Annotated in this window: 47 protein-coding genes and 1 tRNA gene (2 of these 48 only partly in view); 23 read left to right on the top strand and 25 right to left on the bottom strand. The window is 67.4% G+C overall.

Annotation, left to right across the window (positions count from 1 at the left end; genetic code table 11):
- A protein-coding gene (locus tag ACZ5MJ_RS03985) for a DUF1428 domain-containing protein (protein WP_464222543.1) crosses the window boundary here: on the bottom strand, positions 1-174 show its beginning. Its footprint begins 180 nt before the window's first position; the window shows 174 of its 354 coding nt (coding positions 1-174); its start codon is at positions 172-174; its stop codon lies beyond the left edge, outside the window.
- A 183-nt stretch (positions 175-357) separates the two neighbouring features.
- Between ACZ5MJ_RS03985 and ACZ5MJ_RS03980 the strand changes: the two genes are divergently transcribed.
- A complete protein-coding gene (locus ACZ5MJ_RS03980; protein WP_464222542.1) occupies positions 358-867 on the top strand; it encodes a nucleoside deaminase in 510 nt (169 codons plus the stop codon).
- A gap of 94 nt (positions 868-961) precedes the next feature.
- Here ACZ5MJ_RS03980 and ACZ5MJ_RS03975 read toward each other — a convergent pair.
- Positions 962-1040 (bottom strand) — tRNA-Ile (locus ACZ5MJ_RS03975).
- Between the two features lie 10 nt (positions 1041-1050).
- Positions 1051-3327 (bottom strand): RNA polymerase sigma factor RpoD, encoded by a 2277-nt coding sequence (gene rpoD, locus ACZ5MJ_RS03970; protein ID WP_464222541.1) that lies wholly within the window; start codon positions 3325-3327, stop codon positions 1051-1053.
- On the opposite strand from rpoD, the gene ACZ5MJ_RS03965 reads away from it, so the two are divergent.
- Positions 3317-3664 (top strand): hypothetical protein, encoded by a 348-nt coding sequence (locus ACZ5MJ_RS03965; protein ID WP_464222540.1) that lies wholly within the window; start codon positions 3317-3319, stop codon positions 3662-3664. The two genes, rpoD and ACZ5MJ_RS03965, sit on opposite strands and share 11 nt — an antisense overlap.
- A gap of 151 nt (positions 3665-3815) precedes the next feature.
- On the opposite strand, the gene dnaG is transcribed toward ACZ5MJ_RS03965, so the two are convergent.
- The 4 genes from dnaG to ACZ5MJ_RS03945 all read right to left on the bottom strand — a co-directional run bounded on the left by dnaG (position 3816) and on the right by ACZ5MJ_RS03945 (position 8022).
- Positions 3816-5627 carry a DNA primase gene (gene dnaG / locus ACZ5MJ_RS03960; RefSeq protein ID WP_464222539.1) on the bottom strand — a complete coding sequence of 604 codons (1812 nt, stop codon included), beginning with the start codon at positions 5625-5627 and terminating at the stop codon, positions 3816-3818.
- Between the two features lie 202 nt (positions 5628-5829).
- The gene (locus ACZ5MJ_RS03955) at positions 5830-6279 is read right to left on the bottom strand and encodes a GatB/YqeY domain-containing protein (RefSeq protein ID WP_464222538.1); all 450 of its coding nucleotides are present in this window, start codon (positions 6277-6279) and stop codon (positions 5830-5832) included.
- 127 nt (positions 6280-6406) lie between these two features.
- Entirely contained in the window at positions 6407-6619 is a 213-nt protein-coding gene (rpsU, locus tag ACZ5MJ_RS03950) for a 30S ribosomal protein S21 (RefSeq protein ID WP_464222537.1), read from the bottom strand.
- A gap of 137 nt (positions 6620-6756) precedes the next feature.
- A complete protein-coding gene (locus tag ACZ5MJ_RS03945; RefSeq protein ID WP_464222536.1) occupies positions 6757-8022 on the bottom strand; it encodes a BaiN/RdsA family NAD(P)/FAD-dependent oxidoreductase in 1266 nt (421 codons plus the stop codon).
- A gap of 157 nt (positions 8023-8179) precedes the next feature.
- Here ACZ5MJ_RS03945 and tsaD point away from each other — a divergent pair, with 157 nt between their 5' ends.
- Complete coding sequence (gene tsaD, locus ACZ5MJ_RS03940) at positions 8180-9214, top strand: tRNA (adenosine(37)-N6)-threonylcarbamoyltransferase complex transferase subunit TsaD (protein ID WP_464222535.1); 1035 nt, start codon at positions 8180-8182, stop codon at positions 9212-9214.
- Positions 9215-9275: 61 nt separating this feature from the next.
- Here the strand turns inward: tsaD and folE2 are convergent, their stop codons facing one another.
- The 4 genes from folE2 to ACZ5MJ_RS03920 all read right to left on the bottom strand — a co-directional run bounded on the left by folE2 (position 9276) and on the right by ACZ5MJ_RS03920 (position 13439).
- On the bottom strand, positions 9276-10079 hold the full coding sequence (folE2, locus tag ACZ5MJ_RS03935; protein ID WP_464222533.1) for a GTP cyclohydrolase FolE2: 804 nt from the start codon (positions 10077-10079) through the stop codon (positions 9276-9278).
- 214 nt (positions 10080-10293) lie between these two features.
- Entirely contained in the window at positions 10294-12210 is a 1917-nt protein-coding gene (dxs, locus tag ACZ5MJ_RS03930) for a 1-deoxy-D-xylulose-5-phosphate synthase (RefSeq protein ID WP_464222532.1), read from the bottom strand.
- A gap of 42 nt (positions 12211-12252) precedes the next feature.
- Positions 12253-13137, bottom strand: a complete 885-nt coding sequence (locus ACZ5MJ_RS03925; protein WP_464222531.1) for a polyprenyl synthetase family protein — start codon at positions 13135-13137, stop codon at positions 12253-12255.
- Positions 13134-13439, bottom strand: a complete 306-nt coding sequence (locus tag ACZ5MJ_RS03920) for an exodeoxyribonuclease VII small subunit (protein ID WP_464222530.1) — start codon at positions 13437-13439, stop codon at positions 13134-13136. Before ACZ5MJ_RS03920 ends, ACZ5MJ_RS03925 begins: the two co-directional genes overlap by 4 nt.
- 389 nt (positions 13440-13828) lie before the next feature.
- Between ACZ5MJ_RS03920 and ACZ5MJ_RS03915 the strand changes: the two genes are divergently transcribed.
- The 3 genes from ACZ5MJ_RS03915 to ACZ5MJ_RS03905 all read left to right on the top strand — a co-directional run bounded on the left by ACZ5MJ_RS03915 (position 13829) and on the right by ACZ5MJ_RS03905 (position 16976).
- The gene (locus ACZ5MJ_RS03915) at positions 13829-14932 is read left to right on the top strand and encodes an aromatic ring-hydroxylating oxygenase subunit alpha (protein WP_464222529.1); all 1104 of its coding nucleotides are present in this window, start codon (positions 13829-13831) and stop codon (positions 14930-14932) included.
- 207 nt (positions 14933-15139) lie between these two features.
- Complete coding sequence (locus ACZ5MJ_RS03910) at positions 15140-16063, top strand: DMT family transporter (RefSeq protein WP_464222528.1); 924 nt, start codon at positions 15140-15142, stop codon at positions 16061-16063.
- 55 nt (positions 16064-16118) lie between these two features.
- Complete coding sequence (locus ACZ5MJ_RS03905; protein WP_464222527.1) at positions 16119-16976, top strand: sulfurtransferase; 858 nt, start codon at positions 16119-16121, stop codon at positions 16974-16976.
- Positions 16977-16978: 2 nt separating this feature from the next.
- Here the strand turns inward: ACZ5MJ_RS03905 and ACZ5MJ_RS03900 are convergent, their stop codons facing one another.
- The 4 genes from ACZ5MJ_RS03900 to polA all read right to left on the bottom strand — a co-directional run bounded on the left by ACZ5MJ_RS03900 (position 16979) and on the right by polA (position 23337).
- Complete coding sequence (locus ACZ5MJ_RS03900; RefSeq protein WP_464223646.1) at positions 16979-17860, bottom strand: ZIP family metal transporter; 882 nt, start codon at positions 17858-17860, stop codon at positions 16979-16981.
- A 111-nt stretch (positions 17861-17971) separates the two neighbouring features.
- A complete protein-coding gene (locus tag ACZ5MJ_RS03895; protein WP_464222526.1) occupies positions 17972-18850 on the bottom strand; it encodes a dienelactone hydrolase family protein in 879 nt (292 codons plus the stop codon).
- 169 nt (positions 18851-19019) lie between these two features.
- Positions 19020-20348, bottom strand: a complete 1329-nt coding sequence (locus ACZ5MJ_RS03890; protein WP_464222524.1) for an NAD(P)/FAD-dependent oxidoreductase — start codon at positions 20346-20348, stop codon at positions 19020-19022.
- A gap of 169 nt (positions 20349-20517) precedes the next feature.
- Positions 20518-23337, bottom strand: a complete 2820-nt coding sequence (polA, locus tag ACZ5MJ_RS03885) for a DNA polymerase I (RefSeq protein WP_464222523.1) — start codon at positions 23335-23337, stop codon at positions 20518-20520.
- Positions 23338-23341: 4 nt separating this feature from the next.
- Between polA and ACZ5MJ_RS03880 the strand changes: the two genes are divergently transcribed.
- From ACZ5MJ_RS03880 to ACZ5MJ_RS03865, 4 genes are all read left to right on the top strand, one after another.
- Positions 23342-24289: an LOG family protein gene (locus tag ACZ5MJ_RS03880; protein WP_464222522.1), complete on the top strand. Its 948-nt coding sequence runs from the start codon at positions 23342-23344 to the stop codon at positions 24287-24289.
- Between the two features lie 226 nt (positions 24290-24515).
- Positions 24516-24947, top strand: coding sequence for a hypothetical protein (locus ACZ5MJ_RS03875; RefSeq protein WP_464222520.1), 432 nt, complete (start codon positions 24516-24518; stop codon positions 24945-24947).
- Positions 24948-25076: 129 nt separating this feature from the next.
- The gene (locus ACZ5MJ_RS03870; protein WP_464222519.1) at positions 25077-26081 is read left to right on the top strand and encodes a homoserine kinase; all 1005 of its coding nucleotides are present in this window, start codon (positions 25077-25079) and stop codon (positions 26079-26081) included.
- Between the two features lie 5 nt (positions 26082-26086).
- Positions 26087-26893: a BPSS1780 family membrane protein gene (locus ACZ5MJ_RS03865; protein ID WP_464222518.1), complete on the top strand. Its 807-nt coding sequence runs from the start codon at positions 26087-26089 to the stop codon at positions 26891-26893.
- Between the two features lie 16 nt (positions 26894-26909).
- On the opposite strand, the gene ACZ5MJ_RS03860 is transcribed toward ACZ5MJ_RS03865, so the two are convergent.
- A complete protein-coding gene (locus ACZ5MJ_RS03860; RefSeq protein WP_464222517.1) occupies positions 26910-27668 on the bottom strand; it encodes an IclR family transcriptional regulator in 759 nt (252 codons plus the stop codon).
- A 208-nt stretch (positions 27669-27876) separates the two neighbouring features.
- Between ACZ5MJ_RS03860 and sauS the strand changes: the two genes are divergently transcribed.
- From sauS to ACZ5MJ_RS03845, 3 genes are all read left to right on the top strand, one after another.
- Positions 27877-29361: an acylating sulfoacetaldehyde dehydrogenase gene (gene sauS, locus ACZ5MJ_RS03855; protein ID WP_464222516.1), complete on the top strand. Its 1485-nt coding sequence runs from the start codon at positions 27877-27879 to the stop codon at positions 29359-29361.
- A complete protein-coding gene (locus ACZ5MJ_RS03850; protein WP_464222515.1) occupies positions 29358-30896 on the top strand; it encodes an acyl--CoA ligase in 1539 nt (512 codons plus the stop codon). Before sauS ends, ACZ5MJ_RS03850 begins: the two co-directional genes overlap by 4 nt.
- Before the next feature lie 217 nt (positions 30897-31113).
- Positions 31114-32406 (top strand): MFS transporter, encoded by a 1293-nt coding sequence (locus tag ACZ5MJ_RS03845; RefSeq protein ID WP_464222514.1) that lies wholly within the window; start codon positions 31114-31116, stop codon positions 32404-32406.
- Positions 32407-32449: 43 nt separating this feature from the next.
- On the opposite strand, the gene ACZ5MJ_RS03840 is transcribed toward ACZ5MJ_RS03845, so the two are convergent.
- Positions 32450-34798 carry a UvrD-helicase domain-containing protein gene (locus ACZ5MJ_RS03840; RefSeq protein ID WP_464222513.1) on the bottom strand — a complete coding sequence of 783 codons (2349 nt, stop codon included), beginning with the start codon at positions 34796-34798 and terminating at the stop codon, positions 32450-32452.
- A gap of 278 nt (positions 34799-35076) precedes the next feature.
- Between ACZ5MJ_RS03840 and ACZ5MJ_RS03835 the strand changes: the two genes are divergently transcribed.
- Both ACZ5MJ_RS03835 and galU read left to right on the top strand, forming a co-directional pair.
- Complete coding sequence (locus ACZ5MJ_RS03835; protein WP_464222512.1) at positions 35077-37944, top strand: valine--tRNA ligase; 2868 nt, start codon at positions 35077-35079, stop codon at positions 37942-37944.
- A gap of 129 nt (positions 37945-38073) precedes the next feature.
- Complete coding sequence (galU, locus tag ACZ5MJ_RS03830) at positions 38074-38964, top strand: UTP--glucose-1-phosphate uridylyltransferase GalU (protein WP_464222511.1); 891 nt, start codon at positions 38074-38076, stop codon at positions 38962-38964.
- An 85-nt stretch (positions 38965-39049) separates the two neighbouring features.
- On the opposite strand, the gene ACZ5MJ_RS03825 is transcribed toward galU, so the two are convergent.
- The 6 genes from ACZ5MJ_RS03825 to ACZ5MJ_RS03800 form a co-directional block, all read right to left on the bottom strand.
- Positions 39050-39277, bottom strand: a complete 228-nt coding sequence (locus ACZ5MJ_RS03825; protein ID WP_010813669.1) for a sulfurtransferase TusA family protein — start codon at positions 39275-39277, stop codon at positions 39050-39052.
- An 81-nt stretch (positions 39278-39358) separates the two neighbouring features.
- Positions 39359-39913: an NUDIX domain-containing protein gene (locus tag ACZ5MJ_RS03820; protein WP_464222510.1), complete on the bottom strand. Its 555-nt coding sequence runs from the start codon at positions 39911-39913 to the stop codon at positions 39359-39361.
- A gap of 65 nt (positions 39914-39978) precedes the next feature.
- Positions 39979-41010 carry a threonine aldolase family protein gene (locus tag ACZ5MJ_RS03815; RefSeq protein ID WP_464222509.1) on the bottom strand — a complete coding sequence of 344 codons (1032 nt, stop codon included), beginning with the start codon at positions 41008-41010 and terminating at the stop codon, positions 39979-39981.
- A 31-nt stretch (positions 41011-41041) separates the two neighbouring features.
- Positions 41042-41230, bottom strand: a complete 189-nt coding sequence (locus ACZ5MJ_RS03810) for a 4-oxalocrotonate tautomerase (RefSeq protein ID WP_012353493.1) — start codon at positions 41228-41230, stop codon at positions 41042-41044.
- A gap of 51 nt (positions 41231-41281) precedes the next feature.
- On the bottom strand, positions 41282-42055 hold the full coding sequence (locus ACZ5MJ_RS03805) for a class II aldolase/adducin family protein (RefSeq protein ID WP_464222507.1): 774 nt from the start codon (positions 42053-42055) through the stop codon (positions 41282-41284).
- A 144-nt stretch (positions 42056-42199) separates the two neighbouring features.
- On the bottom strand, positions 42200-43450 hold the full coding sequence (locus ACZ5MJ_RS03800; protein WP_464222505.1) for a YbfB/YjiJ family MFS transporter: 1251 nt from the start codon (positions 43448-43450) through the stop codon (positions 42200-42202).
- Between the two features lie 130 nt (positions 43451-43580).
- Here ACZ5MJ_RS03800 and ACZ5MJ_RS03795 point away from each other — a divergent pair, with 130 nt between their 5' ends.
- The 3 genes from ACZ5MJ_RS03795 (at position 43581) to ACZ5MJ_RS03785 (ending at position 46808) form a co-directional block, all read left to right on the top strand.
- Positions 43581-44474, top strand: coding sequence for a LysR substrate-binding domain-containing protein (locus ACZ5MJ_RS03795; RefSeq protein WP_464222504.1), 894 nt, complete (start codon positions 43581-43583; stop codon positions 44472-44474).
- A gap of 100 nt (positions 44475-44574) precedes the next feature.
- A complete protein-coding gene (locus ACZ5MJ_RS03790; RefSeq protein ID WP_464222503.1) occupies positions 44575-46041 on the top strand; it encodes an NfeD family protein in 1467 nt (488 codons plus the stop codon).
- A 2-nt stretch (positions 46042-46043) separates the two neighbouring features.
- The gene (locus tag ACZ5MJ_RS03785; RefSeq protein WP_432257800.1) at positions 46044-46808 is read left to right on the top strand and encodes a slipin family protein; all 765 of its coding nucleotides are present in this window, start codon (positions 46044-46046) and stop codon (positions 46806-46808) included.
- An 80-nt stretch (positions 46809-46888) separates the two neighbouring features.
- On the opposite strand, the gene alaS is transcribed toward ACZ5MJ_RS03785, so the two are convergent.
- Positions 46889-49513, bottom strand: a complete 2625-nt coding sequence (gene alaS, locus ACZ5MJ_RS03780) for an alanine--tRNA ligase (RefSeq protein WP_464222502.1) — start codon at positions 49511-49513, stop codon at positions 46889-46891.
- Positions 49514-49810: 297 nt separating this feature from the next.
- Here alaS and ACZ5MJ_RS03775 point away from each other — a divergent pair, with 297 nt between their 5' ends.
- From ACZ5MJ_RS03775 to ACZ5MJ_RS03765, 3 genes are all read left to right on the top strand, one after another.
- A complete protein-coding gene (locus ACZ5MJ_RS03775) occupies positions 49811-51031 on the top strand; it encodes a CaiB/BaiF CoA transferase family protein (RefSeq protein WP_464222501.1) in 1221 nt (406 codons plus the stop codon).
- Between the two features lie 133 nt (positions 51032-51164).
- Positions 51165-51620, top strand: coding sequence for a DUF2214 family protein (locus ACZ5MJ_RS03770; RefSeq protein WP_432257804.1), 456 nt, complete (start codon positions 51165-51167; stop codon positions 51618-51620).
- Between the two features lie 28 nt (positions 51621-51648).
- On the top strand, positions 51649-52644 hold the full coding sequence (locus tag ACZ5MJ_RS03765) for a tripartite tricarboxylate transporter substrate binding protein (protein WP_464222500.1): 996 nt from the start codon (positions 51649-51651) through the stop codon (positions 52642-52644).
- Positions 52645-52677: 33 nt separating this feature from the next.
- On the opposite strand, the gene ACZ5MJ_RS03760 is transcribed toward ACZ5MJ_RS03765, so the two are convergent.
- Positions 52678-54474, bottom strand: coding sequence for a potassium/proton antiporter (locus tag ACZ5MJ_RS03760; protein WP_464222499.1), 1797 nt, complete (start codon positions 54472-54474; stop codon positions 52678-52680).
- Positions 54475-54851: 377 nt separating this feature from the next.
- Here ACZ5MJ_RS03760 and ACZ5MJ_RS03755 point away from each other — a divergent pair, with 377 nt between their 5' ends.
- The gene (locus ACZ5MJ_RS03755; protein ID WP_464222497.1) at positions 54852-55313 is read left to right on the top strand and encodes a tripartite tricarboxylate transporter TctB family protein; all 462 of its coding nucleotides are present in this window, start codon (positions 54852-54854) and stop codon (positions 55311-55313) included.
- Between the two features lie 13 nt (positions 55314-55326).
- Positions 55327-56285: the 5' portion of a tripartite tricarboxylate transporter permease gene (locus ACZ5MJ_RS03750; protein ID WP_464222496.1), read on the top strand. The gene runs 544 nt beyond the window's last position; only the first 959 of its 1503 coding nucleotides appear in the window; the start codon lies at positions 55327-55329; its stop codon lies off the right edge, out of view.

Here is a 56285-nt window from a genome sequence, read left to right as displayed (position 1 = left end):
CACCGCCATCGTAAAGGACGTAAGCTTGCCTTCCGGCACATCGTCACCCCAGCATTCCACCACCTTCAGCGCGCCGTACTCCTTGAACACCGCGGCTGCCTTCTGCGCCACCTGGCGATAGGTGTCGCGATTGGCCTGGGGAACGGCCACCACGAATCCGTCGATATAGGACATGGGTTTCACTCCTGGTCAGGTTGAATCGGATTGCACGCGATTGCGTCTGACTACCATAGTCCATCTCAACGGCAGCGCCGCGCAGGCCGACACGGAAGCGCCGCTGCTGCCAGCGCAAGCCGACAAGTCCACCCTGTCCCGATCCTCTTCCTGCGCCCCTTCCCTCAACCGGAGACCTCAAGCATGACCCGAATCACAGACCCGTCCGGCGCCGAGCTGTCGCCGCTCGACCTGGAACTGCTGCGCCAGTCGATCGCGCTGTCCGACGAGTCCAAAGCCCGCGGCCGTCATCCGTTCGCCGCGCTGGTGGCCGACCAGGCGGGCAATATCATCGCCAGCGCCGGCAACAATTCGATGCCGCCGGAAGGCGATCCGACCCAGCACGCCGAACTGGTCGCCGCAGCGCAGGCCGCGCGCGTGCTGCCGCCTGAGCAGCTGGCCAACTGCACTCTCTACACCAGCGCGGAGCCATGCTGCATGTGCTCCGGCGCGATCTACTGGACGGGCATCGGGCGCGTGGTCTATGCGCTGTCGGAGCACAAGCTGCTGGGCCTGACCGGCGACCATCCGGAGAACCCGACCTTCTCCCTGCCCTGCCGCGAGGTGTTTGCGCGCGGCCAGCGCAAGGTGGATGTGGTGGGACCGGTACTGGAGGACGAAGCCGCGGCGCCGCACGCAGGCTTCTGGAAGTAGCATTGCGGGCCGATTCGGGCCGCGCCCAACTACCAGGCGCGCGCCGGGCAAGAAAAAAGGGACTGCAGGTGTCACCTGCAGTCCCTTTTCACATTGGTGGGCCTCCCGTGAGTCGAACACGGCACCAACGGATTATGAGTCCGCTGCTCTAACCAGGCATGAGCTAGAGGCCCTTGGAAGCGTTTAATTGCCTTCCAGGAAGCTCTTCAGCTTGTCCGAGCGGCTCGGGTGGCGCAGCTTGCGCAGTGCCTTGGCCTCGATCTGGCGGATCCGTTCACGCGTGACGTCGAACTGCTTGCCGACCTCTTCCAGCGTGTGGTCGGTACTCATTTCGATGCCGAAACGCATGCGCAGCACCTTGGCTTCGCGCGGCGTGAGCGAGTCCAGCACGTCCTTGACGACGTCGCGCATGGAGCCATGCAGTGCCGCTTCGGCCGGGGCCAGCGTGTTGGTGTCCTCGATGAAGTCGCCCAGATGGGAGTCGTCGTCGTCACCGATCGGCGTTTCCATGGAGATCGGCTCCTTGGCGATCTTCATGATCTTGCGGATCTTGTCTTCCGGCATCTCCATCTTCTCGGCCAGCGTTGCCGGATCCGGCTCATTGCCGGTTTCCTGCAGGATCTGGCGCGAGATGCGGTTCATCTTGTTGATGGTCTCGATCATGTGCACCGGGATACGGATGGTGCGTGCCTGGTCGGCGATCGAGCGCGTGATGGCCTGGCGGATCCACCACGTGGCGTAGGTCGAGAACTTGTAGCCGCGGCGGTATTCGAACTTGTCCACCGCCTTCATCAGGCCGATATTGCCTTCCTGGATCAGGTCGAGGAACTGCAGGCCGCGGTTGGTGTACTTCTTGGCGATCGAGATCACCAGGCGCAGGTTGGCCTCGGTCATCTCGCGCTTGGCTTCGCGGGCGCGCCGCTCGCCTTCGGCCATCTTGCGGTTGACGTCCTTCAGTTCCTTCAGCGGCAGCACCACGCGCGACTGCAGGTCGATCAGCTTCTGCTGCAGCTCATGCACGGCCGGCACGTTGCGCTCGACGATGGTGCTGTACGGCTTGCCATCGGCGATCACGGTGTGCACCCACTCGAGGTTGGTCTCGTTGCCCGGGAAGCGGGCCACGAAATCCGAGCGCGGCATGCCGCACTTGTCCACGATGGTATTCAGGATGGCGCGCTCGAGCTTGCGCACTTCGTCCACCTGGCCACGCAGCGTGTCGCACAGGCGCTCGACATTGCGGGCGGTGAAGCGGATGCCCATCAGCTCGGCCTGGATGGCTTCCTGCGCCTTGACGTAAGACTTGGACTTGTAGCCTTCCTTCTCGAACGCGCGGCGCATCTTGTCGAACTGCTCGGCGATCACGCGGAATTTCTCCAGCGCGTTCTGCTTCAGTTCTTCAAGCTGGCGCGCGGAGGCACCGGCACCCGCGTCGCCTTCGTCGTCCTCGTCCTCATCGACGTCTTCTTCATCGTCGGACTCGAGGTCTTCGTCAGCGGCGGGCGCGGCTGCGGCGGCCGGGGACTCGGCCACTTCCTCGGCGTTCGGATCGATCAGGCCGTCGACGAATTCGTCGATCTTGATCTCGTCGTTGGCTACGCGCTCGGCATGGGCCAGGATCTCGGAGATGGTGACCGGGCAAGCCGAAATCGCCATCACCATGTCCTTCAGGCCGGCTTCGATGCGCTTGGCGATCACGATTTCGCCTTCGCGCGTGAGCAGCTCGACCGTGCCCATCTCGCGCATATACATGCGCACCGGGTCGGTGGTGCGGCCGAACTCGGAGTCCACCGTGGACAGGGCCGCTTCGGCCTCTTCCTCGGCTTCTTCCTCGCTGGTGGCGGACGGGGCGTTGTCGTTGAGCAGCAGCGTCTCGGCATCCGGCGCCTGTTCATAGACAGCGATGCCGATGTCGTTCAGCGTGGCGACCAGCGTGTCGATCGTTTCCGAATCGACCATGTCGTCCGGCAGGTGATCGTTGATTTCCGCGTAGGTCAGGTAGCCGCGCGACTTGCCCAGCTTGATCAGCGCCTTGAGTTTCTGGCGACGCAGTTCAAGCTCTTCCTCAGTGCCCTGCTGGGTCGAGGCGAACTCCTTGAGCAGCGCCTTTTCCTTGGCCTTGCGGTCCTTGGCTTTCTGCTTTTCGGTCTTCGGCGCCGCGGCCGGTGTTCCCGCCGCGCGCGTATCGTTCTCGTAAAACTCTTCAGTCACGTCGTCTGTTGTGCTGTCGTCGTGCTGCATCTCGGCCTTGGGCTTGCGGCCACGCTTTTTCGGCTCCGGCTTGATTGCCGGCGCAGCGGGACGCTCGGATGCAACGGATGCAGGTGTCGCGGCATGCGCCTTGGTTGCCGTGGTGGCGGTGCCAGCCTTGGCCTCCCCACTCTTGGCGCCGGCGGCTGCCGCTCGCTTGCTCTCGACTTCGGTATTCTGCTGTTTCGCCACGGTGATACTCTTGCCTTTCACTGGTGCAGATGCGGCGACCTTGCCGCTCGTACTGGCGCTCTTGCCGCTCTCGCGTGCCGAAGTCGAGGCCTTTGTCTTTTCGGATGTGCGGGTCCTGGTGGGAGTCGTCTCGGCGGGCGCTTGCGCGCTACGCACGGACTTTGATGGCGCAGACCGGGGTGGTGTCTTGACTGACGCGGTCGATGTCTTCGCCGCCGTTGTTTTCACAGACGCCTTGCCGCTCCCTGATTGGGGAGCTTTTGAGGTAACCCTTTCGGTTGCTTTGGCCTTTGCCATTGGCACGCTCACTTTCACCAGAACTGGAGAGAGATTTCGCAATCCAAACCGGCTATTGTAGCACGCCACGCATAGCCAGCTCCCTGTCAGGTGAGGTTTTCACCTGAAAAATCAAGGCTTAAGCTCGGCGGGGCCGGGCCCAGTCCCTGATCCAACGCCTATCCAACGCTTACTGCCGCCTCCCGGTTAATGCCAGGGCACCCACAGGCACCTCAGCCAAGTTGGCGCCGCCGGTGGATTTCTCCCACCAGCCAGCGCATGCGCTGCTTGGCCGCCTCATCGGCCGTGCCGGCCACCACTTCCGCCTGCAGGCCCTCGAGTTCGCGCCGCAGCGGCTCGGCCAGCAGCTTGGTGATGGCCGCATCGAATTCCTGGGTTGCGGGTTCCTCTTCGATCTCTTCCCGCAGCACCGCGGTACGCGCCACGGCATAGGCCTCGGCGTAGGGCGACTGGGCCAGATGTTCGCTGAACGCCGCAAAATTGACCTCGCCCTGCACGCTGTCGCACGCCGAAACCAGGTGTGCCAGCACTTCAATGTCACCATTCTCGCTATCCAGCAGCAGCGCGCGCGCATCCTCGTCGAGGCGCGCCGACAGCGCCGGGTAGCACATCAGCAGCTGGATCACCCGCTGCTCCAGGCCGGTCGGGGCCTGGCGGCGCGCGCGCGGGCGCGGCTGGGCGAAGCGGCCAACACGGGCCGGGTCGCTGCGCAGGCCGCAGATGGCTTCGATCTCCGCGGGGGTCGTACCCGTGGCATCGGCAAGTTCGCGCACAATCTGTAGCCGCAGGCCGCCCGCGGGCATGGCCTGCAGCAGCGGCTTGGCCTCGTACTGGGCCCGGGCCCGGCCTTCGGGCTGGCGCAGGTCCAGCTCTTCGGTGACCGACTGCAGCAGGAAGCGCGACAGCGGCATGGCGTTGCGCACCTGGGTGGCAAAGGCCTCGGTGCCCTCTTCGCGCACATAGCTGTCCGGATCGTGCTCGGCCGGCAGGAACAGGAAGCGGATGGTCTTGTTGTCGGCCACATGCGGCAGGCAGGCCTCCAGCGCCCGCCTGGCCGCGCGGCGCCCGGCCGAGTCGCCGTCGAACGAGAACACCACCGCGTCGGTCTGGCGCAGCAGCTTCTGCACGTGCACGGGGGTGCACGCCGTGCCCAAGGTGGCGACGGCATTGGCAAAACCGAGCTGGGCCAGCGCCACGACGTCCATATACCCTTCGACCACCAGCACGTAGCCGGTTTCCCGGATCGCGTGGCGGGCCTCGAACAGCCCGTACAGCTCCGTGCCCTTGCTGAACAGCGGGGTCTCTGGCGAGTTCAGGTACTTGGGCTCGCCCTGCCCCATCACGCGCCCGCCGAAGCCGATCACGGCCCCCTTGGTGTTGCGGATGGGGAACATGATGCGGTCGCGGAAGCGGTCGTAACGGCGCGGCTTGCCGTCGGCATCGCGCTTGTCGCTTTCGATCAGCAGGCCGGATTCGACCAGCGGCGCCGCCACGTTGTCGTCTCGATAGCCGCCGAACACCGCTTCCAGGCCTTGCCAGTCGTCGGGCGCATAGCCCAGGCCGAATTGGCCGGCGATCTCACCGGTCAGCCCGCGGCCCTTCAGGTACTGGATGGCCTGGGGGGCGCCGCGCAGCTGGCGGCGGTAGAAATCGGTGGCGCGGGTCATGGCGTCGGACAGCGCCACCGAGCGTGCCTGTTGTTCGGCGCGCTGGCCAGGCGGCAGCCGGTCGCGCTCTTCCGGCACGGTCATGCCGACCGACTGGGCCAGCTCGCGCACCGCCTCCGGATACGACTGGCCGGAAAACTCCATCAGGAAGCCAATGGCCGAGCCGTGGGCGCCACAACCGAAGCAGTGGTAGAACTGCTTGGTCGGCGATACCGTGAACGACGGGGATTTCTCGTTATGGAAGGGGCACAGCCCCATGAAATTGGCGCCGCCCTTCTTCAGCTGCACATACTTGCCCACCACATCGACAATGTCGACACGGTTGAGCAGGTCCTGAATAAAGGATTGCGGAATCACCCGACTGACCGTCCTGAGGCTTGGCCGACCCGCGGCGGGCGGCATTTTTCTAGGAATGCGTGACCGGTGCGGCGCCCGGCTGCTATCGGAATATTGTAGTGCAGCGAGATAACGCCGCCCGGACTGCTTCGCATCTCCGTACAACTACGCCGAACCATATCAGTTCGGCGCTCATCCCGCTCACATTTGATTAAATCAGCACTTACTTTGCTGCAAGCGCGGCCTTGACCAGGGCCGACACGGCGGTCATGTCGGCGCGGCCAGCCAGCTTGCCCTTGAGCACGCCCATGACCTTGCCCATGTCTTGCGGACCGGCGGCGCCGGTGGCGGCAACGGCCTGCTGCACTTCGGCGGCGACTTCGTCGTCGGACAGCGCGGCAGGCATGTAGACCTTCAGCACTTCGACTTCCGCCAGTTCCTTGTCGGCCAGGTCATTGCGGCCGGCCTGCTGGAATTGCGAAATCGAGTCCTTGCGCTGCTTGATCAGCTTTTCGACCACGGCCAGCACGGCGGTATCGTCCAGTTCGACGCGCTCATCGACTTCGCGCTGCTTGATGGCGGCCAGCAGCAGGCGGATAGTGCCGAGGCGCTCCGTTTCGCGGGCGCGCATGGCGGTCTTCATGTCTTCGCTGATACGGGCTTTGAGGGACATCGTGATCTTCCAGAAAGTGGGCGGACACTCACAGATGGCGGCGGCGGCCGCCCGCTGCAAGGCCCAGAACGCAAAAACCCGCCGAAGCATGCGCCACAGCGGGTCGGAGGCAAGCGGGAGCGCCGGGTCAGTACAGCTTCTTCGGCAGCATCTGGCTGCGGATGCGCTTGTAGTGGCGCGCCTCTGCGGCAGCCTTCTTGCGCTTGCGCGCGGCGGTTGGCTTTTCGTAAAACTCGCGGGCCCGCAGTTCCGGGAGCAGCCCGTTCTTCTCGATGGTGCGCTTGAAACGGCGCATGGCAACTTCAAAAGGCTCGTTTTCCTTGAGATGGATCGCGGTCATTTGGCCAGAAAATGAAGAAATTTTCGGGATAGCGGCTCTACGAAGTTCTGGATTGTAGCATCAACAATCCAACGCGGAAGTGGCGTGCAACGGACGCGTTCCGAGTGCCGATTACCGCCCATCGATCACCTTCGCGGCTAGCCCTGGGCCACCGATTGCCCGGCCGACGCGGTACGCGCCGCCTCGGCCGCGGCCTGCCCCGCCGCCACCGCGGAGGCCCAGGCCCACTGGAAGTTGTAGCCCCCCAGCCAGCCGGTCACGTCGACCACCTCGCCAATGAAATACAGGCCCGCCACCTCGCGGGCCATCATCGTGCCCGACGACAGCGCGCGCGTATCGACCCCGCCAAGCGTGACCTCGGCCTTGCGGTAGCCCTCGGTGCCCGACGGCACGATGCGCCAGTCGTTGAGCGTGGCGCCCAGCTTGCGCAGGGCCTTGTCGGTCACATCATGCAGCGGCATGGTCGCATCCACGCCCGAGGCCGCGCACCAGGCATCGGCCAGCCGCGCCGGCAGCCGTTGCGCCAGCAGGTTGCCCAGGTGCTTGCGGCTGCCGGCCTTCTGTTCCAGCAGCCACGCCGCGGCATCCTCGCCGTCGAACAGGTCGATGGCGATCGGCGTGCCGGGGCGCCAGTAGCTGGAGATCTGCAGCACGGCCGGGCCGGACAGCCCCCGGTGCGTCCACAGCAGGTCTTCGCGGAAGGCGCCGGCGGCCTTGCCGCTGCCGCTGGCGATATCCACTTCCAGCGACACGCCGGCCAGCGGCGCGAACGGCGCCCAGTCCTTGCCATCGAAGGTCAGCGGCACCAGCGCCGGGCGGGTCTCGACAATGCCCAGCCCGAACTGCCGGGCGATGCGATAGCCAAAGTCGGTGGCGCCGATCTTGGGGATCGACAGTCCGCCGGTGGCGACCACCAGGGCCCCGGCCCGCACCGTGCCAGTGGAGGTGAGCAGCAGGTAGTCGTCGCCCTCGCGCCGGATCTCGGCCACGGTGCAGCCGGTCTGCCAGCGCACCTGGCCCGCGTCGCATTCGGCGCGCAGCATGGCGATCACGTCTTCGGCGCTGTCATTACAGAACAGCTGGCCACGATGCTTCTCGTGCCAGTCGATGCCGTAGCGGCGCATCAGTCCCAGGAAATCCTGCGGCGTGTAGCGCGCCAGCGCCGAGCGGCAGAAGTGCGGATTGGACGACAGATAGTTGGCGGGCCCGGCCTGCAGGTTGGTGAAGTTGCAGCGCCCGCCGCCGGAGATGCGGATCTTTTCAGCAAGCTTGGTGGCATGGTCGATCAGCACCACGCGCGCGCCGTTCTGGCCGGCCACGGCGGCGCACATCATGCCGGCCGCGCCGGCGCCCAGCACGGCCACGTCGTACCGGCCCGTCCGGGCCGGGGTTGCCCCGCTCATTGCACGCCTCGCGAATCCATGTGTATTGCCACCGCCAGAGAAAGGGCAGATTGTAGCGAAAAGCACGCCGCGCGCCGCTGTGCTACCCTGCGCGCTTCCTGCAACCTGTTGTTTCGACAGCCGTTTCCCTGACCGGACACGGCTCCATGCGCTTCCCATGCTTGTCCTCGGCATCGAATCCTCCTGCGACGAAACCGGCCTCGCCCTCTACGACACCGGGGCCGGCCTGCTGGCGCACGCGCTGCACTCGCAGATCGCCATGCACCGCGACTACGGCGGCGTCGTCCCCGAACTGGCCTCGCGCGACCATATCCGCCGCGTGCTGCCGCTGCTGGAACAGGTGCTGGCCGATGCCGGCCGCACCCGCCAGGACATCGACGCCATCGCCTTCACCCAGGGCCCCGGCCTGGCCGGCGCGCTGCTGGTCGGCGCCTCGGTGGCCAATGCGCTCGGCTTCGCGCTGAACGTGCCGATGGTGGGCGTGCATCACCTGGAAGGCCACCTGCTGTCGCCGCTGCTGACGCGCGAGCCGCCGCCCTTCCCGTTCGTGGCGCTGCTGGTGTCGGGCGGGCATACGCAGCTGATGGAAGTGCGCGGCATCGGCGATTACACGCTGCTCGGCGAAACGCTGGACGACGCCGCCGGCGAAGCCTTCGACAAGACCGCCAAGCTGCTGGGCCTGAGTTATCCGGGCGGCCCGGAAGTGTCGCGGCTGGCCGAGTTCGGCATTCCCGGCGCGTTCGCGCTGCCGCGGCCGATGCTGCATTCGGGCAACCTGGACTTCTCCTTCGCCGGGCTGAAGACCGCGGTGCTGACGCAAACCCGCAAGCTCGCCAATACCTGCGAGCAGGACCGCGCCAACCTGGCGCGCGCCTTTGTCGATGCCATCGTCGACGTGCTCGCCGCCAAGTCGATGGCGGCGCTCAAGCAGACCGGCCACAAGCGGCTGGTGGTGGCCGGCGGCGTGGGCGCCAACCGGCAATTGCGCGAGCGGCTGGACCAGCTTGGCAGGCAGCGCAAGCTGGAGGTCTATTACCCGGACCTGGCGTTCTGCACCGATAACGGCGCGATGATTGCGTTTGCCGGCGCGATGCGGCTGCAGGCCGCGCCGGAACAGGCGCGGCATGAGTATGGCTACGGCGTGACGCCGCGCTGGGACCTGGCGGATATCCGCCTGCCCTCGGCGGCCTGAACCGCGCAAAAAAATAGCCACCGCATGCGGTGGCTATTTTCATTGGCAGCTAACAAAGCGGTCAGGCGACGCGCTTGTCCCGCTCGATCACCGCATACGCGCTGTGGTTGTGGATCGACTCAAAGTTCTCCGCCTCCAGCACATAGGCCACGATGCGGTCATCCGCATTCAGCCGCATGGCGATATCGCGCACCAGGTCCTCGACGAACTTGGGATTCTCGTAGGCGCGCTCGGTGACGAACTTCTCGTCCGGACGCTTGAGCAGGCCCCACAGTTCGCACGAAGCCTCTTCCTCGGCCATGCGCACCAGCGCTTCCACCGGCAGCTCGCCGGCCAGCTCCACGTTCATGGTGATATGCGAACGCTGGTTGTGCGCGCCATATTGCGAGATCTTCTTCGAGCACGGGCACAGGCTGGTCACCGGCACCAGCGCCTTCAGGAACACGCGCGTAGCGCCGTTGCGCACTTCGCCGGTCAGCGTGACCTCGTAGTCCAGCAGCGACTCCACGCCCGACACCGGCGCGATCTTGCTGATGAAGTACGGGAAGCTGACCTCGATGCGGCCGGCCTCGGCTTCCAGCTTTTCCAGCATCTTGTCCAGCATCAGCCGGAAGCTGGACAGCTCCAGCGGCGCGCGCTCTTCTTCCAGCAGCGCGACAAAGCGCGACATATGCGTGCCCTTCTGGTCCGCCGGCAGATGCACGTCCAGGTTGAAGGTGCCCACGGTCGGCACGATGCCGGTCGGGGTCTTCAGGGTCACGGGGTAGCGCACGCCCTTGACGCCGACACGCTGGATGGGGATCTGGCGGGTGTCGGGGCTCGACTGGACGTCGGGCATGACAAAGGCGGGATTGATGTCATTCATCTACGGTTTCCTCCAGGGTTGCGCCAATGGGGGGCGGCACAAGCCCTTACGGTCGCGGCATTTTCGCAGTCCATCCATGCCGCGCAACGAGTGTGAAACCACGGGACCCTGCACAGGCAGGCCCGCAGCTGCGAACACAAAAAAAGGGGAGTTTAAGGGAATTCGGACGCACACGTGGTGCGGCGGCCCGAATCCCCCTGGGCGTGGCGGGTAATCAGGCCACGCGCGAGGCGACCATGACCTTGGGCTGGTCCAGCCCGAAGCGCTCGCGCACCGAGCGCTCGATGCCGGCCGCGTCCAGGCCGCATTGCTGCAGCAGGTAGGCCGGGTCGCCATGGTCGACGAAGCGGTCGGGCAGGCCCAGCGTCAGCACCGGCTTGTCGATACCGGCCTCGGCCAGCGCCTCGAGCACGGCACTGCCGGCGCCGCCCATCACGCTGCCCTCTTCCACGGTCACCAGGTAGTCGTTTTCGGCGGCCAGGCGCTTGACCAGTTCCACGTCGAGCGGCTTGACGAAGCGCATGTCGGCAACGGTGGCGTCCAGCGCCTCGGCCGCGCCCAAGGCCGGATGCACCATCGAGCCGAACGCCAGGAAGCCCACGCGGTGCCCCGCGCGTGCACGGCCCTCGCGGCGCACCACGCCCTTGCCGACCGGCAAGGTGGTGAGCGCGGCGGCAATGGCCGCGCCCGGGCCGGAGCCGCGCGGATAGCGCACGGCGGTCGGGCAGGCCTGGTGGAACGCCGTGCTCAGCAGCTGGCGGCACTCGTTCTCGTCGGACGGCGTCATCACCATCATGTTGGGGATGCAGCGCAGGTAGGCGATGTCGTAGGCACCCGCATGCGTGGCGCCGTCGGCGCCGACCAGGCCGGCGCGGTCCAGCGCGAACACCACCGGCAGGTTCTGCAGCGCCACGTCGTGGATCAGCTGGTCATAGCCGCGCTGCAGGAAGGTCGAATAGATCGCCACCACCGGCTTCAGGCCCTCGCAGGCCAGGCCGCCGGCAAAGGTCACCGCGTGCTGCTCGGCGATGCCCACGTCGTAGTAGCGGTCCGGGAAGCGCTTTTCGAACTCGACCATGCCCGAGCCCTCGCGCATCGCCGGGGTGATGCCGACCAGGCGCTTGTCGGCCGCGGCCATGTCGCACAGCCAGTCGCCGAACACTTGCGTGTAGGTCTTGCGCGCGGGCTTGGCCGCCGGGCGGATGCCCTCGGCCGGATTGAACTTGCCGGGGCCGTGGTACAGGATCGGGTCGGCCTCGGCCAGCTTGTAGCCCTGGCCTTTCTTGGTGACCACGTGCAGGAACTGCGGGCCGGCGCCTTCCAGCGCGCGCTGGCGGATGTTCTGCAGCGTCGGCACCAGCGAGCCCAGGTCATGGCCATCGATCGGGCCGATGTAGTTGAAGCCGAATTCCTCGAACAGCGTGGCCGGCACCATCATGCCCTTGGCATGCTCCTCGAAGCGCTTGGCGAACTCCAGCACCGGCGGCGCCACCGACAGGACTTTCTCGATGCCCTTCTTGGTGGCCGCGTAGAACTGGCCGCTCAGCAGCCGCGCCAGGTGGCGGTTGAGCGCGCCCACCGGCGGCGAGATCGACATGTCGTTGTCGTTGAGCACCACCACCAGCGGCAGGTCCTTGTACACGCCGGCATTGTTCAGGGCCTCGAAGGCCATGCCCGCGGTCATGGCGCCGTCGCCGATCACCGCCACCGAGACGCGCTGCTGGCCCAGCGTGCGCGCGCCCAGCGCCATGCCCAGCGCGGCCGAGATCGAGGTCGACGAATGCGCGGTGCCAAAGGTGTCGTATTCGCTCTCGCTGCGGCGCGGGAAGCCCGAGATGCCGCCCCACTGGCGCAGCGTGCCCATGCGTTCGCGGCGCCCGGTCAGGATCTTGTGCGGATAGCTCTGGTGGCCCACGTCCCACACCAGCCGGTCGTCCGGGGTGTGGAAGACGTAGTGCAGCGCGATGGTCAGCTCGACCGTGCCCAGGTTGGACGACAGGTGGCCGCCGGTCTGCGAGACCGACTCCAGTACATAGGCGCGCAGTTCGTCCGCCAGGGTCTGGAGCTCGCGCCGGTCGAGCTTGCGCAGGTCTGCGGGGGCGTCAATCTTGTTGAGGAGTGCGTAGGTCATGGTGTCCGTTCGGCCGCCGAATTCTCACGTCCGGCTCTCAGTTCAATGTGTGCGCAGCACAATCAGGTCCGCCAGGTCGCGCAGGCGGGCCGCGCGGTCGCCAAAGCCAGCCAGCGCCTCGTGGGCGTCGGTGCGCAGCGCTCCGGCCAGTTCGCGCGCCGCGTCCAGGCCCATCAGCGACACATAGGTCGGCTTGTCATGGGCGGCGTCCTTGCCGGCGGTCTTGCCCAGCGTGGCGGTATCCGCAGTGACGTCCAGAATATCGTCAACCACCTGGAACGCCAATCCCACCGCCGCCGCATAGCGGTCCAGCGCGGCCAGGCCCCGGGCGTCGATTTCACCACATAGCGCACCCATGCGCACGCTGGCGCGCAACAGTGCGCCGGTCTTCATGCGGTGCATGGCCTCGAGCGCCTCGCGCGACATGGCGCGGCCCACGTTCTGCAGGTCGATCGCCTGGCCGCCGGCCATGCCGATCGAGCCCGACGCCTGCGCCAGCTCCGCCACCAGTTGCAGCCGCACCGCGGGCGCGATGCCCCCGGCGCCAGCCAGCACGATAAAGGCCTGGGTCTGCAAGGCGTCACCCACCAGCAGCGCGGTGGCCTCATCATAAGCCTTGTGCACCGTCGGCCGGCCGCGGCGCAGGTCATCGTCGTCCATGCAGGGCATATCGTCGTGCACCAGCGAATAGGCGTGGATCATCTCCACCGCGCAGGCCGCCGCGTCGCAGGCGGTCGGGGCCGCGCCGCTGACTTCGCCAGCGGCATGCACCAGCAGCGGCCGCACGCGCTTGCCGCCGCTCAGTGCAGCATACCGCATCGCTTCGTGCAGGGTGTGGGGCACGGTGTTGCCTTCAGGCAACGCTGTCTGCAGGGCAGCCTCGGTGCGCACGCCCTGGGCCTGCATCCATTGTGCAAAGTCGCTCATGCCTCGTCCGCCCCCTGTGCACCGTTGCCACCATTGCCATCGCCGGCCAGGGGCTTGAGCACATCGCCCTCCAGCACCCGGACCTGCTGCTCGACCCGCTCCAGCTTCTGCTGGCAGTAGCGCACCAGCTCGGCACCGCGGCGGTAGGCCGCCAGCGAGGCCTCCAGCGGCAGTTCGCCGCTTTCCATGCTGGCCACCAGCGTTTCCAGTTCGGCCATCGCCGCCTCGTAGGAAGCCGGCGGCGCCAAGGCGCTGCTGTCGGTGTTGTCGGTCTGGACCGGAGCGGTCGTGGTTTTTGGCATATCAGGACCTGGAATCAAGGGCCGGGGGGAACCCCGGATGGGGAAGCCCGGATTTTACGCCAAAGCGCGCGCTTTCCCCCAACGTTGCGCAGAGCAGCATATTCACAACATGCCCCATTCCGGTGCCAGAACCCGAGAAGTGACTTGTGCGCTCGGGTCGTCTTTCCGAATGCGCCCGCTACGGCACCCCGATGACGACCCGGGTCGACTTTTTCGCTAAAAAGGCAAAAAAATCAGTCCCTTAACTTTTTGGCTCGGGTACAATCCCCCGTTCGCCGCCAGGGGTGTGCGGGAGATTCCCGACCGGGCGGCAGTCTTTCCCAAATCGATTCAATTTTCGATGGTTGGGTTGTTCACTGCTTTCACCTGTTCATCTGGGAGTGGGGATAATGTCCAATCTCAGCACCGCGCTCAACCTGGCGCCGGCTGATTCGCAGCTGCCCGTCGGCGTCTATTTCGACGAAGCACTGCATCAACAAGAACTCGAACTGCTGTTCAGGAATGGCCCGGGCTATGTCGGCCACGAACTGATGGTTGCGGAAGTCGGCGACTTCCACACGCTCAAGGCCGAGGACGAAGGCCGCATGCTGGTGCGCAACGCCGCCGGTATCGAACTGATGTCCAATGTCTGCCGCCACCGCCAGGCCATCATGCTCAACGGCCGCGGCAATGCGCAGAACATCGTCTGCCCCCTGCACCGCTGGACCTACGACCTGAAGGGCGAACTGCTCGGCGCGCCGCATTTCGACAAGCAACCTTGCCTGCACCTGAAGCGCTCGCCGCTGCAGAACTGGAACGGCCTGCTGTTCGAAGGCAAGCGCGATGTGCGCGCCGACCTGGCCAGGCTGGGCGTGGCGCAGGACCTGAACTTCGACGGCTACATGCTGGACCACGTCGAGGTGCACGAGTGCGACTACAACTGGAAGACCTTTATCGAGGTCTACCTGGAGGACTACCATGTCGTGCCGTTCCACCCGGGGCTGGGCAGCTTCGTGTCGTGCGACGACCTCAAGTGGGAGTTCGGCGAGTGGCACAGCGTGCAGACCGTGGGCCTGCACGCCGGCCTGAAGCGCCCCGGCAGCCCGACGTACCAGAAATGGCACGACGCGGTGCTGCGCTTCAACAACGGCGTGCTGCCCAAGCACGGCGCGATCTGGCTGACCTACTACCCCAACATCATGGTGGAGTGGTACCCGAACGTGCTGGTGATCTCGACGCTGCACCCGGTCGGCCCGCGCAAGACGCGCAATGTGGTCGAGTTCTACTACCCCGAGGAAATCGCGCTGTTCGAGCGCGAGTTCGTCGAGGCCGAGCGCGCCGCCTATATGGAAACCTGCATCGAGGACGACGAGATCGCCGAGCGCATGGACGCCGGCCGGCTGGCGCTGCTCAAGCGCGGCACCAGCGAGGTCGGTCCGTACCAGTCGCCGATGGAAGACGGCATGCAGCACTTCCACGAGTGGTATCGCCGCGCGATGACTTACGCCGGCTAGCGCGATAACCGCACAACGCACGCAGCAACGGACCGCCATGGCGGTCCGTTTTGTCTTGGGGCCGATGTGCGCTGCTAGAATCATCGTTCGGCGCCGGCGGCGCATGCCGCCCGCGCCGGCCCGTTCCGCGACGCGAGGCCAGCCACGAAGCCCCGCTCGCGCGCCGGACTCCTCTCCCGCTTCTGCTCGCTTCACCACGCCCTCGCCATGCAATCGCTCTGGATGCTGTTCGCCGCCTTCGCCTTCTCGTTGATGGGGGTTGGCGTCAAGCTGGCGTCCGATCTCTACACCACCGGCGAGATCGTCTTCTACCGCGGCCTGATCAGCGTGGTCATCATGTGGGTGCTGCTGTCCTCGCGCGGGGTCCCGGTGCGCACGCCCTACATGCTGTCGCACATCAAGCGCAGCGTATTCGGCGTGACCGCGCTGATGCTGTGGTTCACCTCGATCTCGCTGCTGCCGCTGGCCACGGCGATGACGCTGAACTACATGTCGCCGGTGTGGATCGCGCTGATCCTGGGCGCCGGCGCGGCGCTGGCCGGCACCGCCGGCAATGCCGACCGGCGCCTGGTGCTGGCGATCCTGCTGTCCTTTGCCGGCGTGATCTGCCTGCTGCAGCCGTCGGTCGGCAAGGACCAGCTCACCGGCGGCCTGGTCGGCCTGATCTCGGGCATGTTCACTGCGCTGGCCTATGTCGAGGTGCGCCAGCTCGGCCAGCTGGGCGAGCCCGAGGGCCGCATCGTGTTCTATTTCTCGCTGGTCGGCATGATCGCCGGGCTGGTGTGGATGCTGCTTGGCGGCGTCAGCCCGCATACCTGGTACGGCGCCGGCCTGCTGCTGGCCATCGGCATCCTGGCCACGCTGGGCCAGACCGCAATGACGCGCGCCTACAAGCGCGGCAACACCCTGCTGACCGCCAACCTGCAATATGCCGGCATCGTCTTCTCCAGCGTCTGGGGCATGCTGATCTGGTCCGACCGCCTGAACTGGCTGTCGTGGCTGGGCATGGCGCTGATCATCGCCAGCGGCATCGCCACCACGCTGATGCGCGCGCGCCAGGGCACCGATGCCAAGCCGACCCCCGCCACGCCGGTCAAGTCACCCGAGGCGGAAGTGCACCCCGAGGTGTAGCATCGGCCAGGCCAGATTCCCCTTGATCCTTTCGTTCGATCGCAACAGGACTACTATGCAGAAACCGCTGATTTCCGTCGCCGCGCTGCAATCGCTCTTGGCCACGCCCGGCAGTTGCGTCGTGATCGACTGCAGCTTTGACCTGGCCGACCCGGCCGCCGGCCGCGAGGCCTTCCGCACCGGCCACCTGCCCGGTGCCTTCTACCTGCACCTGGACAATGAGCTGTCCGGCCCCAGGACCGGCAGCAACGGCCGCCACCCCTTGCCGGATGCCGACGACCTGGTCGCTCGCCTGCAGGCGCTGGGCGCGGACGACGACACCCCCGTGGTGGCCTACGACGCCCAGGGCGGCATATTCGCCGCGCGGCTGTGGTGGCTGCTGCGCTGGATCGGCCACGATGCCGTGGCCGTGCTCGATGGCGGCAAGGACGCCTGGGTCAGGGCCGGCCTGCCGCTGCAGCACGATGCCGCGGAAGAGCCGGAATTCCCCGGCAAGGTCAGCCGCCGCAAGTCGCTGGTGCCGACCGTCGACGCGGCCGCGCTGGTCGGCAACCTCGACAGCGCCGGGCTGCTGGTGGTCGATGCCCGCGCCCCCGACCGCTTCCGCGGCGAGAACGAGACGCTGGACCCGGTCGGCGGCCATATTCCCGGCGCGGTCAACCGCTTCTTCAAGGACAACCTGGGGGCGGACGGCCGCTTCAAGCCGGCCGAAACCCTGCGCACCGAGTTCGGCGCGGTGCTGGGCGCACGCGCCCCGGCGCAGGCGGTGATGCAGTGCGGCTCCGGCGTCACGGCCTGCCACAACCTGCTGGCGCTGGAAGCGGCCGGCCTGGGCGGCGCGGCGCTGTATCCGGGATCGTGGAGCGAATGGTGCGCCGACCCGGCGCGCCCGGTCGCTACCGGGGCGGCCTGACCTCAGCGTGACGAGGCAACGGGCGCGGCATGGCCGTGCCCGCCGTGGCTGTGCTGCTCGTGCACGCCGTTGGTGATGAAGACGATGGCCGAGATGCCCGCGGCCACCAGTACCACCTGGATCGCCGATTCGCGCCAGCGCGGCTTGCGCTGCATCTGCGGCATCAGGTCGCTGACCGCGATATAGAGGAAGCTGCTCGAGGCAATCACCAGCACGTACGGAATCCAGCCGCTCATCTCGTCGAGCAGGTAGTACCCGACCAGCCCGCCGGCAATCGCCGCCAGGCTCGACAGCAGGTTGAAGGCAAAGGCGCGCGCCTTGGAGAAGCCGGCGTTGAGCAGCACGATGAAGTCGCCCACCTCTTGCGGGATCTCGTGCGCCGCGATCGCCAGCGCGGTGACCACGCCGATATGCGGATCGGCCAGGAAGGCCGCCGCGATCACGATGCCGTCGGCAAAGTTGTGGAAGGTGTCGCCGACCAGGATGGTCAGCCCGCTGCGGCCCGCTTCCTCGCGGTCATGGCCGTGGTGGTGGTGGTGCCCGTCGCCCTCGTGGTGGTGCGAGTGGCGCAGCAGCGAGATCTTTTCCAGCAGGAAAAAGCCCAGCAGCCCCGCCAGCAAGGTGCCGAACAGCGCGCGCGAGTCGGCGCCGGACTCGAAGGCCTCGGGCAGCGAATGCAGCAGCGCGGTGGCCAGCAGCACGCCCACCGAGAAGCTCACCATGCGCTCGACCACGCGGGACGCCACCGTCAGCGACAGCAGCGCCGCCCCGAAGATGCTGCCCACCCCCGAGATCGTGGCGGCGAGCAGGATATACAAAAGCGTCGAATGGATGATGGGCTCCCGGGGTGGCGGTGCCACGCGGCCCCGCCGTTCCGCCCGCATCGCGCCGGGCGGCAAACGCAACAATGTTGCAATAACTCAAAGGCCGCATTGTACGTATCCGCCGGGACTTTGCAATCCTGCCGTCGGGCGGCAGGCGCCTGGACCGCCGGATCAGGCGACGCCGTGCTGCCTGAACCAGTCCAGGCACTTCTGCCAGCCGTCCCTGGCATCGGCCTCGCGGTAGCTGGGCCGGTAGTCGGCATGGAAGGCGTGGCCGGATTCCGGATAGACGACAAAGCGCGAGGCCCTGGCGTCCGGGTCGGACGACGATGCCAGCGCGGCCTTGATCTTCTCCACCTGCTCCAGCGGGATGCCGGTGTCCTTGCCGCCATACAGGCCGAGTACCGGGGCATGGAGCTGGCCGACCAGGTCGATCGGGTTCCTGGGCTTGAGCGGGGTCGTCTCGGGCGCCAGCTGGCCGTACCAGGCCACCCCGGCCTTCAGGCGCATATTGTGCGCGGCATAGAGCCAGGTGATGCGGCCGCCCCAGCAGAAGCCGGTGATGGCCAGGCGCGACACGTCGCCGCCGTTGGCACCGGCCCAGGCCGCGGCGGCGTCCAGGTCACCCATGACCTGCGCGTCAGGCACCTTGGCGATGACCTCGCGCTGCAGTTCCTGGATGGTGCCGAAGCTCTGGGGATCGCCTTGCCGCGCGAACAGCTCCGGCGCGATGGCCAGGTAGCCCAGCTTGGCAAAGCGCCGGCACACATCGGCGATATGCTCGTGCACGCCGAAGATCTCGCTGACCACCAGCACCACCGGCGGGTTCTTCCTGCCTTCCGGCTGGGCGCGGTAGGCCGGCATGCTGAAGCCGCCCGAGGGGATGGTGATCTCGCCGGCGCTCAGGCCGGCAAAGTCGGTCCTGATGGCCTGCTGGGCCATCACCGGCAGCGCGGCCGCCGCAAAGGCAGAACCCAGCGCCGTCTTGACAAAGCCGCGGCGGTCGAAGGTCTGGCCGGGGACCAGGCTATCCACTTCCGGTTTGAGCATGCGTGTCTCCAGGATCGTTGGTGGCTGGGCCGAGATGCGGCGCCAGCGCCAGATTTTAAGCAGACATGGAGAAGACATGGCGGCGCATGCACGCCGGCGGCCGGCCGCCCGGGGGAGCGGGCCTGCAGGTTTGACTGGTAGCCCGGCAGGAGCCGGCCGGGCTACCGCGTCAGTGCAGCTTGACGCGCGGACTGGTCTTGCGGCGCAGCCAGTGCGAGACGGTGTCCAGCGCCATGCCCAGGGCGCCGTGCAGCGCCATCACGTGCATGCGGTAGAGCGATGTGTACATGACGCGCGCCATCAGCCCTTCGATAAACATCGAGCCACCGATCAGCCCGCCCATCAGGCTGCCCACCGCGCTGAAATGCCCCAGCGACACCAGCGAGCCGAGGTCCTTGAAGGCGAACCTGGGCAGCGGCCGCCCTGCCAGCCGGGCGCGCAGCGCGTCGTAGAGGAAGGTAGCCTGCTGGTGCGCGGCCTGTGCGCGCGGCGGCACCGAGGCCTGTTTCTCCGGCCACGGGCAGCTGGCGCAATCGCCGAAGGCGAAGATGTCCGGGTCGCCCTCGCTCTGCAGCGTCGGCCCGACCACGATCTGGCCCTGGCGGCTGACCGGCAGGCCCAGGCTGGCCAGCACCGGCGGCGCCGTAATCCCCGCCGCCCACACCGTCAGGTCGGCATCGATATGCTTGCCGCTGGCAGTCAGCACCGCCTGCGGCGTGACCTCGGTGACGCGCTCGCCGGTCAGGACATTGACGTCGAGTTTCTTCAGCAGCTTGGCGGTCTCGGCCGAGACCCGCTCGGACAGCGCCGGCAGGATGCGCGGGCCGGCCTCGATCACGTGGATACGCACATCGCGGCGCGGGTCAAGCCGGTGCAGGCCATAGGCGCTGAGCACATGCGCGGTGTTGCGCAGTTCGGCCGACAGCTCCACGCCGGTGGCGCCCGCGCCGATGATGGCGATGTCCACGCGCGGCCGGCCGTCCTCGCCCATGCGCCCGCGCCCGTTCTGGGCACGCACGCAAGCCGCGATCAGCCGCTTGCGGAAACGCTCGGCCTGCGCCACGACATCCAGCGCAATGGCATTCTCGGCCGCGCCCGGCACGCCGAAGAAATGCGTGACGCAACCGATCGCCAGCACCAGCGTGTCATAGGGCAGTTCGCGCGCGGGCAGCAGTTCGGCACCGTCCTCGTCGAAGCTGGCCGACACCGAAATGGTCTTGCGGGTGCGGTCGATGCCGGTCAGCTCGCCCAGCTGGAACTCGAAGTGATGCCAGCGCGCCTGCGCCGCATATTCCAGCTGGTGCGTATTGGGGTCCATGCTGCCGGCCGCCACTTCATGCAGCAGCGGCTTCCAGATATGGGTGGGCAGGCGGTCCACCAGCACCACCTGCGCCTCGCCCTTGCGGCCGAGCTTGTCGCCCAGCTTCGTTACCAGTTCCAGCCCCCCTGCTCCCCCTCCGACGACAACGATGCGGGGGGGCGTCTTAGTTTCTGTCATGGTCTACCTGATGCGTTTTTGTGAATTCTTGCCTGAGGCCTTTTCCACAGTCTGCTGCATTGCAGCATTGCTGGCAAGCCGGCAGGCCTGACTCAGCAGTCGCTTCATTCGATACCACCACGCAAGGCGGGCGAGCCGGCCCGGACGGCCGGCTCGCCAGGGTATGGCTTCAGTGCGCCTCTTCCCAGTTGGCGCCGCTGCCCACTTCGGCCACCAGCGGCACGCGCAACTGCGCCACCGAGCACATCAACTCCGGCAGCCGCACCCTGACCAGCTCCAGCTCGTGCTCCGGCACCTCCAGCACCAGTTCATCGTGCACCTGCATGATCTGGCGCGTGCGCAGCCCGTCGCGCTCCAGCCAGCCCTGCACCGCGATCATCGACAGCTTGATCAGGTCGGCTGCCGTGCCCTGCATCGGCGCGTTGATGGCGGCGCGCTCGGCGGCCTGGCGGCGCGGGCCGTTGCCGCCGTTGATATCGGGCAGCCACAGCCGGCGGCCGAACACGGTCTCGACATAACCCTGCTCGCGCGCGGTCTGCCGGGTCTCTTCCATGTAGTGGGCCACGCCCGGATAGCGCATGAAGTAGCGGTCGATATAGTGCTTGGCGGCCTCGCGCTCGATGCCCAGGTTGCTGGCCAGCCCGAACGCGCTCATGCCGTAGATCAGGCCGAAGTTGATCACCTTGGCATAGCGGCGCTGCTCGCTGCTGACGGCCTCGCGCTCGACCCCGAAGATCTCGCCGGCGGTGGCGCGGTGGATGTCCTCGCCGTTGGCAAACGCGCGCAGCAGGTTCTCGTCGCCCGAGATATGGGCCATGATGCGCAGTTCGATCTGCGAGTAGTCGGCCGACACGATCACGCTGCCCGGCTCGGCGATAAAGGCTTCGCGGATGCGCCGTCCTTCCTCGGTGCGCACCGGGATGTTCTGCAGGTTGGGCTCGGTCGACGCCAGCCGCCCGGTCACCGCGGTGGCCTGGCCGTAGCTGGTGTGCACGCGGCCGGTCTGCGGGTTGACCATCTTCGGCAGCTTGTCGGTATAGGTGGACTTGAGCTTGGCCAGGCCGCGGTAGTCCAGCAGCAGCTTGGGCAGCGGGTAGTCCTCGGCCAGCTTCTGCAGCACCTCTTCGTCGGTCGAGGGCGCGCCGCTGGCGGTCTTCTTCACCACCGGCAGCTTCATCTGGCTGAACAGGATCTCGCCGATCTGCTTGGGCGAGCCCAGGTTGAAGGGCTGGCCGGCGGCCTCGTAGGCGGACTGCTCCAGCGCCAGCATGCGCTGGCCCAGCTCGGCGCTCTGCGTGGCCAGGCGGCCGGCATCGATCAGCACGCCGTTGCGCTCGACCTTCTGCAGCACCACCGAGACCGGCATCTCGATCTCTTCATACACGCGGCGCAGGCCCGCCGCGGCTTCCACCTGCGGGAACATCTTGCGGTGCAGGCGCAGCGTCACGTCGGCGTCTTCGGCGGCGTACTCGGTGGCGCGCGCCAGGTCGATCTGGTCGAAGCCGATCTGGCTGGCGCCCTTGCCGCACACCTCTTCATAGGTGATGGTCTTCAGGCTCAGCAGGCGCTCGGCCAGGCTGTCCATGCCGTGGTTGCGGTGCGAGGCCAGCACGTAGCTCTGCAGCATGGTGTCGTGCGCCACGCCGCGCAGCGTCACGCCGTGGTTGGCGAAAACATGGACGTCGTACTTGAGGTTCTGGCCCAGCTTGGGGCGGCTGGCATCTTCCAGCCAGGCGCGCATGCGCGCGAGCACGAACTCGCGCGACAGCTGGCCATGGTCGGGCAGCCCGGCAACGTCCGGGCCGCGGTGCGCCACCGGGATATAGCAGGCCACGCCCGGCTCGGCCGACAGCGAGATGCCGACCAGCTGCGCCTGCAGCGGATCGAGCGAGGTGGTCTCGGTGTCGATCGCCACCAGCGGCGCGGCCTCGATGCGCCGCATCCAGTCTTCCAGCTGGGCCTCGGTGCTGACGGTCTCGTAGCGGATCTCGGTCGGCGCGGCCTCTTCCGCTGCCGGCGCCTCGGCCTCGCCGTCAGCGGCCGGGGGGGCATCGAACAGGCCGCCCTGGGCAGGGGCCGACGCCGCGCGGGCGCGGGCCTGGGCGCGCGCATCGGGCAGGCTTTCGCCGGTGGCTTCGCGCAGCCAGGTCTTGAAGCCGTAGCGCGAGAAGAACGCCACCAGCTTCTCTTTGTCCTCGCCGATTTCGCGCAGCGCGTGGAAGTCCGCCACCGCCGCGGACAGGTCGCAGTCGGTCTTGACCGTGACCAGCTGGCGCGCCATCGGCAGCCAGTCCAGCGTATTGCGCAGGTTCTCGCCGACCACGCCCTTGATGCCGGGGGCGGCGGCCATCACGCCGTCGAGCGAGCCATGTTCGGCCAGCCATTTGACCGCGGTCTTGGGGCCCACCTTGGGCACGCCCGGCACGTTGTCCACCGCATCGCCGATCAGCGACAGGTAGTCGATGATGCGCTCGGGCGGCACGCCGAACTTGGCCACCACGCCGGGGGGATCGAGCACCTCGCCGCTCATGGTGTTGACCAGCGTCACCTGGCCGTTGACCAGCTGCGCCAGGTCCTTGTCGCCGGTGGACACCACCGTGCGCACGCCCTGCTCCGTGGCCTGGCGCGCCAATGTGCCGATCACGTCGTCGGCCTCCACGCCCTCCACCACCACGATCGGCCAGCCCATGGCGCGCACGGCCTCGTGGATCGGCTCGATCTGGCGCGCCAGGTCTTCCGGCATGGACGGCCGGTGCTCCTTGTAGGCCGGATACATGTCGTCGCGGAAGGTCTTGCCCTTGGCGTCGAACACGCAGGCGCTATACTCTGCCGGGTAGTCGTTGCGCAACTTGCGCAGCATGTTGATCATGCCGTAGATTGCCCCTGTGGGCAGACCCTCCCCATTCCTCAGGTCCGGCAGAGCGTGATAAGCGCGATACAGATAGCTCGATCCATCGACGAGCAAGAGTGTTTTTGGACTATCCGACATTCCCATGGACTCAAAATTGACTGGTGCCGCTGCAGGCGGTGCTTCGACCGCCCCCCTTGCTGACCCGGATGTTTCCGATCTTTCCGGCGATACCGTGCAACCCCCGCCGGCAGCTGCTGCGGAGCACGCCGCGGCCATCGCCGCGGCCGCCGATGCTGCCGCCGCGGGCCATCCGCCTGAAGTTGCTGCTGAAAAGGCTGCTGCTGCGGCGGCGCGCGCCAATCCGCGCAAGATGATCCCCAGCCTGCGTGCGCTGGCCGACGAAGACCGCGCTACCGCAAAGAAGGCGCGCGCCTCGTGGCAAATGTTCACGATTATGGCAGAGTTCATCGAGGCGACCGAGTACCTCTCGGAGATCCGCCCGGCCGTGTCGATCTACGGCAGCGCACGCCTGCGCGAGGATTCGCCGTACTACCAGCGCACCATCGAGATCGCCCGGCTGTTCTCGGACGCGGGCTTTGCCGTGATCTCGGGCGGCGGCCCCGGCATCATGGAAGCGGCCAACAAGGGCGCGCACGCCGGCAAGTCCGCCAGCGTCGGCCTGAACATCGAACTGCCGCACGAGCAGCAGGGCAATCCTTACCAGGACATTGCCATGCGCTTTCGCCACTTCTTCACGCGCAAGGTCACCTTCGTCAAGAACTCGGACGCCTTTATCGTGATGCCGGGCGGTTTCGGCACGCTCGACGAGCTGGCCGAGGTGCTGACGCTGGTGCAGACCGGCAAGTCGCGCTCGGTGCCGGTGATCATGTTCGGCAGCCGCTTCTGGAAGGGCCTGCTGGACTGGTTCCGCTTCACGCTGCTGCCGATGGGCCTGATTGCCGAGCACGACCTGGACCTGATGAAGATCGTGGACGAGCCGCACGAAGTGCTGGAAGCGGTCTACGACTACTACGAGCAGCGTGGCGGCGACAAGCCGATCCCGCCCAAGGAAGAGATGTTCTACCTGTAAGGCGGGAACAGGCACCGGGCCGGGCACGCACCATCAAGCGATCTTTACTGCACTTTTTGTCGTCGCGCAGGTGCCCCTCGGGGCACGGCGGCGGCCTGCGCACGGCAGGAATTGCTAGAATGGAACCTGTCCGTCTGCCAAGCCCGGCGCCGCCGGGTTGCAGTCCAACCGCCGCATGCCGCGGCGCTGCGCGCAAGTCACTCCGCAGCCCGCACAGGAGCACCTGATGACCTCCCCCTCTCCCGTCCGCTCAGTCCGGTCCACGCGGTCTGCCGCCGTGGCCGGCGAGCCCGAATCGCCTGCCAGGCGGTCCGCGTCCAGCCTCGCCGCCGTGGCGGCCGCGCTGGCGCTGGCTTCCGGCTGGGCCGTCGCGCAGGAAAGCAATGCGCTGACGCAGCAGGAGCTGAACCAGATCAACAACCAGCCGATCGCGCCGGCGGCCAAGTCGCAACTGAACCAGCCGCGCGAGCCGAGCTTCCAGCTCAATGAGCGCGATGGCACCCAGGTGCGCGAGTACCGCGACAAGGGACGGGCCACCGATATCCAGGTCAAATCAGGTTTCGGCACAAAATACGAAATGAGCAAGCCGGAAGACAGCTCGCCCAAGATCCGCGATCACGACGTCAACCGCGTGCCTTCGGTCAACCTGAAGTTCTGAGTTCGCTTGCCCACGGCCTGGCATAAGCCCCAGGCCGCGCCGGCCCTCCGGCAGTCATGCCGCGGCGGCGGCCCGGACTTTGTCCGAATTTGGCGCCCGCCGTTTTCCGATTCGCTTCACACAACGAGTATGGCCGTATTCACCACGGTCTCGCAGGACGAGATCGCCCGCTGGCTGCTGGATTTCAACCTTGGCGAAGTGCGCGAACTGCGCGGCATCGCCTCTGGCATCGAGAACAGCAATTTCTTCCTCACCACGGAGCACGATGGCCAGACGCGCCAGTACGTGCTGACCATTTTCGAGCGCCTGACGTTCGAGCAGCTGCCCTACTACCTGCACCTGATGGCGCACCTGGCCGAGCGCGGCATCCGCGTGCCCGCGCCGATCCCGGCGCGCGACGGCGAGATCCTGCGCCCGCTCAAGGGCAAGCCCGCCACCATCGTCACGCGCCTGCCCGGCGCGTCGCAGCTGGCACCCGACGCGCAGCACTGCGCCAAAGTCGGCGACATGCTGGCGCGCATGCACCTGGCCGGCCTGGACTATCCGCGCCGCCAGCCCAACCTGCGCAGCCTGCCGTGGTGGCAGCAGACCGAGCGCGAGATCCTGCCCTTCCTCAATGCCGGGCAGCGCGCGCTGCTGCAGCAGGAGATCGCCCACCAGGCCGCTTTCTTCGCCAGCGCGGCCTACACCAGCCTGGGCGAAGGCCCGTGCCACTGCGACCTGTTCCGCGACAACGCGCTGTTCGAGGAAGACGGCAGCGGGCGCCACCGCCTGGGCGGCTTCTTCGACTTCTACTTCGCCGGCAACGACAAGTGGCTGTTCGATGTGGCGGTCACCGTCAACGACTGGTGCATCGACCTGGCCAGCGGCGAACTCGACCCGGCGCGCGCGCAGGCCCTGCTGCGGGCTTATCATGCGGTCAGGCCGCTGACCGATACTGAAGCCGCGCACTGGCAGGACATGCTGCGCGCGGGTGCGCTGCGCTTCTGGGTGTCGCGACTGTGGGACTTCTACCTGCCGCGCGAGGCCGACATGCTGCAGCCGCACGATCCGACCCATTTCGAACGCATCCTGCGCCGGCGCCTGGACGCAACTCCCGCGAACCCTGCGAGCGCCCCGCTCCCCTGGATCTGATCCGTATGCAACTACTGGAAGTCCCTGCCAAGGAAGGCTACACCTGGTTCCGCCAGGGCATCTGGCTGTTCCGCAAGAACCCGCTGACCTTCCTGATGCTGCTGTTCGTCTACCTGATCGCCGCGCAGCTGGCCATCGTGGTGCCGCTGATCGGCATCATCGCGCTGCTGGTGGTCACCCCCGGCCTGTCGGTCGGCGTGATGACCGCATGCCGCGACGTGATCCAGAACAAGCGCGTACTGCCCACCGTGCTGCTGGCGGGCTTTCGCGCCAACGGCAAGGAAGCCACGCGCAACCTGCTGGTGCTGGGCGGCATCTACGCCGGCCTGGTGTTCGTGCTGGGGCTGATCGCCGGCGCCGTGGTCGACATGAGCGCGCTGGTGCCGATCGTGCTGAAGGAAGAAGCGCCGACCGCCGAGGCGGTGCGCCAGCTGTACTACGCCATGCTGATCGGCGCGCTGCTGTACACGCCGATCGCAATGATGTTCTGGTTCGCGCCGCTGCTGGCGGCCTGGCACGGCGTGCCGCCGGTCAAGGCGCTGTTCTTCAGCTGGACCGCCTGCTGGCGCAACCGCGGCGCGTTCTTCACCTACGCGGTGCTGTTCGCGATGCTGCTGGTGGCGATCCCGTTCTTCCTGGAGGCGGTGTTCAGCGCCTTCGGCGCGGAGACGGTGCTGTCGTTCCTGGTCACGCCGTATTCGCTGCTGATGCTGGCGATCCTGTACTGCTCGTTCTACGCAACCTACCGGGGCTGCTTCAACGTGACGCCGCCGGGCGTGGATCCGGCCGCGACGGCAACCCCGGGCGCCTGAACAACGGGCCAACGGGCTATTCGCAGAAGGTCTTCACCATCTCGTCCGCTGCCAGGCGCAGGTCTGGCACGAACCCCATCAGCTGGTCCATCGTCATGCGCGCCATCGGCACCTGCACGGCAATCGCCGCGCAGGCGCGGCTCCGGTTGCGCATCACCGGCACCGCGACCGCGATCATGCCCTCCAGGTTTTCCTGATTGTTGATGCCCAGGCGCCGCCGCCGCGTCTCGGCCAGCTCCGCATGCAAGGCCTCGGCATTGGTGATGGTATGCGCCGAGTGCGCGCGCAGCGGCAGGCTGGCGACCAGGCGCTGGCGCTGCGCGCTCGGCAGGAACGCCAGCAGCAGCTTGCCGCTGGCAGTGCAATGCAGCGGCACCCGCGAGCCTGGCTGCAGGTGCATGCGCAGCGGCCATTGCGTTTCCACGCGGTCCAGATAGACCACGTCATCGCCTGACAGCATGGTCAGGTTGCAGGTCTCCCCGATCTTGTCGACCAGTTGCTGCAGGATCGCATGCCGCGCCGCCGCCGGACCTGCCTGCATCAGCACATTGACGGCCAGCTGCCGCACGCGCGATGAGCACTCGTAGTGGCGGTTGCCAGCCGTGCGCGACACCAGCCATGTGCTTTCCAGCTGCTTGAGGATGCGGTGGACGGTCTGCTTCGGCAGCTCGATCGCCTGCACGATGGACGCCAGCGACAGTGGCTCATCGGCCGTGGACAGGATCTCGAGAATGCGGAAGGCGCGCACCGCGGCGGCATTCGAGTGATTGCTCATGGATCAAATTTAGAAGATTCCGGGACGCATGGCCGTCCCGAAAACTGAATTCCGCATCGCACCCCGGCTGCGCGCTCGCGAAAGCGCACAAATTGGGACGGACTGGCTGGCGCGCTTCACTAGATTCGATCCAGGGCCGCCGACCAGTGCCGCGAAGTGCACGACCAAGCGCGGCGGCCCTGACCGTCCAAACCGCGGAGTCGAATCCATGAGTGTGCAAATACTGCATCGCCGGCAGTCCAACAATTCCGATTTGTCCCTACCGGCGGCGTCCATGCCTGCGCAATCCGCAGCAGAAGGCGCAGCCGAAGCCGTCACAGCAGTCGTGGCCCGGGCCCGGCAGGCGCAGCGCGAGTTCGCGCGTGCCGACCAGGCCACCGTCGACACCGCGGTCGCCGCCGCCGCGTGGGCCATCATGGAGCCCGCGCGCAACCGCCAGCTGGCCGAGCGTGCCGTCGCCGACACCGGCCTGGGCAATGTCGACGACAAGATCCGCAAGAATTACCGCAAGACGCTGGGCCTGCTGCGCGACCTGCATGGCCGCAAGACGGTGGGCGTGATCGCGCAGGATGCGGCCTCCGGCATCACCGAGATCGCGCGGCCCGTGGGCGTGGTGGCGGCCATCACCCCGTCGACCAATCCCGCGGCCACGCCGGCCAACAAGATCATCAACGCGCTCAAGTGCGGCAACAGCGTGATCGTGGCGCCATCGCCGAAAGGGCAGGACACGTGCGCGCTGCTGCTGTCGTTCATCCACGCCGAGTTCGCCCGCGCCGGCCTGCCCGCCGACCTGGTCCAGATGCTGCCCGCGCCGGTGTCGAAGGCCGCCACGGCAGCACTCATGCGGCAGGCCGACCTGGTGGTCGCAACCGGCTCGCAAGCCAACGTGCGCATGGCCTACACCTCCGGCACGCCGGCCTTCGGCGTGGGCGCCGGCAATGTGGCCTCGATCATCGACGCCAGCGCGGCACTGGATGACGCGGCGGCCAAGGTGGCGCGCTCCAAGACCTTCGACAACGCCACCAGCTGCTCTTCGGAGAACAGCCTGGTCGTGCTCGACGCCGTCTACCTGCCCATGCTCGACGCCCTGGCGGCCGTCGGCGGCGTGCTGCTCACGGCTGCGGAGAAAGCGCGGTTGCAGGCGCTGATGTGGCAGGACGGCAAGCTCGCCGGCACCTTCACGGGACAGAGCGCGACGCGCATTGCCGGGCTTGCCGGGCTGGAACGCGTGCGCGCGCTGCAGCCCACGATGCTGCTGGTGGAAGAAACCGGCGTCGGCAGCGACTACCCCTTCTCCGGGGAAAAGCTCTCGCCGGTGCTGACGGTCTACCGCGCCGCCGACTTCGCGGCGGCGGTCGAGCGCGTCGCGTGCCTGTACGCCTACATGGGCGCCGGCCATTCGGTCAGCCTGCATTCAACCAATCCGCGTCACGCGCTGCAGCTCGGGCTGGAACTGCCGGTGGCGCGCGTGATCGTGAACCAGGCGCATTGCTTCGCCACCGGCGGGAATTTCGACAACGGCCTGCCGTTCTCGCTGTCGATGGGCTGCGGCACCTGGGGCGGCAACAACTTCTCGGACAACCTCGGCTGGCGCCAGTACCTGAACATCACCCGCATCGCCGTGCCCATCGCCGAGCACGTGCCCGATGAAGCGGACCTGCTGGGCGATTACTTCGCGAGGGTCGGCAAATGAACGCGCGCACCGAACCCGAAGTGTTCGACACCCTGGCCGCGCTGGTGGCCGTGCGTGCCGCGCAGTGGCCCGACAAGCCCTACCTGCTATCGCCAGACAGCGGCCATGCGCTCACCTTCGGCGCGCTGGCGGCCGACGCCGACACGCTAAGCCGCAGTTATGCGGCAGCCGGACTGGGCAGCGGGCAGACGGTGTCGGTGTACCTGCCCAACGGCGAGCAGACCGCGCGGCTCCTGCTCGGCACCATGGCCTGCGGGCTGGTCGTCAACCCGATCAACCTGCTGTGCCAGCCGGCCCAGCTGCGCTACATCCTTGCGCATTCGGATACGCGGCTGGTCTTCACCTGGCCCGACGGCGCAGCCGCCATCCGCGAGGCCCTGCGCGAGGCCGGGCTGGACGTGCCGGTGATCGTCACCGCGCCCGACGCCGGCAGCCTGCCGGCACTGCCCGCCATGCAGCAAGCTGCGTCGCCACTGCCCGCGCCGCGACCTGACGCGCCCGCGCTGCTGATGTACACGTCCGGCACCACCGGCACGCCCAAGGGTGTGCTGCTGACGCAGCGCAACCTCATGGCCAACGGTGCCAACGTCAGCCGCGAGCACGGCCTCGGGCCGGCCGACCGGGTGCTGGCGACGCTGCCGCTGTACCACATCAACGGCCTCGTCGTAACCGCGATCGCGCCGCTGGTGCACGGCGGCTCGGTGGTGATGCCGATGCGCTTTTCCGCCAGCGCGTTCTGGCAGGACAGCGCGCGCCACGGCTGCACCTGGCTGAACGTGGTGCCGACCATCATCGCCTACCTGCTGAACGATACGCACGGCCGGGCGCCGGCCGGCGTGCGCTTCTGCCGCTCGGCCTCGGCCGCGCTGCCGCCGGAGCATCACCGCGCCTTCGAAGCGCGCTTCGGCATCGGCGTGATCGAGACCATGGGCATGACCGAGACCGCCGCGCCGGCGTTCAGCAATCCGCTCGACCCGGAGCGGCGGCGCATCGGCAGCATCGGCCGGCCCTCGGGCACGCGCGCCCGCGTACTCGGGCGCGACGGCATGCCCGTGCCCGACGGACAGGTCGGCGAGATCGTGCTGCAGGGCGAGAACGTGATGGCCGGCTACTACAAGGCGCCGGACATCACGCGCGAGGCCTTTACGCACGATGGCTGGCTGCGCACCGGCGACCTCGGCTACCGCGACGCCGATGGCTATTTCTACATCACCGGGCGCGCCAAGGAACTGATCATCAAGGGCGGCGAGAACATCGCCCCGCGCGAGATCGACGAGGCGCTGCTGCGCCATCCGGCCGTGCTCGAAGCCGCTGCGGTCGGCGTGCCGGACCCGGCCTACGGGCAGGAGATCGTCGCCTACGTGGTCATGCGCGAGGCGGCGCACTGCGATGAAGACGCGCTCGCCGCGCTGCGCGCGCATTGCCTGCGCGAACTGGGCCGCTACAAGACGCCGAAGGAGTTCCGCTTCATCGCCGAACTGCCGCGCGGCCCGTCGGGCAAGGTGCAGCGGCTCAGGCTGCTCGACCACGCCTGAACCCGCCCTCCCTTTCCACAACCCTCGCCAAGGAGCCTGCCCGACCGGAATCCGCCAGACCAGGAGACACGACGCAAGACCACAGACAGATTGCTCAAGGACGGGGCAGCGCGGCCGGCGCCGCGCCCCCGGCGCGCCGCAAGCGCATGGCTACGGACCGTGCGCCGGCCCGCCGTCCCGTCAACGCCACGTGCGCGCGCCGCACATAGGAGGTGGTATGAAGCAACGCATCAAGACCCGACACATGATCCTGGGCGTCATGTGCCTGATGTATTTCATCGCCTATATCGACCGCGTCAACATCTCGGTCGCCGCCCCCCTGATCCGCGAGGAAATGGGGCTGACCTCGTCGCAGCTGGGACTGGTGTTCTCGGCCTTTGCCTACCCCTATGCCGCCATGCAGATCCTCGGCGGCTGGATGTCCGACAAATTCGGGCCCAAGAAGGTGCTGATCGTGCTGTCGCTGATCTGGGGCGTGGCCACGGTCCTGACCGGCTTCGCCGGCAGCGTGCTGATGCTGGTGGTGCTGCGCTTCGCGCTGGGTATCGGCGAAGGCGGGGCGTTCCCGACCGCGACGCGCGCCTTCACCTACTGGATGCCAGTGGCGGAACGCGGCTTCGCGCAGGGCATCACCCACAGTTTCGCGCGGCTGGGCGGCGCGATCACGCCGCCGATCGTGCTGGCCATCGTGGCGACCGCCGGCTGGCGCGAGGCCTTTATCGTGCTGGGCACGGTCAGCCTCGGCTGGACCCTGCTGTACGCCTTCGTGTTCAAGGACTCGCCCGACAAGCACAGCCGCGTGACCGCGCAGGAGCTGCAGGAAATCGGCTACCGGCGCGGCGAGTGCCAGCAGGCCGCCAAGGCGGCCACGCCGTGGCGGCGCCTGTTCCGGCGCATGTGGCTGGTGACCTTCGTCGACTTCTGTTACGGCTGGTCGCTGTGGGTCTACCTGACGTGGCTGCCTTCTTACCTGAAGGAAGCACGGGGCTTCGACCTGAAGCAGCTGGCCCTGTTCACGTCATTGCCGCTGCTGGCCGGCGTGGTCGGCGACACGCTCGGCGGCATGCTGTCGGACCGCATCTACCGGCGCACCGGCAACCTGCGCCTGGCACGCGGCTCGATCCTGTTCGTGGGGCTGGCCGGCTCTCTGATGTTCATCGTGCCGATGACCTACACCGGCGATGCCGTCAACGCCGTGATCCTGCTGTCGCTGTCGTTCTTCTTCCTGGAGCTGACCAACGCCGTGCTGTGGAGCCTGCCGCTGGACATCGCCGGCAAGTACGCCGGCACCGCGGGCGGCATGATGAACACCGGTTTCGGGGTGGCCGGCATGGTGTCGCCGGTGGTGTTCGGCTACCTGATCGAGACCACCGGCAGCTATCACCTGCCGTTCATGATCTCGGCGGCACTGCTCGGCGTTGGCGCAGTGGCCTCGCTGTTCATCAATCCGCTCATGACCGTGGACAGTCCCGACCAGAAGGCCGGCGAGGTCCGCCACGCCCTGCCCTGAGCCGGACCAGACGCTACATGGCGCACCGCGAAGCCGGACCCGCTCAGTCGATCGTGTCCAGCTTCGCCACCGACAGCGCCAGCCACTTGGCGCCGTGGCGCTTGAAGTTGATATTGGCGCGCGCGTCCGTGCCCTCGCCTTCCAGCGCGGTGATCACGCCTTCGCCGAACTTGTTGTGGAACACCGACTGGCCCACGCGGAAGCCGGTGCCGGCCTCGCGCCTGGCATCGGCATAGCCGTTGCCGGTGTCCATGCCGCCGGTGGGGCGCGTGCCGGTGTAGGGCACGTCCTCGGGCTTGCGGAACCAGTCGCGGCCCCAGGCGTTGTCGCGCTCCTGGCGGCGCACGCCGCCGTAGCTCTGCGCCGGCGGCGTCAGCCACTTGAGCGAGGCCTCGGGCAGTTCCTCGAAGAAGCGCGAGCGCACGTGGTAGCGGGTCTGGCCGTGCAGCATGCGGCTCTGCGCGAACGACATGTAGAGCCGCTTGCGCGCGCGCGTGATCGCCACATACATCAGCCGGCGCTCTTCCTCCAGGCCGTCCGGGTCCATCATGCTGTTCTCGTGCGGGAACAGCCCTTCTTCCAGCCCGCTGATGAAGACCACGTCGAACTCCAGCCCCTTGGCCGCGTGCACGGTCATCATCTGCACCGCGTCCTGGCCGGCCTGGGCCTGGTTGTCGCCCGCTTCCAGCGAGGCGTGGGTCAGGAACGCTACCAGCGGCGTCATCACCACCGGCAGCGCCTCCGGGTCCAGCACCTGCTGGGCCTGGTCGCCGTCGGCCAGCGCCGGCGCGGCGGGGCTTCGATCGGCCGGGATTACCGCGGCCAGCGCTTCCAGGCCGTAGCCTTCCTCGACCACGAAGGCCTGCGCGGCGGTTACCAGTTCCTGCAAGTTCTCGATGCGGTCCTGGCCTTCCTTCTCGCCCTGGTAGTGGGTGATCAGGCCGCTGTGGTTGATCACGTATTCGACGGTCTCGGCCAGCGTCATGCGGCGCGTGTCCTCGCGCATCTTGTCGATCAGGCGCGTAAACGCCGCCAGCTTGCTGCCGGCGGCGCCGGGCACGTAGGCCACGGCCTCGGCCAGCGCGCTGTCGTACTGACGCGCCATGTCCTGCAGCACTTCCAGCGAGCGCGCGCCGATGCCGCGCGCCGGGAAGTTGACCACGCGGCCGAAGGCGGCGTCGTTGCGCGGGTTCTCCAGCAACTGCATGTAGGCCAGCGCGTGCTTGATTTCGGCGCGCTCGAAGAAGCGCAGGCCGCCGTACACGCGGTACGGGATGCCGGCCGAGAACAGCGCATGCTCGATCACGCGCGACTGCGCGTTGCTGCGGTACAGGATGGCGATCTCGGCGCGGCTGGCGCCCTGCGCGATCTGGTCGCGGATTTCTTCGATGATCCAGGCGGCTTCCTGGCCGTCCGAGCCGCCCTGGAACACCCGCACCGGCTCGCCGTGGCCGGCGTCGGTGCGCAGGTTCTTGCCCAGGCGGCGCGCGTTGTGCGAGATCAGGTGGTTGGCCGAATCCAGGATATGCCCGTGCGAGCGGTAGTTCTGCTCCAGCTTGATCATCCGGCGCACGCGGAACTCATGCTCGAAATCGCGCATATTGCCGACGTTGGCGCCGCGGAAGGCGTAGATGCTCTGGTCGTCGTCGCCCACGGCAAAGACCGCGGCCGGGTTCTGCGTGCCATAGCCGGCCAGCAGCTTGAGCCACTGGTACTGCAGCACGTTGGTGTCCTGAAACTCGTCGACCAGCACATGGCGGAAGCGGTGCTGGTAGTGCTGGCGGATGGCGTCGTTGTAGCGCAGCAGCTCGTAGCAGCGCAGCAGCAGCTCGGCGAAGTCGACCACGCCCTCGCGCTGGCACTGCTGGTCGTAGGCGGCGTAGAGGTCGACAAAGCGCTTGTTGAAGTCGTCGTTGGCCTCGACGTCGGCCGGGCGCAGGCCCTGCTCCTTGGCGTTGTTGATGAAGTACTGGAGGTTCTTGGCCGGGTACTTCTCGTCGTCGACGTTGAGCGCCTTCAACAGCCGCTTGAGCGCCGAGAGCTGGTCCTGGCTGTCCAGGATGGCAAAGGTCTGGGGCAGGCCCGCGTCGCGGAAATGCGCGCGCAGCATGCGGTTGCACAGGCCGTGGAAGGTGCCGATCCACATGCCGCGGGTGTTGATCGGCAGCATCGACGACAGCCGCGTCTGCATTTCCTTGGCGGCCTTGTTGGTAAAGGTCACCGCCAGGATGCCCGCCGGCGAAACATGCCCGTTCTGGATCAGCCAGGCGATGCGCGTGGTCAGCACACGGGTCTTGCCGCTGCCCGCGCCCGCCAGGATCAGCGCCGGTTCGTCGGGCAGGGTGACGGCGGCTAGTTGTTCGGCGTTCAGGTTGGCGAGCAGATCGGACATCGGAGAGGCCTGGTTGAATAGCGGCAATTATACCGGGGGGCCCTGTCCCATAAATCACATCCGGCAGCCGATCCGACCGTCGCGGCGGCGCCTCGCCCCCGTGCCGGCAAGCCGCTGCCGGCCGGGCCCGGTGACCACGAAATAGGCACCAGCCGGCCGCCCCCCGTATAATTTGATGTTTTACTGGCGCCAGGCCGGCCTTTGCAGGCTGGCACCGGCCGCCAGGCGCAGGCCACCGCACCTGCCACGCATCCAGACGCCAACATCGACATCCCAGCATGACCGCCCAAGACCAATCGCTTGCCAAGAGCTTCGAACCCGCCGCCATCGAGGCGAAATGGGGCCCCGAGTGGGAGAAGCGCGGCATCGCCAAGCCGACCTTCGACCCTGCCCGCCCGGACTTCGCGATCCAGCTGCCGCCGCCCAATGTGACCGGCACGCTGCATATGGGCCACGCGTTCAACCAGACCATCATGGACGGCCTGGCACGCCATGCACGCATGGCGGGCGCCAATACGCTGTGGGTGCCGGGCACCGACCACGCCGGCATCGCCACCCAGATCGTGGTGGAGCGCCAGCTCGAGGCGCAGGGCGTGTCGCGCCATGACCTGGGCCGCGAGAAGTTCACCGAGAAGGTGTGGGCCTGGAAGGAAGAGTCGGGCTCGACCATCACCCGCCAGGTGCGGCGCATGGGCGCGTCGATCGACTGGAGCCGCGAGTACTTCACGATGTCGCCCGAGATGTCGAAGGCGGTCACCGAAGTCTTCGTGCGCCTGTACGAGCAGGGCCTGATCTACCGCGGCAAGCGCCTGGTCAACTGGGACCCGGTGCTGGGCACCGCCGTGTCGGACCTGGAAGTCGACAGCGTCGAGGAAGAAGGCTCGCTGTGGCATATCCACTATCCGCTGGTCGAGGCTGACGCCAAGGGCGGCCTGACCCACCTGACCGTGGCCACCACCCGCCCCGAAACCATGCTGGGCGACGTGGCCGTGATGGTCCACCCGGAAGACGAGCGCTATGCGCACCTGATCGGCAAGTTCGTGCAGCTGCCGCTGACCGAGCGCCAGATCCCGGTGATTGCCGACGAATACGTCGACCGCGAGTTCGGCACCGGCGTGGTCAAGGTGACCCCGGGCCATGACTTCAACGACTATGCGGTGGGTCAGCGCCACAACCTGCCGCAGCTGTCGATCCTGACCCTGGACGCGAAGATCGTCGCCGACGCCCCCGCCGCCTACGCCGGCCTGGACCGCTTCGACGCGCGCAGGGCCATCGTCGAGGACCTGGACAAGCGCGGCCTGCTGGCCGAGGTCAAGAAGCACAAGCTGATGACCCCGCGCAGCGAGCGCACCGGCAGCGCGATCGAACCGATGCTGACCGACCAGTGGTTCGTCGCCATGAGCAAGCCGGCGCCGGAAGGCACCTTCTACCCGGGCCGCTCGATCGCCGAAGTGGCGCTGGACGCCGTGCAGAGCGGCGAGATCAAGCTGGTGCCGGAAAACTGGATCAGCACCTACAACCAGTGGCTGGGCAATATCCAGGACTGGTGCATCTCGCGCCAGCTGTGGTGGGGCCACCAGATCCCGGCGTGGTATGACGATGCCGGCAACTGCTTTGTCGGCCGCACCGAAGACGAAGCACTGGCCAAGGCAAAGGCCGCCGGCAGCACCGGCAGCCTGCGCCGCGAGGAAGACGTGCTCGACACCTGGTTCTCGTCGGCGCTGGTGCCCTTCTCCTCGCTGGGCTGGCCGGAAGAAACGCCCGAGATCCAGCACTTCCTGCCGTCGTCGGTGCTGGTGACCGGCTACGACATCATCTTCTTCTGGGTCGCGCGCATGGTCATGATGACCAAGCACTTCACCGGCAAGGTGCCCTTCCACACCGTCTACGTGCACGGCCTGGTGCGCGATTCGGAAGGCAAGAAGATGAGCAAGTCCGAGGGCAACACGCTGGACCCGGTGGACCTGATCGACGGCATCGACCTCGACACCCTGCTGCAGAAGCGCACCACCGGCCTGCGCCGCCCCAAGGACGCGCCCAAGATCGAGAAGAAGACGAAGAAGGAATTCCCGGAAGGCATTCCCGCCTTCGGTGCCGACGCGCTGCGCTTCACCTTTGCGTCGCTGGCCACGCTCGGGCGCAACGTCAACTTCGACACCGGCCGCTGCGAGGGCTACCGCAACTTCTGCAACAAGCTGTGGAACGCGACCCGCTTCGTGCTGATGAACACCGAAGGCCATGACTGCGGCATGGGCCCGTGCAACAACGACTGCGGCCCGGACGGCTACCTGGACTTCTCGCAGGCCGACCGCTGGATCGTGTCGCTGCTGCAGCGCGTGGAGGCCGAGGTCGAAAAGGGCTTTGCCGAGTACCGCTTCGACAATATCGCCAACGCCATCTACAAGTTCGTCTGGGACGAGTACTGCGACTGGTACCTGGAACTGGCCAAGGTGCAGATCCAGAACGGCACCGAAGCCCAGCAGCGCGCCACGCGGCGCACGCTGCTGCGCGTGCTCGAGACCGTGCTGCGCCTGGCGCATCCGATCATCCCGTTCATCACCGAAGAGCTGTGGCAGAAGGTGGCCCCGCTGGCCGGCCGGGCCAAGGGTGATGGCTCGGAAACAATCGCGCTGCAGCCGTATCCGCTGCCCGCCGTCGCCAAGATCGACGAAAATGCCGAGCAATGGGTCGCGCGCCTGAAAGAAGTGATCGATGCGTGCCGCAACCTGCGCGGCGAGATGAACATCTCGCCGGCCCAGCGCATCCCGCTCTACGCCGAGGGCGACAGCGCCTTCCTGAAGGCGGCGAGCGCACATATCCAGGCACTGGCAAAGCTTTCCGAGGTGCGCGTCTTTGAAGATGAGGCCGCCCTGCAGGCTGAAGGCGCCGGTGCGCCGGTGGCCATTGCCGGGGGCAACCACCTGCTGCTGAAGATCGAGATCGATGTCGGCGCCGAGCGCGCGCGCCTGTCGAAGGAAGTCGAGCGCATCGGTGGTGAAATCGGCAAGTGCCGTGCCAAGCTGTCCAACGAGAGCTTTGTCGCCAAGGCGCCACCTGCCGTGGTGGCGCAAGAGACACAGCGCCTGGCCGATTTCGAGCAGACGCTGGCCAAACTGCAAGGCCAGCTGCAGCGGCTGCCGGCCTGACGGCGCGGCGGCCGCAATCACGCCCCTGCCGGCCGGGGGTTCTGTCCGGCCTCGTCGGACAGAACCGGACAGACGGCGCCCATGATGGCTGGCAGGGTTATGGACTGGAATCTGAGAGGTACACCTGATATGGAAAATCGCGTCACCAAGGCTGTGTTCCCGGTTGCGGGCCTGGGCACCCGCTTCCTGCCAGCCACCAAGGCCAGCCCCAAGGAAATGCTTCCGGTAGTGGACAAGCCGCTGATCCAGTACGCCGTGGAAGAAGCCATGGCCGCCGGCATTACCGAGATGATCTTTGTCACCGGCCGCTCCAAGCGCGCCATCGAGGACCATTTCGACAAGGCCTTTGAACTGGAAGTCGAGCTCGAAGCCAAGAACAAGCAGGCGCTGCTGGACGTGGTGCGCTCGATCAAGCCGGCCAACGTGGAGTGCTACTACGTACGCCAGCCCGAAGCGCTGGGCCTGGGCCACGCGGTGCTGTGCGCGGCCAAGCTGGTGGGCGACACCCCGTTCGCGGTGATGCTGGCCGATGACCTGATCGACGGCAAGCCGCCGGTGATGAAGCAGATGGTGGATGCGTTCAACCACTACAACTGCTCGGTGCTGGGCGTCGAGGAAATCACGCCCGAGCAAAGCCGCTCCTACGGCGTGATCGATGGCCGCGAGTGGGACGAGGACGTGATCAAGGTCTCGGGCATCATCGAGAAGCCGGCACCGGAAGACGCGCCGTCAAACCTCGGCGTGGTCGGCCGCTACATCCTGACGCCGCGCATTTTCGACCACCTGCGCGACCTGAAGCCGGGCGCCGGCGGCGAGCTGCAGCTGACCGATGCAATCCAGTCGCTGCTGGGCCAGGAGCAGGTACTGGCCTACCGCTACCAGGGCCGCCGCTATGACTGCGGCAGCAAGCTGGGCTACCTGAAGGCGACCGTCGAGTTCGCCCTGAAGCACCCGGAAGTCGGCGCCGACTTCAGCGCCTACCTGGAATCGCGCGAGCACCTGACGGGCATCGGCAGCTGACGCCGTCCAGCCGAGGAAAAAGAAAAAGCCGCTTCGAGCGGCTTTTTCCTTGGGCGAGCCCGCAGCGTACGGGCCGATGCGCGCTTCAGCGCCGGCGCATATAGAACACGAACACCTTGTCCACTTCCGAGTGCGACAGCAACTCATTGCCGGTCTGCTTGGCAAAGGCCTGGAAATCACGCGTTGCGCCGGGATCGGTGGCCAGCACCTTGAGCACGTCGCCGCTGGCCATGTCGGCCAGGGCCTTCTTGGTGCGCAGGATAGGCAGCGGGCAGTTCAGGCCGCGCGCATCCACTTCTTTCTGGAACTCCATTCGTCTCTTCCTTCGATGCTTGGGTGGCTGGAGGCCGGCTGGAAGCCAGCCTTACCAGCGGTATTGTAGCGAAGCCCCGACCTAGCTGAAGTCGTGCGGGCGGCGCGGGTCCGGAATGTCCGCGCCAGTGTGGCGGTCGAAGAAGCGCACCGGGTAGCCGCGCGCGGCCAGCCAGTCGGCCACCGCGAAGCCGGTGCCGGCCGACCAGACGCGCACATCCTCCGGCGCCACCAGCTTGTAGTCGGCCAGTTCCTCGGACAGTTGGACAGTGCCGGTCGCCTTGACGTGATAGGCGATGATCAGCTCGTTCTTGCGCATGAACTCGTAGACGCCGATCAGCGCGACCGACTCGGTATCGAGGTTGGTCTCTTCCTTCAGTTCACGCGCCACGCCCAGCTCGGGCGGCTCGTCGCGCTCCAGGAAGCCCGTCACCAGCGCGAACATCGTCTCCGGCCATGCGGCATTGCGCGCCAGCAGCAGCTTGTCCTGGTACTCCACCACCGCCGCCAGCACCGGCAGCGGGTTGTTCCAGTGCACGAAGCCACAGTCCTGCTGCACGCAGGCATGGCGTTCGCGTCCGGACAGTGGCAGCACCTCCAGCGGTGCGCCGCACTGCGGGCAGAATCGGTATTGCATTTGAGGGCTCCTGAACGGGTCTCGTCGTTTTAGGTATAAGGTGCCGGGTGCCGCTCAGGTGTCAATCATGCGCCGCATGCCGCGCGCATGTCGGCGGCCAGCGCCTCCACCGTCTGCGGCTGCAGGTCCCATGAACACATGAAACGGCAGCCGCCGGCGCCGATAAAGGTGTAGAAACGCCAGCCCTTCGCGCGCAGCGCCTCGATCGCCGGCAGCGGCAGCTCGGCGAACACGGCGTTGGACTGCGTCGGGAACATGATGCGTACGCCCGGAATATCGCTGATGCGCTGCTGCAGCAGCTGCGCCATCGCATTGGCATGGCGCGCGTTGGCGAGCCACACGTCGTTCTCGAGCAGACCCAGCCACGGCGCGGAGATAAAGCGCATCTTCGACGCCAGTTGCCCGGCCTGCTTGACGCGGTAGGCAAAGTCCTCGGCCAGGCGGCGGTCGAAGAACACCACCGCCTCGCCCACCGGCAGGCCGTTCTTGGTGCCGCCGAAGCACAGCACGTCGACGCCCGCGCGCCAGGTGATCTCGGACGGATGCACGCCCAGCGACGCCACCGCATTGGCAAAGCGCGCGCCGTCCATGTGCACGCGCAGCTGCCGGCGCTTGGCGATGGCCGCGATCGCGCGCACCTCGTCCACGCTGTAGACGGTGCCGACCTCGGTCGACTGCGTCAGCGACACCACCTTGGGCTTGGGGTAATGGATATCGGAGCGGCGCGTAACCAGCGCCTCGACCGCATCGGGCGTGAGCTTGCCGTCGGCGCCGGGCGCGGTCAGCAGCTTGGAGCCGTTGGAAAAGAACTCGGGGCCGCCGCATTCGTCGGTCTCGATATGCGCCAGTTCGTGGCAGATCACCGAGTGGTAGGACTGGCACAGCGCCGACAGCGCCAGCGAGTTGGCCGCCGTGCCGTTGAACACGAAGAACACTTCGCAATCGGTCTGGAACAGGTCGCGGATACGGTCGCACACCTTCTGCGTCCAGGTATCGTCGCCATAGGCCTGCTCATGGCCGCTGGCGTTGGCTTCCAGGAAGTACTTGAGCGATTCCGGGCAGAAGCCGGCGTAGTTGTCAGAGGCGAAGTGCTGCATGGTGTCCAGTGTGAAGCCGAGGAGGGAAACCTTACTTCTTGTCAGCCCACAACTCGCCGCCGGTGGCCCAGTTCTCGCGCTTGATGTCGGTGATGATGATGTCGACGGCCGAGGGCGAGCAGCCCAGGGTCTCGCAGCTCACGCGGGTCACTTCTTCGACAAACTTGCGCTTCTGCTCGATGGTACGGCCTTCAAACATTTCGACGTGGAAAGTCGGCATGCAATGCTCCTTTGCTTGATTCTTGCTGATCCGGCGGGGAACCAGCCCCCTTCAGTCCCGGTATGAGGGATCGATTCTATCCAGTTTGCGCAGCAACGCGGGCCACTCCATCACGCCTTCGACCGCGCCGTTGTCGTAGAGCTGTTCGGAGGTCTTGTCCGCCACCGCCGCAGCGGGCTGCACCAGCGCACCGCCCGCCTGCGCAGCGATCTGGACTTCGCACGCCTTGATCAGCGTCGCCATCAGCACATAGGCCTCGGCCACGGTGCGGCCCACCGTCAGCGTGCCGTGGTTGCGCAACAGCATGGCCGGATGCGCGCCCAGCGACGCGGTCAGCCGCGCGCCTTCGGCCGGGGTAAAGGCAAGCCCTTCGTAGTCGTGGCAGGCGATGCGGCCGTGGAAGCGCATCGCATGCTGCGACAGCGGCAGCAGTCCCGCCGCCTGCGCCGAGACGGCGATGCCGGCGGTGTTATGCAGGTGCATCACGCACATCGCGTCGGCGCGCGCGGCATGCACCGCGGCGTGCAGCGCAAAGCCGGTCACATTGACCGGGTGCACGGTCTCGCCGACGACTTCGCCGCGGCCATTGATCTTGACCAGGTCGCTGGCGCGGATCTCGTCGAAGGCAAAGCCGAAGGGGTTGATCAGGAAGTGGTCGGGCTCGCCCGGCACCGTGGCCGAGATATGGGTGTAGATCAGGTCATCCCAGCCCTCGCGCGCGGCCAGGCGGTAGGCGGCGGCCAGGTCGACGCGCACGCGCTGCTCTTCGGCGGAAACGGGATGGGAAGCACCCGCGGCACGCGCGGGCTGCAAGGTAAAAGACATGGGGTCGCTCCTGCGCCGCCCGGTGTCGCGTGCCGGGTACGGCCCCGGGCTTCTGTGCCGCGCCACGGGCTGCCCGCCTGCGCGCGGCAGCCGCTCGCGGGGCGCGCCAGGCGGCAAAGCCAATACTTTAGCGCACCTTCGTGCTCAGCTCCGGTCCGGCGCCAGCGGCCAGGCGCGGCGCATCCAGGCGAATACCAGCGCGCCCAGCAGCAGCGCCGCCGCCGCGCACGCCAGCGAACTGGCGAAGCCCCCGGTGCGCGCCACCAGCGCGGTCGCCAGCGGCGGCCCGGCGATCTGGCCCAGCCCGTAGGATGCCGTCATCAGGCCCATCAGCCGCGCCGCGTGCGGCCCCCACAGGCGCCGCGCCTCGCGCATGGCAAAGGCCACCAGCGCGGTGAACGGCAGGCCCGCCAGCAGGCTGCTGAGGGCAAAGCCGGCCACGGTCGGGAACACCACCGCGATCGCCACGCCCAGCGCCTGCATGCCATACAGCAGCGTCAGCAGCTTGCGGCTGTCGTGCGCCATGCCCACCCGCGTGGCCAGGAACGCGCCCACCGCCACGCCCGCGCCGAAGATCGGCCAGAACAGGTCGGCCCAGACCGTGCCCGGCAGCGCCTCGCGCGCAATCACGGGCAGGAAGGTCGCGGTGATGATGTAGCCGAAGCCGGCCAGACCATAGGCGAAAGTCAGCACCCAGGTCTGGGCATCGAGCGGCGCGGCGGCGGTGCCGGCCGCCGCGTGGGACGGCGCATTCGCCGCCGCCACGGCAGGCTCCGCGACGAAGATCCGCCACACCGCAGCCACCAGCACCACCGCCAGCACCGTGAACGCGACCCAGCCATAGTCCGCACGCCAGCCCGCCCCGACCATACCGGACGCACCCAGGCCGGTGACGACGATGCCCAGCCCCGGCCCGCAGAAGATCAGCCCGGCAAGCGCCGGCTTGCCCAGTTCCGCCAGCCGCTGCAGGCACCAGCCCGCGGTGTAGACCATCACCACCGCGCTGGCGACGCCCGCGGCGCCGCGCCACAGCGACCAGGCGGGCATGCCGCCCGGCAGGGCCATGCCCAGTGTGAGCAGCACCGTCGCCACCAGGCCCCAGCGCACCATGCGCACCGCATCGGGTCGGATGAACATGCACACGGCGGCGCCGGCAAAGTAGCCGATGTAATTGAACGTGGCCAGCCAGCCTCCCTGATGCAGCGTGACGGTGCCGTCATGCAGCATCATCGGCAGCAGCGGCGTAAAGGCAAAGCGACCGATGCCCATCACCACCGCCAGCGACACCAGGCCGGCCACGGCCACCGCGACCGGGCCGGCTTCGGGGCGTGGCCCGGCGGAGGCAGCCAGGCGCGCGGCGGGGTATTCAGGCTCGAGGCTGTGGGGAGTCGGCATGATGGTTGGCTGCCGGGGGCAGCGGTTGCATTGCGATGTCTGTATGCTACGCTGGCTTTATCATCCCCAAAAATGAATAATCGAGATGCCAGGCATCTTGATTTCAGATGGATAACCACCGGAGCCCCCCATGGATCTTGCCGCGCTTGAAATCTTCCGCGCTGTCGTCGAGGCCGGCGGCATCACCCGCGCGGCCGAGCGGCTGCACCGGGTGCAGTCCAATGTCACCACCCGCATCCGCCAGCTGGAACAGTCGCTGGGCGTTGACCTGTTTGTGCGCGACGGCCGGCGCATGGTGCTGACGCCCTCCGGCCAGACCCTGTTCGACTACGCCTGCCGCATCCTGACGATGACCGAGGAAGCGCGCCAGGCGGTGTTGCCGGCACGCCCGCACGGCCGGCTGCGCATTGCCTCGATGGAAAGCACTGCCGCCAGCCGCCTGCCCAATGTGCTGGCCGCTTACCACCAGGCGTGGCCGGACGTGCAGCTGGAACTGGTCACGCTGCCCACGCGCCAGGCGCTGGATGCACTGGCGCGCTTCGAAGTGGAGTGCGCCTTCGTTGCCGAGCCGCTGACCGACCCGGGGCTGAGCGCCGTCCCGGTATTCGAGGAAGAGCTGGTGGTGATTACGCGCGCGCGCCATCGGCCGGTGCGCACCGCGGCCGACCTGGAGGTGCCGACGCTGCTGGCATTCGAACCCGGCTGCAACTACCGCGCCCGGCTGGAAAACTGGTATGTGATCGGCGATGCCCCGACGCCGCGCGTGCTGCAGCTCAACTCGTACCATGCCATCGTCGCCTGCGTGGCGGCCGGCATCGGCGCGGCGATCGTGCCGAGCTCGGTGCTGGGGCTGTACCGGGACCCGCCCGCCATCCAGCAGCACAGCCTGGGTGCGGCGGGCCGCGTGCGCACGCTGCTGGCCTGGCACCCGTCGATGGCCAGTGCGGCCCTGCATGCCTTGGTCGACACCCTCGCCGCCGCGTCCCCCGCGCCCACCGGAAAGCCGGAACTGGCGGCAGCCTGAGCGAGCCGGGGCGGGCGCGGCAGTCCGCGTGCAAGATGTGCCCGGTGGCCTACACTTTAAGTGGCGCCACCACGGCACCCAGCGTGCCTCGTCCCCTGCCATGAAACCTGCCACCGCGTTGCTGCGGGCCCTTCGGCTGCTGTCCAGCCAGGTGTTGGCGTGCTGCGCCCTTGCCTGCGCCAGCCTGCTCGCCAGTGCCGGCGGCCCGATGCCATCCGCCGCAACCACGGCCATCGCACCGGTCTATGTGATTGCGCTGAACGGCGCGGTCGGCCCAGCCAGCGCCAGCTTTATCCTGCGCGGCATTGCGCGCGCCGGCGAGGCCGGCGCCCAGCTGGTGGTGCTGGAAATGGACACCCCGGGCGGGCTGGACGCGTCGATGCGCGAGATCATCCAGGCCATCCTGGCGTCGCCGGTGCCGGTGGCCAGCTATGTCTATCCCGGCGGCGCACGCGCGGCCAGCGCCGGCACCTACATCCTCTATGCCAGCCATATCGCGGCGATGGCGCCGGGCACCAACCTGGGCGCGGCCACCCCGGTGCAGATCGGCATTGGCGGGCCGCAGAAGCCCGAAGCCCTGCCGGGCGCCAAACCCGCCTCGGCCCCGGCCACCGAGCCCGCGGGCGGCGACACCATGGCGCGCAAGCAGATGCACGACGCTTCGGCCTATATCCGCGGCCTGGCGCAGTTGCGCGGACGCAATGCCGAATGGGCCGAGCGCGCGGTGCGCGAGTCGGTCAGCCTGTCTGCCGACGAGGCCCTGGCCCAGCGCGTGGTCGACCTGGTGGCCCCCGACTTGCCGGCGCTGCTGCGCCAGGTCGAAGGCCGCAAGCTCACCGCCGCCGGCGGCAAGGCCATCGTGCTGCGCACCGCCAATGCGCCAGTGGTCACGCTGGAGCCCGACTGGCGCAGCCGCTTCCTGGCCGTGATCACCGAGCCCAGCGTGGCGCTGCTGCTGATGATGATCGGCATCTACGGCCTGATCTTCGAGTTCTCCACGCCGGGCATGGTGGTGCCCGGCATTGGCGGCGCAATCTGCCTGCTGGTGGCGCTGTTCGCGCTGCATATGCTGCCCGTGAACTACGCCGGGCTGGCGCTGGTGGCGCTGGGCATCGGCTGCATGGTGGCGGAGCTGTTCCTGCCGACCTTCGGCGCGCTGGGCGTGGGCGGCATCATTGCTTTCGCCTTTGGCGCGGTGATGCTGATCGACACCGACGTGCCGGGCTTCGGCGTGCCGCTGCCGATGGTGGCGGCGATGTCGGCGCTGTCCGCGATCTTCGTGTTCGGCATGTCGGCGATGCTGCTGCGCGCGCGCAGGCGCCCGGTGGTCAGCGGTGCCGACACACTGGTCGGCATGCGCGGCGAAATGCTGGACGACCTGCGCGGCGAAGGCTGGGCCTCGGTGCGCGGCGAGACCTGGCGCGTGCGCAGTGCCAGCCCGTTGCCGCGCGGCACGCCGGTGCTCGTCACCGCGCGCGATGGCCTGGTGCTCGAGGTGACTGCCGCCGGCGACGTCCCGCTTGTTCCGACACCCCCATCCCAACCGACGCCAGACAAGGGAGCCTGACCATGGCCTACGGATTCAGCTTCGGCGGTGTGATCTTCCTGCTGGCACTGCTGGTGATCATGTCGTTCCGCGTGCTGCGCGAATACGAACGCGGCGTGGTGTTCATGCTGGGACGCTTCTGGCGCGTCAAGGGCCCGGGCCTGGTGCTGCTGATCCCCGCCGTGCAGCAGATGGTCAGGGTCGACCTGCGCACGGTGGTGATGGACGTACCGCCGCAGGACGTGATCTCGCGCGACAACGTCTCGGTCAAGGTCAATGCGGTGGTGTACTTCCGCGTGGTCGATCCGGAGCGCGCCATCATCCAGGTGGCGAACTTCCTGGAGGCCACCAGCCAGCTGGCGCAGACCACGCTGCGCTCGGTGCTGGGCAAGCACGAACTGGACGAGATGCTGGCCGAGCGCGAGAAGCTCAACCTCGACATCCAGCAAGCGCTGGACGCCCAGACCGACGGCTGGGGCATCAAGGTCTCGAACGTCGAGATCAAGCACGTCGACCTGAACGAGACCATGATCCGCGCGATTGCGCGTCAGGCCGAGGCCGAACGCGAACGGCGCGCCAAGGTGATCCATGCCGAGGGCGAACTGCAGGCTTCCGAGAAGCTGCTGGAAGCGGCGCAGATGCTGGCGCGGCAGCCGCAGGCGATGCAGCTGCGCTATATGCAGACGCTGACGCAGATAGCGGGGGACAAGAGTTCGACGATCGTGTTTCCGTTGCCGATGGAGTTGCTGACGGTGCTGGGCAGCGGCAAGGGAACGCCGGAAAAGTAAAAAGCAGAAAGGGCGCCGGGGCGCCCTTTCTACATTTGTGACTACGTCAAGCCGACCTGCTGTTTTCTCCCCTCAGCCAGTCAAACCTTGCTGGCCACCCACTCGCTGACACCCGCCAGCGCCTGCGGCAGCTTGGCCGGCTCGGTGCCGCCGGCCTGTGCCATGTCGGGACGGCCACCGCCCTTGCCGCCCACTTGCTGGGCGACAAAGTTGACCAGCTCGCCGGCCTTGACCTTGCCCGTGGCATCAGCGGTGACACCAGCGATCAGGCTGACCTTGCCGTCGGCCACGGCGCCCAGCACGATGGCCGCGCTCTGCAGCTTGTCCTTGAGCTTGTCCATGGTCTCGCGCAGGGTCTTCACGTCGGCGCCGTCCAGCTGCGCGGCCAGCACCTTCAGGCCCTTGATGTCGACGGCCTGCGCGGCCAGCTCGTCGCCCTGCGAGGCGGCCAGCTTGCTCTTCAGGCGCTCCAGCTCCTTCTCCAGCGCGCGCACCTGGTCCTGCACCTGGCCGATGCGCGGCACCAGTTCCGAAGGCTGGGCCTTCAGCACGGCGGCGGCTTCATTCAGCCTGGCATCCAGGCCCTGCAGGTAGTGTAGCGCGTTGTCGCCGGTGATGGCTTCCACGCGGCGGATGCCGGCGGCGACGCCGCCTTCCATCACGATCTTGAACAGGCCGATATCGCCGGTGCGGTGCACGTGGGTGCCGCCGCACAGTTCCTTCGAGGTGCCGATCGACAGCACGCGCACGTCGTCGGCGTACTTCTCGCCGAACAGGGCCATCGCGCCGCTCTTGACCGCGTCGTCGAACGGCATGATCTCGGCGTGCGTGTCATCGTTGCGCAGGATCTCGGCGTTGACGATCTCTTCGACCTGGCGGATCTGCGCATCCGTCAGCGCGGCATTGTGCGAGAAGTCGAAGCGGGTCTTGTCCGCGTCCACCAGCGAGCCCTTCTGCTGCACGTGGCTGCCCAGCACTTCGCGCAGGGCCTTGTGCATCAGGTGGGTGGCCGAGTGGTTGCGCACGGTGCGCGCGCGGCGCAGCGCGTCGACCTGGGCCGACACGGCATCGCCCACCTTGAGCGCGCCGCCTTGCAGCGTGCCCTGGTGGCCGAACACATCGGCCTGGACCTTGGTGGTGTCCGCCACGGCGAACACGGCATTGCCAGCCCTCAGCACGCCCTGGTCGCCGGCCTGGCCGCCGGACTCGGCGTAGAACGGCGTGTTGTCGAGCACCACCACGCCGGTCTGGCCCGGCTGCATGGCATCGACCGAAGCGCCGTCGACATACAGCGCGGCGATCTTCGCTTGCGGCAGTTCCAGCTTTTCGTAGCCATGGAACACGGTCTTGTCGCCGGTGTACTCCAGGCCCGCGGCCATCTTGAACTTGCCGGCCGCGCGCGCCTGCTCGCGCTGGCGGGTCATGGCGGCATCGAAGGCGGCTTCATCGACAGCGATTTCCTGCTCGCGGCACACGTCCTGGGTCAGGTCCAGCGGGAAGCCGAAGGTATCGTGCAGCTTGAACGCGAGTTCGCCGTCCAGCGTCTTGCCGCCCTTGAGCTTGAGCTCGGCCAGCGCGGCGTCGAGGATGGCCATGCCGTTTTCGATGGTCTCGAAGAAGCGCTCTTCCTCGGCCTTCAGCACTTCGGTCACGCGCGACTGCGCTTCGGCCAGTTCCGGGTAGGCCTGGCCCATCTGCGCGACCAGGTCCGGCACCAGCTTGTGGAAGAACGGGGCCTTTTGGCCCAGCTTGTAGCCGTGGCGGATGGCGCGGCGGATGATCCGGCGCAGCACGTAGCCGCGGCCCTCGTTGCCGGGGATCACACCGTCGACGATCAGAAACGCGCACGCGCGGATATGGTCGGCAATGACCTTCAGCGAGTTCTGGTTCAGGTTGTCGATATGGGTTTCACGCCCGGCGGCCTTGATGAGTGCCTGGAACAGGTCGATCTCATAGTTGCTGTGCACATGCTGCAGCACCGCGGCAATGCGCTCCAGGCCCATGCCGGTGTCCACGCACGGCTTGGGCAGCGGCGTCATGTTGCCCTGCTCGTCGCGGTTGAACTGCATGAACACCAGGTTCCAGATCTCGATGTAGCGGTCGCCGTCTTCCTCGGGCGATCCCGGGGGGCCGCCCCATACGTCCGGGCCGTGGTCGAAGAAGATTTCCGAGCACGGGCCGCACGGGCCGGTGTCGGCCATCTGCCAGAAGTTGTCCGAGGCATAGCGAGCGCCCTTATTGTCGCCGATGCGCACGATGCGTTCGGTCGGCACGCCCACTTCCTTTGCCCAGATGTCGTAGGCTTCGTCGTCTTCCGCATAGACCGTCACCCACAGCTTCTCTGCCGGCAGCTGGTAGACCTTGGTCAGCAGTTCCCATGCGTACTGGATGGCCTCGCGCTTGAAGTAGTCGCCAAACGAGAAGTTGCCCAGCATCTCGAAGAACGTATGGTGGCGCGCGGTGTAGCCCACGTTCTCCAGGTCGTTGTGCTTGCCGCCGGCGCGCACCGAGCGCTGCGATGACGTGGCGCGGGTGTAGGGGCGCTTGTCGGTGCCCAGGAACACGTCCTTGAACTGCACCATGCCGGAATTGGTGAACAGCAGCGTCGGGTCGTTCGCCGGCACCAGGCTGGACGAGCGGACCACGGTATGGCCCTTCGATTCGAAGAACTGCAGGAACTTGCTGCGAATGTCTGAGACTTTCATGGGATGGCGGACGCTTGCCCTGGCGTGGCCGGGCGCGACGAATCAGTATGGGATTTGCAAACCGTTGATTATACGGGCAAGGCAGCCCGTCGGGCACGCCAGGCACGGCACCGCGGACCCGGCCGGCTATCGCCCAAATCCCGTCACCATAAGAGGCCTATGCGGCACCCAAAGGCGCACCGGCGATTGGCCGATGGTACAGTGCAGGCAACTCGCGCCGGCCCCGGATTCAAGGGGCGCGCCGACCTCTCGCATTTGCGACCGATCCCCGTCTCACCCTCAGCATTGACTACCGCCATGGGAGCTTTAAGCCATCTCCGCGTCCTCGACCTGACCCGCGTGCTTGCCGGGCCGTGGTGCGCCCAGAACCTTGCCGACTTTGGCGCCGACGTGATCAAGATCGAGCGCCCCGGCGCCGGCGACGACACCCGCACCTGGGGCCCGCCCTGGCTCAAGGACGAGGACGGCCGCGACACCGCCGAAGCCGCCTACTACCTCGCCGCCAACCGCAACAAGCGCTCGGTCACCTGCGACATCAGCACGCCGGAAGGCCAGCGGATCGTGCGCGAGCTGGCGGCGCAGAGCGACGTGGTGCTGGAGAACTACAAGGTCGGCCAGCTCAGGAAGTACGGCCTGGATTACGAATCGCTCAGACAGGTCAGGCCCGGCCTGATCTACTGCTCGGTCACCGGCTTCGGCCAGACCGGCCCGTACGCCGCGCGCCCGGGTTACGACTTCATCATCCAGGGCATGGGCGGCTTCATGAGCCTGACCGGCGAGCGTGACGACCTGCCCGGCGGCGGCCCGCAGAAGGCCGGCGTGGCCATTTCCGACCTGATGACCGGCCAGTACGCCACCATCGCCGTGCTGGCGGCGCTGGCGCACCGCGACCGCACCGGCGAGGGCCAGTACATCGACATGGCGCTGCTGGACGTGCAGGTGGCAATGCTGGCCAACATGAACACCAACTACCTGGCCAGCGGCGAGGCACCGCGCCGCTGGGGCAACGCACATCCCAATATCGTCCCTTACCAGACCTTCCAGGCCGCCGACGGCTGGCTGATCGTGGCGGTGGGCAACGACGGGCAGTTCCGCAAGTTCGTCATCGACGGCGGCAAGCCCGAGCTGGCCGACGACCCGCGCTTTGCCACCAACCCGCAGCGCGTGGCCAACCGCGACGTGCTGGTGCCGATCCTGGCCGAGATGGTGCGCCCGCGCACCCGCGACCAGTGGATCCGCGACCTGGAAGCCGCCGGCGTGCCGTGCGGCCCGATCAACACCCTGGACGACGTGTTCGAGGACGACCAGGTCAAGGCGCGCGGCCTGCGCGTGGACCTGCCCCACCCCAGCGCCGGCGAGGTCAAGCTGGTGGGCAGCCCGATCAAGATGAGCGCCACGCCGCCGCAGGCGCTGCGCCACCCGCCGCTGCTGGGCGAGCACACCGACACCGTGCTGGCCGACACGCTGGGCTACAGCGCTGAGCAGATTGGCGCACTGCGCGCCAAGGGTGTGCTGTAACATTCTCCTCTTGCCGGCGGCCAGTCCTGGCCGCCGGTGCTTTACGCACTGACGGAAGCAGTTCAGTCCCCGCTGAAATACTTTCCACGGGCGCAGCGCCCAGCGCCGGCCCGCGCAAAGCCAAGGAGAACCCATGCTGACCGACGCCATCCTGGCCTTCCTGCATTTCCTTGCAATCTTTGTCCTGATCACCCTGATGGCCGCCGAGGCCGTGGTGCTGCGCCCGGACATCACGCCGGCCGCGGTGCGGCGCCTGTCGCTGTACGACCTGTTCTATTTCCTGTCCGCCATGGTGGTGCTGGCCACCGGCCTGCTGCGGCTGTTCTATGGCGCCAAGGGCGTCGACTTCTACCTGCACAACCCGTGGTTCCACGCCAAGATCGGCGTGTTCGTGCTGATCGCGCTGTGCTCGCTGCCGCCGACCTTCGCCATTGCGCGCTGGCGCAAGCAGGCGCTCCGGCTGCCCGATTACGTGCCGCCGCCGTCGGAACTGAAGGCCGCCCGCCGCTGGGTCATGATCGAAGCCCACCTGGTGATCCTGCTGCCGCTGTGCGCGGTCATGATGGCGCGGGGCATCGGCGCCAGGTAAGTATCCCAATCCCCCTGAAGTCCAAGACATGCTGAAGAAACTGCTTGCCGCCGCGCTGACCGCGGCCCTGCTGCCCGCCGCCGCCATGGCGGCCACCAATGCCTATCCGACCAGGCCGGTCCGCTTCGTGGTGCCCTACCCGGCCGGCGGCCCGCTCGACACCGTCGCGCGCGCCATCGGCGAGAAGCTGCGCGACAGCCTGGGCCAGCCGGTGGTGGTCGAGAACCGGCCCGGCGCGGGCGGCAACCTGGGCGCGGACTATGTCGCCAAGCAGCCGGCCGACGGCTACACCATCGTCATGGGCGCGGTGGCCACGCACGCCATCAACCCGACGCTGTTCAGCAAGATGCCGTACGACCCGGTCAAGGACTTCGCCCCGGTCACGCTGGTGGCCGACGTGCCCAACGTGCTGGTGATGCACCCGGGCAAGGCCGCCGAGCTGCATATCGACAATGTGCGCGACCTGGTCGCGTACGCGCGCAAGCACCCGGGCAAGCTGGACTACGCCTCGGGCGGCAACGGCAGCGCCGGGCACCTGTCGGGCGAGCTGTTCAAGAGCATGGCGAAGATCAGCATGGTCCATATCCCGTACAACGGCGCGTCGCCGGCGCAGCTGTCGGTGCTGTCGGGCCAGACCGACCTGATCTTCGACAACCTGGCTTCGGCATCGGCCAATATCAAGGCAGGCAAGCTCAAGGCCTTCGCCGTCACCACCGCCAGCCGCGCGGCTGCGTTCCCGGAACTGCCGACCATTGCCGAAGCCGGCAAGGGGCTGGGCCTGGAAGGCTTCGATATCTCCACGTGGTTCGGCGTGTTCGCGCCGGCCAACACCCCGCGCGAGATCGTCGAGCGGCTCAACCACGAGATCGTGGCGATCCTGAAGACCGACGACATGAAGACGCGCCTGGCCCGCATTGGCGCACAGCCCGCACCGACCACGCCCGAGCAGTTCGCGGCACTGGTCCAGCGCGAGCTGAAGAAGTACGCGCAGATCGTGAAGGTGTCGGGGGCGAAGGTGGACTGAACGAAAAGGCGGCCATGGCCGCCTTTCTTGTCCCTATTCCGCCTCGGCGCCCTCCCCGCTCCTGGCGCCACCGTCCTTTCTCCGCCGCGGCCATAGCCGCCCGCCCGAATCCCCCTCCAGCCGCGGCAGCAGCAGTCCCACCTGCAGGATCCGCGCGCCCTCCATGCGCGTCACCGTCAGCGGCAGGCCGGCGATCCTGACGCTGTCGCCCTCCACCGGCGGCGAGGCGAAGGCCCGCAGCATGGCAGCCTCCAGTGTCAACGGCGCCTCTGCCGGCGTCAGCGCGCGCGCGCCGTACAGCGCCGCCACATCGCGCAGCAGCGCGTCGCCCGACAGCAGGAAATCATGCGAGGCCTGCTCCCAGGTGGGCGCGCGGCCCGGCGCCTGGAACAGCGCCGACAGCATCGGCAGGCTCGTCACCGGGGCCAGCACCGAGACGCTGTCGCCGGCGCGCAGCACGGTCTGGTCCAGCACCGCCAGCGCGTCGTCGCGCGCCACCGTCATCAGCCGGCAGCGCGGCGGCAGCTCCAGCTGGTCAGCGCGCAGGTTCTCGACGGGCGCGTTGGGACTCACCTCGAACTGCATCACTTCCAGGATCGGCGCGCGCGTGCCGCGCAGGCGCGAACGCGCCAGCGGCTCGGGATAGCCGGGGCGCAGCACGCGCGCCAGCCGCGCGGCCACCGACACCGTGGTGCCCTGGAACAGCAGGCTTGCCAGCACCACGGCAAAGGCGATGCGGAACAGCAGCCCCGCTTGCGGCACCTCGCGCAGCAGCGGAAACAGCGACAGCACGATCGGCACCGCGCCGCGCAGGCCCATCCAGGCAATAAAGCCGGTCTCGCGCGCATTGAAGCGGAACGGCAGCAGCGCCAGCCACACCGCCACGGGGCGCGCCACCAGCATCAGGAAGGCCGCCACGGCCACCGCCGGGCCGGCCACCTCCCAGATCCGGTGCGGCGCCACCAGCAGGCCCAGCAGCAGGAACATGGCCGACTGCGCCAGCCAGGCCATGCCGTCCATCGCGCGCATGGTGTCCGCGGTGACCGCGCGCTCGCGGTTGCCGATCAGCATGCCGGTCAGGTACACGGCCAGGAAGCCGCTGCCCCCGGCGGTCTGCACGATGGCAAAGACCATCGCGCCGCCCGAGCACAGCAGGATCGCCTGCAGCCCCTCGGCCACCCGGATGCGCTCCAGCACGTTGGCCAGGCAATAGCCAAGGCCCAGCCCGAGCGCGCCGCCAACGCCGAACTGCACCAGCAGCCGCACGACCAGGCCCGGCGTCGTCAGGCCGCCGGGCGCGGTCAGCCATTCGATCAGTGTCAGCGTCAGGAAGATCGCCATCGGGTCGTTGATGCCGGATTCGATCTCCAGCACGCTCGCGACCCGGTCCTTGAGCCGGATGCCACTGCTGTGCAGCAGAGAGAACACCGCGGCCGCGTCGGTCGAGCCGACGATGGCGCCCAGCAGCAGCCCGAGCCGCCAGTCGATGCCCAGCAGCCACGCGGCGAATAACCCCACCAGGGCGGCCGTCACCAGCACCCCCACCGTCGCCAGCGACAACGAGGGCTTGAGCGCCACCCGGAACGTGGCAAGGCGCGTGCGCAAGCCGCCGTCGAGCAGGATCACCGCCAGCGCGAGGTTGCCGACCAGGAAGCTGAGCCAAGTATCGGCGAAGCGGATGCCGCCCGGGCCGTCCACGCCGGCGAGCATGCCCACGGCCAGGAAGACCAGCAGGAACGGCACGCCCAGGCGCGCCGAGAACGCGCCCAGCACGATGCCCAGCGACATCACGATGGCGCCGAGCAGGATGACGTGGTCGATGGTTTCCAAACGGCTCCTTGCGTTGCGTGAGCGTTCCCTTGCGGAACCTTTCAAGCCGTTCAGCAGCAGGTGCCGCTGCGCGGCTGAAGACCACCTCAGAATTGCTCCGGATGATAGCGCAGCGGCCCGGCCCCGGGATCGCGCCTCTGTCCGCCAGCCCGCCTCCAGACTGGCGTTGGCGGGGCTTTTCAGTGCTCTAAGACTAGGGAGATACCCTCAGGATGACCCTGTTTGCAGACATCTGAAAGGTAGCTGAAAGGTCGCCCCCTTAATTTGCACCCTGCCCGCAGCCGGGCCTCCGAAAAATGCCGCATTGATGCAACGCAATAAAGGCAAGCAGGAGGTCAGCCGCAGATTTCAAAGCAGTCTTTTCGAGGAGATTCACTTTGCGCATACGTAGCCAAAAGGACTTCGCCTCCGGCCTGATGTTCATCCTGGTCGGATTCGGCTTTTCCTGGGTCGCGCGCGGTTATTCCATGGGAACCGCCGCAAAAATGGGACCGGGATATTTTCCGTTCTGGCTTGGCGTCGTGCTCGCCCTGCTGGGCGCGCTGGTGCTGTGGGGGTCGCTGTCTGCCAAGGCAGAACAAGACCACCTGGCCCGCTGGGACGTCAAGTCGCTGTTGTGGATCCTCGGTGCGGTGGTGCTGTTCGGCCTGATGCTCAAGCCGCTGGGCATGGTGCTGTCGGTGCTGGTGCTGGTGCTGGTGTCGTCGATGGCCAGCCACGAGTTCAGCTGGAAGGGTGCCATCCTGAACTCCATCATCCTGGTGGTGATCAGCCTGGGTGCGTTCGTGTACGGCATCAACCTGCAGATGCCGGTGTGGCCGGCTTTCCTGGCAAGCTAAAGAGGCCGCCAATATGGAACTACTCGCCAACCTGGGCCTGGGCTTTTCCACCGCCCTGACCTTCCAGAACCTTGCGTATGCCTTCCTGGGCTGCGTGCTGGGTACCCTCATCGGCGTGCTGCCGGGCCTGGGGCCGCTGGCCACCATCGCCATGCTGCTGCCGGTGACCTACACGCTGCCGCCGGTGGCCGCGCTGATCATGCTGGCCGGTATCTACTACGGCGCCCAGTACGGCGGCTCGACCACCGCCATCCTGGTGAACCTGCCCGGTGAATCGTCGTCGGTGGTGACAACCATCGATGGCTACCAGATGGCAAGGCGAGGACGAGCGGGGGTGGCTTTGGCCACAGCCGGCCTGGGCTCGTTCTTCGCCGGCTGCGTGGCTACCCTGATCCTGGCCGCCTTTGCCGCGCCGCTGTCGGAACTGGCGTTCAAGTTCGGCCCCGCCGAATACTTCTCGCTGATGGTGCTGGGCCTGATCGGCGCCGTGGTGCTGGCTTCGGGCTCGCTGGTCAAGGCCATCGCCATGATCGTGCTGGGCCTGCTGCTGGGCCTGGTGGGTACCGACGTGAACTCGGGCGCCGCGCGCTTCTCGTTCGACGTGCCGGAACTGACCGACGGCCTGAACTTCGTTTCGGTGGCAATGGGTGTGTTCGGCTTTGCCGAGATCATTGCCAACCTGGAACAGAAGGAACACCGCGAGACCTTCACCGATCACATCACCAACCTGTTCCCGACCAGGGCCGACTTCCAGCGCATGGTTCCCGCCGTGCTGCGCGGCACGGTGCTGGGCTCGGCCCTGGGCATCCTGCCGGGCGGCGGTGCGGCGCTGGCTTCGTTTGCAGCCTACTCGCTGGAAAAGAAGACCTCGAAGTACTCGCATGAGTTCGGCAAGGGTGCGATCGAAGGCGTGGCGGGTCCGGAATCGGCCAACAACGCCGCGGCGCAGACCTCCTTCATCCCGCTGCTGAC

This window comes from Cupriavidus sp. LA-1 (genome assembly GCF_055385985.1).
Note: the sequence above shows the minus strand (reverse complement) of the source record. Positions and strands in the feature narration are given on the sequence as shown.

What these genes read in the sequence shown, in the direction of transcription:
- ACZ5MJ_RS03980 (WP_464222542.1), top strand. Translation starts at nt 358, where the DNA reads ATGACCCGAATCACAGACCCGTCCGGCGCCGAGCTGTCGCCGCTCGAC.
- ACZ5MJ_RS03955 (WP_464222538.1), bottom strand. Translation starts at nt 6,279, where the DNA reads ATGTCCCTCAAAGCCCGTATCAGCGAAGACATGAAGACCGCCATGCGC.
- rpsU (WP_464222537.1), bottom strand. Translation starts at nt 6,619, where the DNA reads ATGACCGCGATCCATCTCAAGGAAAACGAGCCTTTTGAAGTTGCCATG.
- ACZ5MJ_RS03945 (WP_464222536.1), bottom strand. Translation starts at nt 8,022, where the DNA reads ATGAGCGGGGCAACCCCGGCCCGGACGGGCCGGTACGACGTGGCCGTG.
- tsaD (WP_464222535.1), top strand. Translation starts at nt 8,180, where the DNA reads ATGCTTGTCCTCGGCATCGAATCCTCCTGCGACGAAACCGGCCTCGCC.
- folE2 (WP_464222533.1), bottom strand. Translation starts at nt 10,079, where the DNA reads ATGAATGACATCAATCCCGCCTTTGTCATGCCCGACGTCCAGTCGAGC.
- dxs (WP_464222532.1), bottom strand. Translation starts at nt 12,210, where the DNA reads ATGACCTACGCACTCCTCAACAAGATTGACGCCCCCGCAGACCTGCGC.
- ACZ5MJ_RS03925 (WP_464222531.1), bottom strand. Translation starts at nt 13,137, where the DNA reads ATGAGCGACTTTGCACAATGGATGCAGGCCCAGGGCGTGCGCACCGAG.
- ACZ5MJ_RS03920 (WP_464222530.1), bottom strand. Translation starts at nt 13,439, where the DNA reads ATGCCAAAAACCACGACCGCTCCGGTCCAGACCGACAACACCGACAGC.
- ACZ5MJ_RS03915 (WP_464222529.1), top strand. Translation starts at nt 13,829, where the DNA reads ATGTCCAATCTCAGCACCGCGCTCAACCTGGCGCCGGCTGATTCGCAG.
- ACZ5MJ_RS03910 (WP_464222528.1), top strand. Translation starts at nt 15,140, where the DNA reads ATGCAATCGCTCTGGATGCTGTTCGCCGCCTTCGCCTTCTCGTTGATG.
- ACZ5MJ_RS03905 (WP_464222527.1), top strand. Translation starts at nt 16,119, where the DNA reads ATGCAGAAACCGCTGATTTCCGTCGCCGCGCTGCAATCGCTCTTGGCC.
- ACZ5MJ_RS03900 (WP_464223646.1), bottom strand. Translation starts at nt 17,860, where the DNA reads ATGCGGGCGGAACGGCGGGGCCGCGTGGCACCGCCACCCCGGGAGCCC.
- ACZ5MJ_RS03895 (WP_464222526.1), bottom strand. Translation starts at nt 18,850, where the DNA reads ATGCTCAAACCGGAAGTGGATAGCCTGGTCCCCGGCCAGACCTTCGAC.
- ACZ5MJ_RS03890 (WP_464222524.1), bottom strand. Translation starts at nt 20,348, where the DNA reads ATGACAGAAACTAAGACGCCCCCCCGCATCGTTGTCGTCGGAGGGGGA.
- polA (WP_464222523.1), bottom strand. Translation starts at nt 23,337, where the DNA reads ATGTCGGATAGTCCAAAAACACTCTTGCTCGTCGATGGATCGAGCTAT.
- ACZ5MJ_RS03880 (WP_464222522.1), top strand. Translation starts at nt 23,342, where the DNA reads ATGGACTCAAAATTGACTGGTGCCGCTGCAGGCGGTGCTTCGACCGCC.
- ACZ5MJ_RS03875 (WP_464222520.1), top strand. Translation starts at nt 24,516, where the DNA reads ATGACCTCCCCCTCTCCCGTCCGCTCAGTCCGGTCCACGCGGTCTGCC.
- ACZ5MJ_RS03870 (WP_464222519.1), top strand. Translation starts at nt 25,077, where the DNA reads ATGGCCGTATTCACCACGGTCTCGCAGGACGAGATCGCCCGCTGGCTG.
- ACZ5MJ_RS03865 (WP_464222518.1), top strand. Translation starts at nt 26,087, where the DNA reads ATGCAACTACTGGAAGTCCCTGCCAAGGAAGGCTACACCTGGTTCCGC.
- ACZ5MJ_RS03860 (WP_464222517.1), bottom strand. Translation starts at nt 27,668, where the DNA reads ATGAGCAATCACTCGAATGCCGCCGCGGTGCGCGCCTTCCGCATTCTC.
- sauS (WP_464222516.1), top strand. Translation starts at nt 27,877, where the DNA reads ATGAGTGTGCAAATACTGCATCGCCGGCAGTCCAACAATTCCGATTTG.
- ACZ5MJ_RS03850 (WP_464222515.1), top strand. Translation starts at nt 29,358, where the DNA reads ATGAACGCGCGCACCGAACCCGAAGTGTTCGACACCCTGGCCGCGCTG.
- ACZ5MJ_RS03845 (WP_464222514.1), top strand. Translation starts at nt 31,114, where the DNA reads ATGAAGCAACGCATCAAGACCCGACACATGATCCTGGGCGTCATGTGC.
- ACZ5MJ_RS03840 (WP_464222513.1), bottom strand. Translation starts at nt 34,798, where the DNA reads ATGTCCGATCTGCTCGCCAACCTGAACGCCGAACAACTAGCCGCCGTC.
- ACZ5MJ_RS03835 (WP_464222512.1), top strand. Translation starts at nt 35,077, where the DNA reads ATGACCGCCCAAGACCAATCGCTTGCCAAGAGCTTCGAACCCGCCGCC.
- galU (WP_464222511.1), top strand. Translation starts at nt 38,074, where the DNA reads ATGGAAAATCGCGTCACCAAGGCTGTGTTCCCGGTTGCGGGCCTGGGC.
- ACZ5MJ_RS03825 (WP_010813669.1), bottom strand. Translation starts at nt 39,277, where the DNA reads ATGGAGTTCCAGAAAGAAGTGGATGCGCGCGGCCTGAACTGCCCGCTG.
- ACZ5MJ_RS03820 (WP_464222510.1), bottom strand. Translation starts at nt 39,913, where the DNA reads ATGCAATACCGATTCTGCCCGCAGTGCGGCGCACCGCTGGAGGTGCTG.
- ACZ5MJ_RS03815 (WP_464222509.1), bottom strand. Translation starts at nt 41,010, where the DNA reads ATGCAGCACTTCGCCTCTGACAACTACGCCGGCTTCTGCCCGGAATCG.
- ACZ5MJ_RS03810 (WP_012353493.1), bottom strand. Translation starts at nt 41,230, where the DNA reads ATGCCGACTTTCCACGTCGAAATGTTTGAAGGCCGTACCATCGAGCAG.
- ACZ5MJ_RS03805 (WP_464222507.1), bottom strand. Translation starts at nt 42,055, where the DNA reads ATGTCTTTTACCTTGCAGCCCGCGCGTGCCGCGGGTGCTTCCCATCCC.
- ACZ5MJ_RS03800 (WP_464222505.1), bottom strand. Translation starts at nt 43,450, where the DNA reads ATGCCGACTCCCCACAGCCTCGAGCCTGAATACCCCGCCGCGCGCCTG.
- ACZ5MJ_RS03795 (WP_464222504.1), top strand. Translation starts at nt 43,581, where the DNA reads ATGGATCTTGCCGCGCTTGAAATCTTCCGCGCTGTCGTCGAGGCCGGC.
- ACZ5MJ_RS03790 (WP_464222503.1), top strand. Translation starts at nt 44,575, where the DNA reads ATGAAACCTGCCACCGCGTTGCTGCGGGCCCTTCGGCTGCTGTCCAGC.
- ACZ5MJ_RS03785 (WP_432257800.1), top strand. Translation starts at nt 46,044, where the DNA reads ATGGCCTACGGATTCAGCTTCGGCGGTGTGATCTTCCTGCTGGCACTG.
- alaS (WP_464222502.1), bottom strand. Translation starts at nt 49,513, where the DNA reads ATGAAAGTCTCAGACATTCGCAGCAAGTTCCTGCAGTTCTTCGAATCG.
- ACZ5MJ_RS03775 (WP_464222501.1), top strand. Translation starts at nt 49,811, where the DNA reads ATGGGAGCTTTAAGCCATCTCCGCGTCCTCGACCTGACCCGCGTGCTT.
- ACZ5MJ_RS03770 (WP_432257804.1), top strand. Translation starts at nt 51,165, where the DNA reads ATGCTGACCGACGCCATCCTGGCCTTCCTGCATTTCCTTGCAATCTTT.
- ACZ5MJ_RS03765 (WP_464222500.1), top strand. Translation starts at nt 51,649, where the DNA reads ATGCTGAAGAAACTGCTTGCCGCCGCGCTGACCGCGGCCCTGCTGCCC.